The following is a 49517-nucleotide window of genomic DNA, read 5'->3' as shown; positions in this document are numbered from 1 at the left end:
AGTGTGGCCGATCACCCTCTCAGGTCGGCTACGCATCGTTGCCTTGGTGAGCCGTTACCTCACCAACTAGCTAATGCGCCGCGGGCCCATCTGTAAGTGATAGCTTCGAAAAGCCATCTTTCAACTCGCATCCATGAGGATATAAGTATTATCCGGTATTAGCCCCGGTTTCCCGGAGTTATCCCAGTCTTACAGACAGGTTGCCCACGTGTTACTCACCCGTCCGCCGCTCGGTCCACTAGCGTCACCCCGAAGGGATCAACTAGTTTTACGCGCTCGACTTGCATGTATTAGGCACGCCGCCAGCGTTCGTCCTGAGCCAAGATCAAACTCTCCAATAAATGAATGAGTTGATTTACTCATAAACTTGACTAGCAATTGTATTTCTAATCCAGCTTCGGCTCCCAATAGCTAGCGTATAGTTAATCCATCATTTTGCACTTGAAGTTCGAAGTGCTACATGCTATATTATCTATCTGTACGCTATTAAACAGTCGCCTACACTTTTTCTTTAAACATACTGGTTGTTTTGTTCAGTTTTCAAAGATCAATTTCACTTTCGTCATCACTTCATCTTTCAGCGACATTCATTATCATATCACGCCACTTCGTAGAAGTCAACAACTTTTTAATTTCTTTTTTCTCAAATCGCCCTTCAAAAAGCGACCTCACAAATATAGCATGATAGACATCAACGTGTCAACCTATTTTTTATCATTTGTTTTTGGTGTGCTTTTTGCGACGGGTTTTAATATAGCATAGAAAACAAAGCAATGTCAACAACCAAATGAAACGTGAAGCAACTACTACCCCTGATTATTCATTAAACTAGTAGTTGCATCGCTATCCTATGCTTTCACTTGATATGTTCGATGGAATATATGGTTCCCCTTTGTCTCTACTAATATAACTTCAATAATGTTTTTTGTAGCTAAGTATTCGACCATTGAGCTTAAATCCACCGCATACGATTGGACTTTCGGATGAACCTTTAATTCACCAAAGCTCCATGGCTCATCTTTGGTTTTCATTACCTCTAGCAAATGCTGCGCACACGGTTTAGCACGAGAGTTTACCGCAAACTCAACTGCTAACAACATCAATTCAACACGTTTACTAGTTTCCTCTTCACTTTGAATAAGCTCTTCATATAGTTTATAAACCTCTGGGTCTATCCGTTTCACCTGACTCCAAACAATCACTTCTGGATGGAAGCCTTTTTCGATGATGGCGAGCCTTCCTAAATAATGAAGGGAGCGAAGCACTCTACTATATGCGTCCAAATATTGTTCTGTTTCAAAGAGGTCTCTTGATTCACTGTAACTACGAGTAAGTTTTGCGAATTCAATGGCCTTCTTCAACAATCTTTTTTCCTCAGGAAAGGTGCGCAACTCTTCTTTTAAGTTCGTAACATATTCGTTTCGGTCAAAGATAACCTTTCCGTTTACAATCCATTCAACCGCTCGCCGATATGTGCTTGTATCTATCCATTCTTTTAACAACTTTTCATCAACAATATGAAGAGCAGCTGTCTTCCCTTTAAATTCATAATGTTTTACGAACCAGTCTTTATCCGCATCAGACACAATAACGAGTAAAATAATATCGAAATTATCTGTTACTGGGCTAATCGGTTTATTTTTATCGATAAATAGAATTCCCAGTGTATTTGGATGGCTTGCTCGTTCCTGATAGATTGGACGTAGTAAATCTTCCATTTCCATTCCCCCGCAGCATACAATTTCTTGCCAAATCACTTTATACGATAGGAACTGACGACGACCAGACTCACTTCTAATCGTATAGTTCAACTAGCATGAGTATTACCTCACCCGATTCCCTTCATCTTTATCTTATGTTTTCTTTGCTTCGGGATTTATAAAATGATATGTAGATCAATATAAATGATTTAAAAACTATATTTCGATAAAGTCATTGAAAATCCTTTTTTCCTCTGTAATTTTTTATACCCTTTTTTAGACTAAGTTACTCGTCTTTTCTTATCTACCCCCATATACGACAAAATATGCTATACTACGTTTGAGCAAACAAGGAGGGTTCTTCAGTGTCCATCAATTACTCAAGTAAAATAAATAAAATACGTACATTTGCCCTCAGCTTAATTTTCATTGGCTTTGGGCTAATGTACGTTGGAATTATGGTTAAAACAACGGAGTGGCTAATGGTTATATTCTTTATTCTTGGACTTTTGAGCATCGTCTTTAGTACGGTGGTATACTTTTGGATTGGTATGCTCTCGACACGGGCAGTCCAAATTGTATGTCCATCCTGCCACCAGCCAACAAAAATGTTAGGACGAGTCGATGCTTGCATGCACTGTAAACAACCACTCACAATGGATAAGAATTTGGAAGGTAAAGAATTTGACGAGAAATACAATTCTAAGGAATTTCGAAACGAAACAAAGCATAAGTCATAGTCGAGCAAGCGCTGTCTACTAAGAAAAGCGGAAGCGCCTTGCTAGATTAAGGCAGGCATAAGACAAGCCCTGAGTGGCGGTCTTTGCCACAGAAAGGCTAGTCTTATGACCTCAGGCGGGCTAGGAAGCGGAGCTAGACAGCTCTTGTTTTTTCACTTTCTTATCTTGTAATAAAAAAACCCTCCAACCGTGATTACGCGGAAGAGGGTAATATACTTAGTGGTGTTGTAATTCTTTCTTGCAGTTAGGGCAAGTTCCGTAAATCTCCATTCGGTGATGACTTACTTGGAATCCTGTCACTTGCTCGGCCAAAGACTCAACCTCATCAAGACTTGGATAATGAAAGTCGACAATCTTCCCACACTCATCACAAATGATGTGATAGTGCTTCGATGTATTGCAGTCAAAACGACTAGAAGAATCTCCGTACGTTAATTCTCGAACTAATCCGATTTCACGAAATACCTTTAGGTTGTTATAAACCGTCGCAACACTCATATTTGGGAACTTCCCTTCGAGTGCTTTATAGATATCATCTGCGGTAGGGTGGATCTCTGCGTTTAAAAGAAATTCAAGTACCGCATGACGCTGTGGTGTGATTCTTACTCCAGATTCCTTTAATCGACTCACTGCCTCTTGAAGTTTTTCTTCTGTCACCGCCATGCACCTCGCTTTCCATGAAATAATAGGATTATCAAAAATTGCTTTCTATTTCAAACGGACAACTTTTCTATTAACTCTCATTTAGCTAAATTAGAAAAGTGATTTTCCATCATCTGGTACAATTATTACTTTATAATTCTTATAATTAGTGTAACCGCTTTGTAAACATTCTGTCAATAAAAGTATATTAAGTCTACTCCTATTTTATTCTATTTATCGACTTTTAACGGTAATTCTTCCGTTTTTGTCTGCTTGTTAATGTATCTAGCAGCAACAAACAACAAATCTGATAGGCGGTTTAAATAAGATAGCGGTAAATTTGAATTTAGTTCATCCTGCAGCGAGACTGCAGTTCGTTCTGCGCGCCTTACAATGGTTCGAGCAGAATGTAGTGCTGCTGCGGCAGGATGACCGGCTGGCAAGATGAAATGTTTAAGCTCTCGTAATTCTCTATCCCATTGATCGATTTGTTGCTCCAATTCCTGGATGTGTGTTTCAGTTAGCTTCCAGGCGACTTCTTTCTCTGGTGGTGTCGCAAACTCTGAACCGACATAGAAAAGAATCGTTTGGATCCTGTGCATAAACTCAATGAAAGCTTGTTTCGTATCCCAATCCTCTTGAACTAGATGACTCACCGCAAGCCCGATCATTGAATTTGCCTCATCACACGTACCATATGTCTCGACACGGATATGGTTTTTTGGTACCCGCTTCCCATATACTAATGAAGTTGTTCCTTTATCACCTGTTCGTGTATAAATCCGCAAGCTAATACCCCCTATCTATATCTATTTCATTAATAAAATTGCTCGAACCCTTGCTGTATTTCTTTAAATTTTCCCTAAAAATAGTAATTGCACGCGGAATATACATTGGTGAGTGGGATGACTTATGCGGTGTCATCGTTACTTTTTCATGTGTCCAAAACGGATGACCTTTTGGTAACGGCTCCGTTTCAAAAACATCAAGAACAGCGTGAGCAATTTGATTAGTATTAAGTGCAGACAAGAGCACGTCACTTGAAACAACATCGCCCCGCCCCATGTTAAGGAAAATGCTGTGACTCGGCATCGCTTTAAAATGGGCCAGTTGGAACAAGTATTTCGTTTCATTCGTACTTGGTAGTATCGAAACGATAAAGTCCGCGTGTTTTAGGGTCGTTATTAGTTCGTCCACCGGATATACTTCATCAAAATAATCCTTAGGTTCGCCATTCCTTGACACTCCAATTGTCTTGATTTGAAAAGCTTTGGCAATCCGAGCGAGTTCTTGACCTATTTCACCAGTGCCAACAATCGTCATCGTTTTACCAGTAATCTCATTTACTAAAATGTTGCGATTCCACGCTTGTTTTTTTTGATTTTCGTAAAAAATTGGTTGCTTATGATACAAATGTAAAAACATCGAAATAGCGTATTCAGCCATAGGAATTTTGTGGATCCCTTTAGCATTTGTGACAAGGATATTCCGCTCTTTTATCTCAGCAAACGGCATGAGATCCATTCCTGCGGAGATAACCATAATCCATTTTAGTTTGCTCATTTGCCGGATATGAAAAGGCGTGAGGTCTTCCCCATATGTAATCAGAATCTCTATATAAGGGTAGCGGTCACTTGCCTCATCTATCGATCGGTAAAATTCAAACGTTTGATCAGGAAAATCATTAATCAGACTTGCCCTCACCCCATCCGTTAATAACGCACTAGAAACAACTAACATCAAATCTCCTCCAATAAGGGAGCGGATGACGGCTCCACCGCTTCCAAGTCGTGGTCATTATTATCTATTAAACTCTACTATTATTTTAGGCATGATGAGGTTCTTTTGCCAAATCATATGTCGATTTCAGCTTTTATGACATGAGCAAGGCACCATGCGCAAGTTATTTAGAAAAAAATGGCACAAGCTGTCTGCTTGTGCCGAAGGTTATGATATATATTTAAAGAAGAGAGTTTAGGGTTCTTACTTACTATAATGTATTCAGATATCGCGTGCCCGTATGGTACCATGACCTACTTAAGCCGAATTTTCTGAATTTAGGCCTTTTAGTTCATCTAAAACACACTTCCCATCTTTACGAATCAACACATCATCAAAGTAAATTTCCCCACCATCGTATTCAGGACGCTGGATTAGCACCATGTCCCAGTGAACAGAGGATTTATTTCCATTATCCGCTTCCTCGTATGCCTGACTAGGGGTAAAATGAATGCTTTCATGTATTTTTTCATCAAACAAAATGTCACCCATTGGTTCAGACACTTTTGGGTTTAACCCAATCCCCGCTTAACTTAAGTGTTGGCGGATGTATTGTAGTGCTTCTTCCACGTGGCCGTCCACTTTGACGTTACGGAATTCTTTTTGCAGTACACCTTCCTTGTCAATAATGAAGGTAGACCGTTCAATTCCCATATACTCTTTGCCAAACTTCTTTTTCAATTTCCATACACCATATTGTTCGGCAAGTTTATGGTCGTCGTCTACGAGCAATTGGAATGGTAGGTCATGCTTATCAATAAATTTTTTGTGACTTTCCTCGGAATCTGGACTAACTCCTAAAATCACCGCATCGACATCAGCGAAGCTTTCGTGATTGTCACGAAAATCACACGCCTCTGTTGTACATCCTGGTGTAGCATCTTTTGGGTAGAAATAGAGTACAACGTTTTTCCCTTTTAAATCTGAAAGTTTAACTACTTCTCCATGATTATCGTTCCGTTCAAACTCCGGTACAGCTTTTCCAACTTCTACACTCATTATTTTCCCTCCATTCAGTCTCTACTTACAGATTATCCAAACTTTCATCAACTTACAAATAATCCACTTCACGTTCAGTCTCTTCTTCTTTATTATTTTTTTCAAACGATTGAAACCAAACTCTTAAGAAAAAGGCGGCAGGAAGAATATAGCCAATCATTGCTTCCGTTAGTGCCAGTAAGCGACCAAAACCAACCGGCGTAACATCCCCGTAGCCGACAGTCATTAATGTAACACCACTGAAATAAAGGGAGTGGGCTAACGTTTCCATTGCTGATTCCTTTTGCAGCACTCCCCCCTCAATTAATAACACACCGTGAAAGGATAAAATAAAATATAATAAACCGAAGCTGATCAATACGATAAAGTAAACAAGGATAAGTGTATAAAATAATTCGTACGAAAAATAACTTCGTTGATATGTTTTATGATGGATAAAAGAGTATAGACTCCATCCCATTAAACTAACAATCACGATTATTGAAACGATAGCTATGACCATCCCGTATCTCCTCCTCAGAAAGTAACCCTGACATTACAAGGCAGTTTGATCCAACCCATAGGTGACATGATAGGATTACCCGACACATGTTTAAACACTATATTGTAAAGGTATGGCATTTATACAAGCTTATGCACAGCTACATTTAAATGATGACCCGAAAAAGTGGTATAATGTTTTTGAAAACGGTAATGGAGGGAAAACAATGCGTATAACTAATTCTGAAAAATTACATAAAGAAGCACAAGCACATATTGTCGGTGGAGTCAATTCCCCTTCCCGTGCCTATAAAGGGGTTGGTGGTGGGACACCTGTCTATATGGAACGTGGTGAGGGAGCTTACTTTTGGGATGTGGACGGAAACAAGTATATCGACTACCTAGCTGCTTACGGACCGATTATTACTGGCCATGCTCACCCGCATATTACCGAAGCGATCACAAAAGCAGCTCAAAACGGTGTACTATTCGGGACGCCAACTGCGTTAGAAAATAAGTTTGCAAAAATGCTTAAAGAGGCAATCCCTTCACTAGAAAAAGTTCGTTTCGTTAACTCTGGCACAGAAGCTGTGATGACGACGATTCGAGTTGCACGCGCCTATACTGGTCGAGACAAAATCATCAAATTTGCTGGATGTTATCACGGGCATTCTGATATTGTGCTTGTCCAAGCAGGTTCTGGTCCGTCTACGCTCGGAAATCCTGACTCAGCTGGTGTCACGAAATCAACGGCCAAGGAAGTGATCACCGTACCGTTCAATGATATAGATGCGTACAAAGAAGCGTTGAACCATTGGGGTGACCAAGTTGCGGCCGTTTTAGTGGAGCCGATTGTTGGTAACTTTGGCATTGTTGAACCGAAACCAGGTTTTCTTGAGCAAGTCAACCAGTTAACCCATGATGCTGGTGGGTTAGTCATCTATGATGAAGTCATTACTGCATTCCGATTTACGTACGGTAGCGCCCAACAACTTGTTCATGTGGAGCCTGATATGACTGCACTAGGAAAAATTATTGGTGGTGGCCTACCAATTGGTGCCTACGGTGGCAAAAAAGAAATTATGGAACAAGTTGCCCCACTAGGACCCGCTTACCAAGCCGGAACAATGGCTGGTAACCCTGCATCAATGTCCGCTGGAATCGCGTGTTTAGAAGTACTGAATCAACCTGGTACGTATGAAAAATTAGATAGACTTGGCGCCAAATTAGAGGCAGGTATTCTTAAGCACGCCAAGGAGAATGATATTGACATAACGGTTAATCGTTTAAAAGGAGCACTTACTGTTTATTTCACAAGAGAAAAAATCGAGAATTACGCGCAGGCAGAAGCGACCGACGGAGAAAAATTTGGTCGGTTCTTCAAACTTATGCTCGAACAAGGAATTAACTTGGCGCCATCGAAATATGAAGCATGGTTTTTAACGATTGCACATACGGAGGAAGATATTGACAATACATTAGCGGCGGTTAAGAAAACCTTTTCATTGATGAAAAATGAATAATTATACATAAATTCGGTTATTTAATGTATATTTAATCGATATCCACGGATTATTTTGAATAATAATTGATTCCATCAAAAGAATATGTTATTATTATTCTGAAAATTAATAATTTTCGACTCATGCTTTATTCTGTCAATTTGTATGACTTCCCTTCAAAGCATGAAGACCTTGACTCTTGCGAAACCGCAAGAGTCCTTTTTTTTGGAAGCAAGGTGACGTTTCTCTTGCCCCATCACCATTTACCCCCTGCATCACTCTCACCCTCCACCCGCTTTCCTTTGTTTTTATTTTTGATATACTAGAAGGATGATGGACATCTTTTCCATTCTATTTCAATAAGATATATCATAAGAAAAGCGCAGGGCAGGGAAGTCACTTTCCCAGGATGGGCTGTCCGAATTTAGGGGTGAATTCGGACTTAGGTTACTTAGTTTTGCCTTTCTCTGTCCGAATTAGGGGTGAATTCGGACTCAGGTTACTTAGTTTCGCCCTTCTCTGTCCGAATTAGGGGTGAATTCGGACTTAGTTTACCGAGTTTCACCTTTCCATGTCCGAATTAGGCTTGAATTCGGACTCAGGTTACTTAGTTTCGCCCTTCCATGTCCGAATTACGCTTGAATTCAGACTCAGGTTACTTAGTTTCGCCCTTCCATGTCCGAATTAGGCTTGAATTCGGACTCAGGTTACTTAGTTTCGCCTTTCCATGTCCGAATTAGGGGTGAATTCGGACTTAGTTTACCGAGTTTCACCTTTCCATGTCCGAATTACGCTTGAATTCGGACTCAGGTTACTTAGTTTCGCCCTTCCATGTCCGAATTAGGCTTGAATTCGGACTTAGTTTACCGAGTTTCACCTTTCTCTGTCCGAATTAGGCTTGAATTCGGACTTAGTTTACCGAGTTTCACCTTTCCATGTCCGAATTACGCTTGAATTCGGACTCGGTTCACCGAGTTTCACCTTTCCCTGTCCGAATTACGCTTGAATTCAGACTCAGGTTACTTAGTTTCGCCCTTCCATGTCCGAATTAGGCTTGAATTCGGACTTAGTTTACCGAGTTTCACCTTTCTCTGTCCGAATTAGGCTTGAATTCGGACTCAGGTTACTTAGTTTCGCCTTTCCATGTCCGAATTTAGGGGTGAATTCGGACTTAGTTTACCGAGTTTCGCCTTTCCATGTCCGAATTAGGCTTGAATTCAGACTTAGGTTACCGAGTTTCACCTTTCCATGTCCGAATTAGGCTTGAATTCGGAATCGGTTCACCGAGTTTCACCTTTCCCTGTCCGAATTACGCTTGAATTCAGACTCAGGTTACTTAGTTTCGCCCTTCCATGTCCGAATTAGGCTTGAATTCGGACTTAGGTTACTTAGTTTCGCCTTTCTCTGTCCGAATTAGGCTTGAATTCGGACTTAGTTTACCGAGTTTCACCTTTCCATGTCCGAATTACGCTTGAATTCGGACTCAGGTTACTTAGTTTCGCCTTTCTCTGTCCGAATTAGGGGTGAATTCGGACTTAGGTTGAGTGTTACAAAACTGCTTTGTAAAAAAGCGAAGAACGCCTGGCCAGCCTCGGGCAAGCTTAAGCAAAAAGCTATGTGGCGCTCTTTGCCACAGAAGGGATTGACTTATGACCTCAGGCGAGCTAGGCGCTGAAGCCTGACGTGGCTGTCGTTGACTGTTACCCTGTTTGGATTTTTTATACTTTTGTATCTTTTTTAAAAAGGATGATCAACATGAAGCTTGGCGCACGAATGTTAAAAACTGGATTAGCGGTAGCAATTGCGCTTTACGCCGGAACATTATTAGGCTTTCAATCACCAGTATTTGCTGGGATTGCCGCCGTATTTGCGATTCAGCCATCGATATACCGCTCGTTCCAAACCATCTTAGAACAATTCCAAGCCAATATCTTTGGTGTATCTGTTGCGATTGCAGTCTTCTTCTCACTCGGTAATGATCCGTTTGTTATTGGTTTTACTACGATTTTAGTAATTGGTATATGTATGTATTTAAAAATGAGTGAAACAACGATATCAATAGCTATAGTAGCAGTTATTGCAGTATTACAAACACAGGAAACAGATGCCTTTTTACTTAATGCGTTGTTAAGGTTTTCTGCTTTAACATTAGGTATTTTTTCTGCCTTTTTAGTAAACTTAATTTTCCTACCTCCAAAATATGAAACGAAGCTATTTTCGAAAATAAACGATACAACATCAGATATTTTACAATGGCTACGGATTACCAATAGTCATTTAACTGATGAGCCGTCACTCAAAACAGAAATCAGTCGGATACAAGATGAGATCACAAGAGTAGACCAAACCTATTTACTGTTTAAGGAAGAGCGTACCTATTTGAAGAAAAATAGACAATCAAAGGCACGTAAATTAATTCTTTTTCGCCAGCTGATCGTTACGATGAAGAAATCTCTAGATGTGCTAAAATCAATCGATCGTTTGGACAATAAAAATGATTGGATTCCAGATACATTTAAGCCTGTACTCGGACAGGAGTTAGATAAAGTAATCCATTCGCATGAAAGACTATTACTTACTGCGATGGGTCGAATCAAAAAACAAGGGAAAGAAGCTTTTCAAGAGCTATTAGAGCCAAATATTCCCCATTTAGCAGAAGCTTTAATTCAAGTTTACGATAAGGATAATTCCAAACGGTTAGCACTGTTGCCACTCGCTGCACAACTGATGGAATACCACGAACAATTAACACATCTTCAAACACTGTTAAGTAGCTACCAAGAATACCACCAAGACGAACACTTAGAATTTGCTGAAAAAAATTAATTAGGTAGTAAATGATAGGATAAACCAGGGGCTTTTAGTTCAAACTCAAGTGAGCTATAAGCCTAACCCACATCCTTCTCCTTATATTGTTATAAACGAATTATCCCTTCGATAGCAGCATACAAAAATGTATTGTCATTTTACTTTTCACAGGCCGTTCACCCCTTCATACTATATGGATAGCATGATATAATTCCAGTGCTTGGACACTATGTGGCTAATTTAACGCACTTCCGAAAGAAGTCTCCCTCTTCAAGCGTGTGAAGGGCTTAGCCCAACGGTATCAAAATTATCAATTAAGCGACAGGCTTACTTTTCGAGAACGACCAAGTCGACTTGTCCCTCCGCTCCCATTACATAAAAACCGACAGGACAGCTCATACTAACAGGAAAATGAGAGGTGATAGTATGAGCTCTAAAGATGAAAAATACACTGATTTTTCTAATGTAGAAACACAGCGAACGTTCCTTGCAGCAGAGGAATATCCTGAAGGGGCATTCGGTTCACCAAAAGGAAAAAATGTTCCTGTCGAAAATAAGGACACACCATGGAAGGAAGGACAGCAATATTATAGTAATTTCACCTATGAAAACCGAAACTTCCATGAAGACCTGCCTAGACAAGTACCCGGTGCGCATCCAACTCATGATGAAGATGGAAAAGAACGAGAAGAGCCATATAATAACGCCCCAACAGGAAATACCTAAATTAATAAAAGCGTAGGGCGCCTGGAGGTAGACAGCTCTTGGATTTTTTTATACTTTCTTAATCTTGTAAGAAAAGCTCAAGTCGCGCCTTGCCCTCCTTAACGAGTTGGGTAGGCGCTCTTATTTTACTCACGAAACGGTTAACCCACCCCCAATCGGAATAAGCATTGATTCTAATTTTGGATGATTAGCAACTATTAACCTGCTAGCGTTCGTTAAAGAATTTCTGACTTAGTCTTTAAATAATTGGACCCCCACACCTCAAGCATGTGGAGGATCGGCAATAGATGTTCCCCCTGCTCTGTCAAAGAATATTCTACTTTAGGTGGTACAACTGGATATACTTCTCGGTGAACAAGGCCATCGTTTTCTAGTTCACGCAGCTTGTTGGTTAGCATTTTTTGCGTAACAGTCGGAATTAACTTTTTCAACTCCCCAAACCGTTTCATCCCTTTTAATCCTAAATGGCATAAAATAATTAGTTTCCATTTCCCCTCAATTACAGAAAGTGTCAACCGCTTTTCGTAAAAAATATCCTGTACGGTATCATGATTCCGCTTCCTATACGCCTTGCCCCAACGATACAACATTTCTAAAATTGGCAGTAAACTTTTGCCTTGGGCTGTTAGCCAGTATTCGACTCTTGGTGGTGCTTCAGGATACACTTTGCGATTAACAATTCCGTCCCGTTCTAGTTCCCTTAACTGATTTGTTAGCATTTGCTGCGTGATTCCTGGTGTTAAATTTTTTAATTCGCCAAATCGTTTAGTCCCTTCTAAACCCAACAAACATAAAAGCGTTAGTTTCCATTTTCCTTCTATGACAGATAACGTCAATTCTTTTTCAGGATAAAGACCATGAATTTTTTTGGGGCTCACGTGTAATCCTCTTCTCATCAAATAGTCTATTTTAAGATACTATATCAAAAAAAAGTGCCTACTTACATTAATTAGAATTCGTTTATATGATGGTTAGTAGTAATTGATTAAACCCATTTAAGCAAAGGGAGGAAAATATAGATGAAATTACAACTTGCATTAGACCTAGTAAACATCCCAGAAGCAATCGAATTAGTAAAAGAAGTAGAGGATCACATTGATATTGTTGAGATTGGTACACCAATTATTAAAATTGAAGGACTTAAAGCTGTAAAAGAAATAAAAGAAGCCTTTCCTAATTTAGACGTCCTCGCTGATTTGAAAACAATGGATGCAGCAGGCTATGAGGTTCAAAAAGCAGCAGAGGCTAAGGCAGATATTATTACTATTCTTGGAGTCGCGGAAGATGAATCCATTAAAGGTGCCGTAGCAGAAGCAACGAAACAAGGGAAGAAGATTCTTGTTGATTTAATTGCTGTTAAGGATATTGAATCACGCGCTAAAGAGCTAGATGAATTCGGTGTGGATTACATTTGCGTTCATACTGGTTACGATCTTCAGGCTGTTGGGAAAAATTCTTTCGAAGACCTTTTAACAATAAAAGGTGTTGTGAAAAATTCAAAAACAGCAATCGCTGGTGGAATTAAATTAGAAACGTTACCAGAAGTTATCAAAGCTCAACCAGATCTAGTAATTGTTGGCGGTGGCATTACCGGGCAAGACGATAAAAAAGGTGTTGCAGCCGAGATGCAACAACTAATTAACCAAGGATAGTTTTTGATGGATACAAAAGAATGGTTAAGTAAAATAATCATTGAGCTGAATGAAACAGTCAATTTCATCGATGATCAGGAAGCAGAAAACCTTGTCAATACAATAGCTGAATCAACCAAGGTCTTTGTCGCAGGATCAGGTAGATCTGGCTTTATGGGAAAATCCTTCGCCATGCGGATGATGCATATGGGAATCGAAAGTCATGTAATTGGTGAAACGACAACACCAAATTTTGAAAAAGACGATCTTCTTATTATCGGCTCTGGGTCAGGGGAAACGAAATATCTCGTATCGATTGCTGAAAAGGCAAAAAAAATTGGTGGGAAAATCGCTGTCGTTACCCTAAATCCTGATTCAACGATCGGCAACCTTGCTGATTTAACACTCAAGCTACCTGGTGCACTAAAAGACCAGACAGAGTCTACGTATAAAACCGTTCAGCCGATGGGATCATTATTTGAACAAACGTTATTGCTAGTTTATGATGCAATCATCTTAAGATTTATGGAAAAGAAAGGCCTTAACAGCAACAACATGTATGGAAAACACGCCAATCTTGAATAAGGTTGGCGTGTTTTAATAATAGTAACAGTCGTGCGTTTGAAACAAGCAAATCGAGGTCAGATCTTAACTACCTTTCACGCTCATCCTAACATTATTCCGTAGTTAACTTTGCTTTTTAACTACCATTTATACTGATTAACTACTGAACGGGACTTGTCGATGTTTTCCCAGATAACGGGCTTTTTAATGTTCATGACAGCCCTAACCCTAAGTGCATTGTCGGTAGAAACATTCAAGATGCCCTTACACCTATTTTTCACTGCACAGTTAGCAATGGAAAAAGTATTAGGCAGTGTCACCATAGCAGATGTTGCGACAGAAATCGTGGAACAAGACAAGCAGGGATAGAATTTGTCGCTCCTTTTTTCATAATAATTTTTTTCCGGGCTAATTTAACTAGATCATCACTTCGTCCAAAAAGCTATCATCCTTCTATCCTTTACGCTTTTCGTCGTGACAAATGCCTATTTTTCAATTATTAGGGCATTCGCCCACCCACTAGGCCATCTCCGACATAGGATACAAGTGTAGAAATTAAAGGAGGTAGTTATGGTTATGAGTTATGGATATTCAGGATGGGGAAATAGCGGTTTCGTACTATTGGTAGTTCTTTTCATCCTTCTAGTTATTGTTGGAAATAACTATCCAATGGGTGAAGGTTATTAATAAATGAAGAAAAGCCGCCTCTCAAGTGGTGGCTTTTTTTATCCAACAAACTGCATAGACCAGAAAAAAATCAGATCAACCTTTAAAATACTTTTTTGCGACTGGGTTATTAGCCCTTCCACATTAACCCAACTAGCATAAAATAAAATGAGAAAGCTAAAAAGGAGGAATCATGTTGAGTTACGCATATAATGCATGGGGAGACAATGGTTTTGTTCTTTTAGTAGTGCTTTTTGTACTATTGATTATCGTTGGAGGTAGTTACCAAGGATTTGGCTACGGATATTAATAATTAAGAATAAGCATCACCAGCTTTGCTTGGTGATGCTTTAAAATTTGCATAAGCAAGATTTGTCCTTAAAATTGGGCAGTAAGATTTAGGTACCAGAGACAATAGCCCTCTCAAAAAACAACCACATACATACATTATAATTAGATAGCCAAAAAGGAGGGAATCATGTTGAGTTACGCATACAACGCTTGGGGAAACAACGGATTTATCCTACTAGTAGTGCTTTTTGTGCTATTGGTAATTGTTGGTAACAACTACCCAACGGGCGGTTACGGTTACTAACATTTATTTACAGGGCACCATCCAATTAGGGTGGTGCTTTAATTAGCACTACACAAATTATTTTGCAAATACCTTAGCAAACTCAAAATCCGATTCACCGATGTCTCGGCTCGCTAAAACGAGTTAGCTTTAATGTTAAAAAATAATTATAAATTTTCTGTAAATTACACATTTGCCCTTAACATCTTGACGATAAAACATATAATAGATTAAGCCATAACCAATCATACCCCAGACTCATATAATACCTCTACGGAACCTAGCAGCCTTCATAACAAGAAGGCTGCTTTTTATGATTTAACATCTTACAAAAAACTTCATTTCCAAAAAATTAAAAATGTGAAAATTCGGGACGTTAGCCCTCCCAATCAAGTCAAAAAAACATACGATAACGTGTAGATAACAACAAGGAGGGATATCTGATGGGCATTGAATATAGCGCATGGGGCAATAACAGTTTCATCCTTTTAGTCGTTCTTTTCGTACTATTAGTAATCGTTGGTAACAACTATCCAACGGGTGGAGATTACGGCTACGGAACATAAATAATAAGAAAAGCGAAAGCATTTTTTATAGTTTCTTACCTTATCATAAAGCCACCCAAATTGGGTGGCTTTTCATTTGATTCCTACATCAATATTTCTCTTCCATTACTTTTTCAACCTCTGGCATCTCATCATCTAAATGCTGTACTTGATAAAGGTTGTAATAACCACCTTTTAACTCCATTAATTGTTGGTGGGTCCCCTCTTCTTTCACTCGACCATTTTCAATTAAGATAATACGATCGGCATGTGTGATTGTTGCCAGCCGGTGGGCAACAATAAAAGTCGTCCGGTCGGATGCAAGCTTTTCTAATGCTTCTTGGATTAAATGTTCACTTTCTAAATCAAGAGCTGATGTTGCCTCATCCAATATGAGAATTGGTGGATTTTTCAAAAAGACTCGTGCAATCGCAATTCTCTGTTTCTGACCACCAGAAAGCTTTACCCCTCGTTCCCCAACTAATGTATCATAGCCATGCGATAACCCAGTAATGAAGTCGTGGGCATTGGCGGCTTTTGCTGCTTCAATCACCTGTTCATCACTAGCTTCAGGGTTCCCCATTCGAATATTCATCGCAATCGATTCACTGAACAAAATATTGTCCTGAAGCACCATTCCTATTTTATCTCGAAGTGAACGTGCCTTAACATCACGAATATCCTGGCCATCTATCGTTATACTACCACTAGTAACATCGTAAAAGCGCGGAATCAAACTAATAATTGTTGACTTTCCTCCGCCACTCATCCCAACTAATGCAATCGTCTCGCCAGGTTTAACATCAAGTGAAACACGATCTAATACAAGCGAATCCTCTTCATCATAACGGAACGAAACATTATTAAATTTGACTTCCCCGTCCATTCTATCTAGCTGCTTGGCATCCTCTTTATCTTTAATATCATATTCTTCGTCAATAAATTCGAAAACACGATCCATCGATGCAATCGACTGGACTAACGTCGTTGACGAACTGATTAAACGACGCAACGGACTATACACTCGGTCCATGAAACCAACAAATGCTGCTATTGTCCCGACTGTTAAATCGGTAGTAATAGCGAAATAACCAGCAAATCCAATAACAAATAATGGTGCAAGGTCGGTAATGGTGTTCATTACCGCAAACGTTTTCGCATTCCAGGAAGTATGTTCAATTGCTTTATCTAAAAAGTTATTATTTTGGCGATCAAACTGCACTTGTTCATAATCCTCTAGAGCAAAACTTCTTGTTACCGGTAGACCTTGAACACGCTCGTGCAGGTGTCCTTGGACCTGGGCTAACGCCTGTGAACGACCCTTAGTTAGACTACGAAGTCTCCCGTAAAAGACACGAACAGCTATCCCGTACAACGGGAATAGCGCTATCGACACAACAGTTAACCATACATTCATCGACAACATGATTCCAATTGCAATGAGAATCGTGATCATATCCAACCACAAATTCATCAAACCTGTCATGACAAAATTTTTCGTTTGTTCCACGTCATTAATTACACGTGATATAATTTCCCCTGTCTTCGTTTTCGAATAGTACTTAAGGCTAAGACGCTGGATATGGTCAAATAGCTTTTCCCGGATGTCATATATAATTTTATTTCCTACCCACTGTGCATAATATTGGCGAAAATATTCAACTGGTGGACGAATAACTAGAAAAATCAATATCGCCCCACCCATTAGTAAAAGTAATTCGTTTATTTTTTCCGAACTACTTAAACCTTCTGCACCGATTATATCATCAATCACATATTTGACAATTAAAGGCATCAGCAACGGAATTCCAAATTTAACAATCCCAATGACAATGGTTAGGAGGATTTTCCATTTATATGGTTTAACAAATTGCATATATCTTTTTATACTGTCCAAGTTTTTCACCTCTCCTTTTAAGCGCAGGCGTCTAAGCTAGACAGCTCCTGATTATTTATTTTCTTACTATGCAACAAAAAGTAAAAACCTTGCCAACACAATTTAGACAAGGAATACAATGATATTTATGGAATTACTAATACCGATATGTCAAAAACCGTTCATACCACTGGTCAACAAAATCAGGTGAGAATGGTCCTTTCCTCTGTCTAATCCAATGAATTAAAAATTCCATATTATTGCGGAGGATACGATCTAACACTTTAGGGTAGTTCATTTGCTGTCGGTGGATTTCATACTCATCTTCGTCTAACGTTATATAAGTCATGTCAGGAAATACCTTAATATCTAAATCATAATCGATATACTTGACCGAATCTTCCTCGTAAACAAACGGGGAGCTAATATTGCAATAATAGTAGATGCCATCTGTTCTTAACATACCTATGACATTAAACCAATATTTAGAATGAAAGTAACAGATAGCTGGTTCGCGAGTAATCCATGTTCTACCGTCACTCTCGGTTACTAAAGTTTTGTCATTTGCTCCAATGACATTATTACTTGTCGCTTTGAGTACGGTACTACTTTCCCAAACGCGATGGAGCTGACCATTATGTTTATAGCTTTGAATTTGTATGGTAGAACCTGGTTCCGGGCCAGCCATGGTATCTTCCTTTCGTAATAGATATTGCGAATTATGTTCCTCTATTATACAGGTAATAATTGTGAAAGGGAAATGATAGGATTAATAGTAGGTATTAGAAAAGAGCTCTCCACGTGGACGGAGAGCTCTTTTCTTCAGGTTCGGGGGAGAATATTACTTCTTATTTTGTTGAGACTTTTGGTTTTGTCTTCTTACTTCTTGTGCGTTAGTCTCAGAAGCAAATTCTGTACCGAATTGTCCTTGACCAGCTTGACCTTGGTTTTTAGATGCTTGGTTTTGTTGCTTCACCTTTTGAATGCTAGTTCCAGCAACTGTTTCGTTTGGTCTGTTGTTTTTAGCCATCTCATATCACCTCCGCATCCATTAAGGTGTGCAGATTGGACATTTTATATCCTTAAAAAAAAATTTTTTTAAGATAAAAATAAAAAATGTGATGATAGAGCGCGTTTTTATCTCGCTATGTTATGTTAAACAAATCATTTGCTCTTTAATTTTCTGGTGGGATACCGGCAGTGGATATTGATCTAACTCTGGTATGGAAACTAGTACTGCGTCTTGTGCTGTTAATTCTCCACCTAAAATTGCGATGCGATATACCTCAACCTGCCATACGAGGTGGGAGAAAACGTGCTTAATTGGTGATAGCTCCCTAACGACTTTTACATGTAAACCATAATTAGCACGAAACCAACTTGCAGCGTGCTCGATATCCATTTGCTGTTTGGCAACCATTGGAAATTGCCATAAATTCGCTAATAATCCATCCGCAGGCCTTTGCTCAATTAACACAGCACCTTTATCGTCTGTTCCAACAAAGGCAAAGTACGGGATCCTCTTCTGTTTTTTCGCTTTTGTTTTAACTGGTAGCTCATCCTGAATACCAAGCGCAAATGCTTGACAATGTTTTTGAACTGGACAAAGCATACAAGCTGGCGCTTTCGGTGTACAGATTAGTGCCCCAAGCTCCATTAACCCTTGATTAAAGCTAGATGGGTTATCAGCTGGAATAATAGCTCGAATATTATCTTCAAAAACTTTCCTTGTTCGTTGTTTGGCGATGTCTTCGGCAATATTTAACACACGGGACATTACGCGCATTACGTTCCCATCAACGGCTGGCTCAGGTTTATCGTATGCAATGCTTAGAATTGCCCCCCTTGTATATGGGCCAACTCCTTTTAAAGAACTAAGGGCATCTACGTGATCAGGGACTTTGCTGTTATACTCTAAAGCAACCTCCTTTACGGCTGATTGCAAGTTTCGTGCACGGGAATAGTAACCTAATCCCTCCCAAGCTTTTAATACTTCTTGCTCATCTGCAGCTGCAAGATCCTTAATGGTAGGAAATTTTTCAATAAAGTGGTGAAAATAAGGAATTACAGTATCTACTTTTGTTTGTTGTAGCATTATTTCCGACACCCATATTTTATATGGGTCTTTATTTTCTCGCCACGGTAGTTCGCGTTTGTTTTTTTCAAACCAATCGATGAGATCTGCAGAAAATTTCTCCGCGTTTACATTAATTTGCGTCTCTCTTTTCACTAAACTCCATCCTTCATGATACAATAATGACTAAACAGTGTTTAAATGCAAATACTTTCGTTAAAAGTATACTATAATTATAAGAAAAGCGCAGGTCGCCTTGCTAGACCCGAGGGGCTAGGCGCCCGGAGCTAGACAATGAAAAGCGCAGGGCGCCTTGCTAGAGAGCTCTTGGCTTTTTTAAACTTCTTATCTTTTGACAAAGGAGGACAAGACTAGATGGATACAGGAACCCACATTGCCATGGGAGTAGCCTTAGGCGGGTTAGCCACCCTAGATCCTGTGGTTCAACAAGACCCTACCTTATATAGTGCTGTCATGATTGGCACGATTGTAGGCTCTCAGGCTCCTGATTTTGATACAATTTTAAAACTGAGAAATAACGCGGTTTATTTAAGACATCATCGCGGGATGACTCACTCCATGCCAGCCGTCGTCTTTTGGGGAATTCTTATTTCGCTTGGTCTATATGCTTTTTTCCCGACTGTCAACTTCCTTCACTTATGGGCTTGGACATTTTTTGCAGTCATTCTACATGTTTTTGTTGACGTGTTTAATGCTTACGGCACTCAAGCATACCGGCCATTTACAAGGAGATGGGTGGCTTATGGGTTTATTAACACCTTTGACCCTGTTATTTTCGCCTTACACATTGTCGGTTTCATTGCATGGGGCCTAGGTGCAGACCCAGGAATCACCTTTCTCGTCATTTACTTCATCCTTGTTCTTTATTATGTAAAGCGTTATATAGACAAACGAGCATTAGTTAAGCAAATTGAACGAGACATCCCGAATGTCACTTATATCGCAACATCACCAACAATGAGACAATCAAAGTGGAGATTAGCCATTTCTACTGACGACCGCTTCTATGTTGGGCGTGCTGAAAAAGGTCAAATTGAAATAGTTGACGAATACGAAAAAGTAGCTTTACCAAATAATAAAGTGATTAAAAAAGCGAAAAATGATCCTAATATTTCGGCATTTCTATCGTTTTCTCCCGTTTATCGTTGGGAAATTAACCAATACGATGACCATATTGAAGTAAGATTCATCGATTTACGGTATCGTTCTAAAGGACATTATCCATTTGTTGCTGTCGCCCAATTAGACGATAACTTACGAGTATTAAGCTCGTACACAGGTTGGATCTTCTCTGAAAAGAAGCTTAAACAAAAGCTAATTGTTGATGAACCAATGATGTGACAGCTGTAAAAACTTGATAAACGCATGGATTATTTTTCAGCTGTATCCATGCGTTTTTTCAGATGATATTTAGTGCAAATAGTCGTTTCTCGTTTCAAACTTGTCTTTATATTTATCATTATGTATTAAAAACTCATGTAGCTTAGGCCCATAATTGTCGAGCCAGCGTGACACGATTTGTTCCGTAACCTCTTTCCCCTCATACTTCCTTCCAGCTTTAGCACGAGTTGCTTCAAAATCTTCCCATAACAGCTCGACCCATGTCCTCGCTTCGTCAACGGAAATGGAATCGTTTTTTTCACAAAGTTTATTTGTTAAGCGGTTAAAAATATCTTCCATTGTCATCACCTTCATTTTTCATAGAGTAAATCATCTATTGGTAAAATTTTAGCCCACATAACAACACCGAAAATATCACACATTAAACGTAGCATCACATAAGTTGTGATTGCTAGTTGATTCAATGGGAGGTTTTTTCGAATGGTCCGAAATAAAGATCACGGCTTTACAGACCAACGTATTGAGGATATGCCCCGTGCAAGAGCTGAATTCAGTTCATTACGAGCAAATGGTACCATCAATACAAAACCACAGGAACGAATGAAGCACTCGAATGATCGCTTTAAGGATAATCGATAAGCAACATTGATTAACCTACTTTTAGGAGGAATCAGTGATGGCGAGAAAACCGTTCTATGCTAATTTATATAAGGATCCCTTCCAAAATCCAAGAATGAGCCGTAAACACACCGGACACCAAGTGAACGGCGAAACGAAAAAAAGTCAAAACGAAATTATTACAGAAGTCCAAACGAACAAAAGAGGTTAACCAGAATAAAGAGGGGCACGTGGCCAGTGCCTCTCTTTATTGTTCAAGCTTTTTTCCAAAAACAGAAATGGGTAATGCTTCCTGTTTTTCATATTTTTTACCTAGTAAATTTATTCGATGACCCCAAGCAAATACTCCATTTAAATAATCTATTTCAAACGTTTGTCCAGGGTCCTCTCTAAGCTCATAGCGCTCACCCTTTTTAAACTCTGCAGGATTCATCAAATAAGCTTGTGCCATTTGAATTTTTCTTTCGAATACTGCATATTCACTTATGTTGCCCATTTGTTCCGCCTTTTGCACCTTTTCTTTTAGCTTTGCAATTTCATTTCGCAACTCTTCGACTGTATATTCACTATACCGTTTTTCCACGTTTTATCCTCCATAGTCATCATCGTTATCTTTATTTTACCAATAAAAATGTCAGAAAAGAAAGGACATGCTTGAAGACTTTTCTTTTACTTGGTCACAAACCCACTACATGTGTATAATAACTACTTATAGAATGCATGGTAGGAGATGTTTGACATGATAAAACTTTTTGCAAGTGATTTAGACGGAACACTACTGCACAACGGAACAAATTTAAATGATCGAGATATTGATTCTATTCAAGCGATCATCTCAGAAGGTATGGAATTTGCAGTTGCTACCGGACGGATGGACCGTGATATTTTAGTAGTTGCAAAATCAATTGGCAGCGTAGCTCACCGAGTTAGTCAAAACGGGGCAATTGTCAACGATAAAACCAATCAGGAAATCTCAACTTCCTTTTTTCCTATAGAACTAAGTATTAAACTCCATCATGCGATGGAAGCAATCGGGCAAATGTATACCGTCACGACTTCAGATGAAGTTTACGTCACAAAAGAATTTGAAATTATGAAGGAAATGGAGGAATTTCTTTATTTCCCTATTAAGATCCACGGCAAGTTACTTGAAGGTTATAACGACGAAACGATTCATGTTGTGAAATTTTCCATTGTCGCTCCACCAGAGGAGGTTGTCGGGATTAGAGATACTTTAGTAGCTGATTTCGCTGACGTTGCAGAGATTTATATTTCCGACAGTCGTTGTGTAGATATTGTGCCAAAAGGGATTAGTAAAGCATATGGCCTTGCGCAATTAATGCAAGGCTTGAATGTAAGAAAAGAGGAAGTTGCTGTTATAGGGGATTCCTTTAATGATGTACCAATGTTTCAGATGACACCACATAGTTATGCAATGGCCGGTGCTAAAGATGCTGTCAAAGCACATGCTTCATGTGTCGTTACATCTGTTAGCGAAGCAATAGAAGATTTAAAAGCGAAAGGACTTATTTAACCTGCTTTTATCCAGGCTTATTCTGTGGACTGTCTATTAGTAAACTGGGGTTTGGGGCAAGCCTGAACCCCACGATTTTACCATCTAGATTACATTTGTTCCTCCATACACTCATCCAAAAACCGCTCAATTAAATCAATAGGGAATCCTTTGCGATATAGACCACCCTTTACCTTCTGCTTTAATTCGTATCCAACAAACTTTTGTTCATACTTACGGACAAACTTTTCACCTTGGTGGACAAGCGCTTGCCATTCACTATCGTCATCTGTTTCTTTTACGAACTCTGTTAAGACATCCTTGATGACGTCATGAGAGAAGCCTTTTTGGATTAGATGTTGTTTTACTGTTAATTGTTGCTGTTGGAATGACTTGTTATTTGTACTGCTCCACTTTTTTCTAGTCAGTTTTTCCGCCTTGTCATATTGCCAGTCGTATGAAATTTTTTTCAGTGCCTCATCAGCAATTTGTGTAGAAATTCCCTTCTCGAGCAATTCTTTTTTAACAAGCTGCGGTCCTTTACTAGACGTATTTATTCTTGTCTCAACAAAAGCATTCGCAAACGCCTGATCATCCAGTAGCCCCTCCTTAGATAACCTGTCCATCACAAGATGAACTTGTTCTGCATCGATATCCTTTTTCGTTAAATAATCGCTTATTTCTTTTTTAGATCGCATTCTGTAACTCAAATAGTTGATTGCAAGTGCATAACTTTTATGTATTGTATCCTTTTGCTTTAGGAGCTCGACTGTTTCCCCGTCCATCTCCATCCCTTTGTGAAGAGAAAATTCAACTAAAATATCTTCATCGACACTAAAACCGTAGCTGTCTCCACGTTCATCTTCAAGAAAAATATTGTAACGACTCTTATTCTTTTGTTGTGTAGAAATCCGAGATATCTTTACCATTTTTTTCTCTCCCCTCTTCTTTTAGTTTAACACGAAAGTCTATCCAAACGTTGCCAAAAAACACGATATCACCATTAAATACCCCATTCTACACAGCACATTCTAAGCTATTTTCGACGATCTCCATAATCTTACAATTGTTACAAAAAATGTCGAACACTTTCGTAAAATTTTTGTTCCCATTTGCCAAGAAATTGTGTAATATAATCATGGGAAATCAAACAAGAGAACGTTACTTTCAACTAGAAATTATTTAACTCACTGAAGTGGAAATAGTTGTTGATATAGGGAAGGCAAATGGTGCGCCACCAGCAATAGGCTGGTTCTAGTGGGTTCGATTCCCACCCCGAATTTTTGTTGTTCTTTGATAAAAATTCGAGGGTGATTCGGCCACTAGGTCCCGTAGTGTGTCCACCCTCCATAATTGGAGGTTTTTTTATGCTTAAAAAACGTGATCTGCACGATGCACCAGCACTATATGAATTAATGAAACATGAAGAAGTGTTTCCTTATGTTAGACATAAGGCTTATTCCACTGATGAATTTTATTTTTTAACGAAACAAACGATTGAAGCAGAAGAGAAGAGAGAATTAATCTCTCGTACAATAACCGATGAGTACCACCAGCCAATTGGAACGATTAATTTATTTGATATCGAGGATAATAAGGGATTTTTAGCAACCTGGATTGGTCAACCATACTTTGGCAAAGGCTATAACCAACAAGCAAAGGATGCTTTCTTTGAGGAACTTTTCCTGTACCAAGGTATTGATGCTATCTTTATTAAGATTAGAAAAACGAATATTCGCTCATTGAAAGCAATGTTAAAAATCCCTTTCGTCTCTATCGGAAACGTGTTGTTTCAAGCAGTTTATCAAAAAGTTAACGAAGCATCCCTAAATGAACCTATTTATGAATTATTTGTGATAACGAAGGAACAATACATGCTTCACCGCGAGTTCCATACATCTGCAGCAGAAGGCGAAGCAGTGGTATAAACCTCACTTTAGGTGGAAAATGAACAGAAACGATAATAAAAAGTGAGGTTACTTCACGAAAGCAAGGCGAACCTAGTCAAACAGCGATTCACTGTCCAAAACTCAGGGATGTGCTATCAGAAGGAATTTAAAGCAGCCAACCTCTAATCAAATTGGGGAATACGATTATTTATTGATTGATTGTTGATAATTTTATCCACAAAGTTGTGCACAGCGTGGATAAGTTGGTTTAATCCAGTTCTCACTTGGAATAAACATGTGAATAATTTCTGGGGATAAATCTACAGGGGGTTGTGGATAGTGTGGATATTTTAATTAATCCTTGTGTATAAAAGACCCCAAATGTGGACATTACTGTGAATAAGTGATTGTCTTCCAAATAAATGAATAAAACCCGATTCCTCCCCTTTTCGGTATAACGATTTGAATGGATGGACAATCAATAAAAAAAGGCTGCAACGTTTGCAGCCTTTTTTATATTGAATAAAACTGTTACCATGTCATTAAGTCATTTATGATATGTGTTTTTCTTTTGCTAAACGTCTCGTCCAAAACGAAAAGCAATCCTGTTTTGCTTCAAGTGATGTATTGCCAAAGCCGTATCCAACTGCAATCCCTGCGATTTCAAATTCAAGTGCCACTTGCCAAATAAGATTCTTACTCGTGTGCTGAATCATGATGATGGACATGTTTTGGTTTTCTTTAACGAAATCAACATTAAGTTCTCGCAAGATGTATCCCCTTACATGATCAAGAAGCGAATCCGGGACTTTCTTCTCATCATATACTAAACAGCCAATCAAGCACTTTTCCTCCTTTCCACAATCACAGGAATAATGTACTAGTTCCTTTGAAGAACATTTTACTACATGTTCATATTAGGAACAACAATAATTAACATAAAAGAAAATATTCATGTTAGGTTATATTTACTAAAGATAAAAATAGTAAAGAGTGATGACATGAGCTTCTCAAGAATTGCAACAAATATTCGTTATTATCGCGAAAAATGCCAACTCACCCAAAAGCAACTTTCCGAGGAACTTAACGTTTCTAGGCCAGTGATTGCTAAATGGGAAAATGGAACCGTTACTCCAGACCTAAAGTCACTGATAGAACTGAGACGTGTCTTTAAAGTATCAATTGACGAAATTGTTGGTTTTGAAACAACCATCCCACAAGAACCGTCTAAGGGATATCCTTTATCGATGAACCTGATTAGTAAAGATGATTGGGAGGTTATTGATTATTTATTGAAAAATCGACTACTAAAGGAACAATTAGTTCGGATGATTGGTCTTCCTCTTAACAAACAAAAATTCATTCACTCGATGCTTAGGTCCATCGTCAATGAAATTAAACGTATCTAAAAACAAAGGAGAAGGAAGCTATCCCTAAAATGGACCTGATGCGAGCATTACCTTTGCCAAAACAACCTTATTCAATTGCAAAAGCCGACTGCTTCTTCTCATCTTTATTTACAGAGGCCATGAGGAGTAATGTATAACACCTTTTCCTTACAAGATTTACAACTACCGTTTATAATGAATCTAAAGAAGATTAAGAAAAGGTGAAAATGCTTTGAACATATTTAAGATTTCTCTACATATCACCCTGCTTTATTGCTTTTATCTTATTGGGGTTTGGATTCAAACAACCTTTAATTTATTTATTCCTGGTAGCATTATTGGTATGCTTTTATTCTTTCTACTACTAGCAACGAACGTATTAAAGGATTCCTGGATAGAAACAGGAACAAAAACATTACTAAATCATATGCCACTTCTATTTGTGCCTGTTACCGTTGGCATTATTAACTACCTTGGATTTTTTTCTGGTAAAGGACTTCTACTTGTATTCATCGTTATCTTAAGTACAGCTATAGTTATGATAAGTGCTGGTTGGCTAGCGCTGCTGCTATTAAAAGGCAAGGTGGATACCCATGATTAACATCGTGATTGGTGTTGTTTCTTTGTCCGGGACGATAGGTTTATTTTTTTGCGCCAAATTATTATATAAAAAGTATCGAAGTCCGTTTACTCTTCCTATCCTAACAACAACAATTATCATTGTTAGCGTCTTACTAATCGCAAGTGTCCCTTATTCCGTTTATATGATTGGTGGCAAGTGGCTTGACCATTTATTAGGGCCTGTTGTTGTCGCACTTGGTTATCCACTCTATAAACAATGGACGATTCTTAAAAAATATATTGGCCCGCTCCTTATCGGGGTTTCCGGTGGCGCTATTTTCGGGGTCGCAAGTGGTGTATTGTTAGCGAAAGTGTTTCAGTTTGACGAGCTTATTTATTATTCCATTGCATCCAAGTCTGTCACCACCCCCGTTTCGATGGATATTGCTAAAACGATGGGCGGTGCCCCGTCACTTGCTGCTGCATTTGTGATGATGGCTGGGATAGGCGGGGCTGTGCTTGGCCCAACATTTTTGAAGCTCGCAAAAGTGAAACATCCCGTTGCAAGAGGTATTGGGATGGGAACAGCTTCCCATGCAATTGGGACCTCGAGGGCAATGGAAAATAGCGAACTAGAAGGCGCAGTCAGTACAGTTGCCATGACTGTCAGTGCTATCATCGTAGCGGTCATTACTCCGTTGATGATACGTTTGTTGCTTTGATAAAAGTGAATAACAATCTTCGGAAATGCAGTTGGGAGTTGGGATTAAAATCAAAGTATCATCTTTATCGTAACCTTTTTACAACCTCTTATAAGAAATTATTTGACAACACAAGCTAAGCAGGTTACCTTTAGGTACGACCATTTAAGATAATGGACTTACTAAGAAGTAGGTGATCTCTATTGGGGATTGTTGTTGTAGAAATCTGTGATAGTAACTTGATGAATACGATTGACATCGAGGCGATTATCGAATCAGAATATCCAGAAGTTGCAGTATTGATTAATGACTGCCTTAATTTTTGTGGGTTATGCCGACTAAAACCATACGCAATGGTTAATGGGAAACGAATCCATGCAAAATCTCCTGATGATTGCTTAAAGAAAATAAGGGAAGCAATTGAGGAAGAACTTGCATTTTTTAAATAGGCAGTTTTTTTAATATATAGCTAGTCGCCCGGAGCTAGACAGCTCTTGGATCTTTTTATACTTTCTTACCAGTTTAAAAAACGATGAACCTTGACATACCATAGTCACGGCTCATCGTTTTTTAATCTAATGCTTGTTGAATCATTAACTAAAAGAGCAGGTCCACAAGACACCTGCTCTTTGTTCGTTATAGGTATAGGGTAGAGAATCAATCGACACGAAGCGAATTTAACTAATTTTTCTTTTTTGTAATTCCATTTGGTTTAGAATTAATCGAAGCTGCTGTTTTTCCTCTTCTGAAAGATTGGTGAACTTTACACCATAAGAGACCTCTTTACGATGGTATTTTTCTTCTTTCCGGATAAGGAAACCATTAAGACAAAAAGGGTGGTCTTCTATGTCGAATTCAATATCAATCATTATGCTTTGTCTGACAGGAAGATTACAGTCACTTAAAAGTTTTAGTCCTCCAATACTAATATTCTCAACCTTCCCATCAAACTTTCGATACCGCAGTTTCTCTAGTTGGCTATTTTCAAAATCCTTTAGGGTAATACGACACGCTATGTTTTTCACATTCACTCTAAAATTCTCTCGCTTATTATCACTATTTGCGGAAGCATCTAACTTTTCAACGTTTAGGCTAGTTGGTTGATTCTTTAGCCTAACAAGGTTTTTATACTGTTTTAATAAAAGAACTAGCATGAGAACAATGATTAACAATTGCATGAGCAATATGTAGATCATCGCCCCGCCCTCTGTGATATAAATATTTTTTTATTAGGAGGAAATAGTTCATAGGTTTTCTGTTGACTTAAACAGTATAAATCATTAATAATCTTATTAGGAAAAGTTGTAAATTTTGGAAGCAAAATTGTCGATGGGAAGACATTTACAAACATTTTTTCTGCTTTTCTGAAAAATCCTGCTGCAAAGTGGGTCAAGCAAGCTTTGTGGACAGACCGCGAATCTGTTTCATAAAGCTTATTTGTTTTTTGCTTTGTGACAAACTGGTAATTCGACTTATCCTCTTTTCGGTTACGAACATGGATAGGCATTTTTACCTACAACTCCTTTCGAAATAAAAACAGGTAAACCATTGTCTTGGTTTACCTGTTTAAGGTTTTTTCGGTAACCCGGCCGCCATTGCAGTTCTTGCTTTAGGCCCGTGGTTTTGCGTCCTTTTCTTTCAAAAAGTTTGCCATTGTCGGTAAACCATATTTAATTTTTGTTGTTACTTTAATTTTATTACCTATCAATAAATTCTGTCAATATCCTATTATAATTTTCCTGCGTATTTTTACCTAACCAAATGTAAAATAATGGAATATAAGAGCAAGAAAAGCACAGGGCGCCTTGCACACAGCCTTGGATTTTTTTATACTTTCTTAGCTTTCAAAAAACAACGCAAGCGGTTATCCACTTGCGCACATATATACCTTGTCTCTTTTATCTACTAATTCTTGCTTCCCGTTGCCTAAAATCAATTCCGTTATAATATGTATTTTTAACTAAGATATTTGGTCCTAAGCATTGGACTTTTGGGCAATGACATTTGAGCTCGTTTGCAACCTTTGAATCTATCCAACGGTCATAAGCATCTGTTAACATGGTGTCCTTAATATTTCCTAGGGAAGGAACATCACCGAAATCGGTAACAATAACTTCTCCAGTGAAAATATTAACATTTAAGCGCGAGCGACCATCTGGATCATTCCTAACCGTAACATTTTTACTTTTGTACAAACGTTCAAGTAAAGCGAGGTCATCTTCTTTATTGTTACACGGATAAAACGGTAATGTACCAAATAGCATCCAAACATTTTCGTCTCGATGATCAAGGAGCCGGTGAATCGCCTCTTTTATTTCATCTAGCTCTAGTGTTTCTAAGTTACTAGCAAAATCAACCGGGTACATCGGGTGTATTTCATGTCGAGTACAGCCCATAGCTAGCACGTGGTCATGGATTTCTTCTAAGTATGGAAACGTACGCTTATTTAACATCGTTTCAGCCGAAACCATTACCCCCGCTCTCGACAAGCGCTTTGCGTTCTCAACCATCCGGTAAAAATATTTTTCTCGATTTTCAACGGACGGTTTCCGCTCCATTCTAGCAAAGCCAGTTTCTACAAACTCCTCAACACGTCCCCAATTATGAGAAATATGCAAAACGTCCAAGTAGGGAACAATTTCTTCATACCGCTGATACGGAAGGGTCAAGTTTGAATTCATTTGGGTTTTAACCCCTCGTGCATGGGCATATTTTAATAAAGGAAGCACGTAATTACGAACGGATTTTTTTGACATCATAGGTTCGCCGCCGGTAATACTAATTGTTCGTAAATGTTCCACTTCATCTAACCGTTGTATAAGAATATCAAGCGGCAATGCATCTGGGTCAACCGCTTGTAAATCGTAACCAACCGCACAATGTGCACAACGCATGTTGCATAACGTTGTCGTAGTGAATTCGACACTTGATAACACCATCTTACCATGTACTTCAATGTCCCGATACGCTTCCCACGGATCACTTGCAGGATGCACGTTATCTTTTAATAGGTTCATAGCCATAGTGAAAACTCCTTTCTATTTATATTGATATTTATTTATCGTATCACAAATTATTAGGATGGTATATTGAGGTTGGTTTTTCCGTATTTCTTCCTTAACCCTTTGAACAATTATTCTGCCTCTAATAAATCTTCATCATTTTCTAACTGTTTTTCTGCCTTTGCAAGCTTTTCATACATATCTAGTTTGGCAAGTTTTTTTCATATGTATCGATACTCATCACAACCAAAGGCCATAACCATTTTTCGTTATATAAATCGATTCTCCACTTTTATGGAAGAGATCGGAAATCTCATTAATGTTCCTTAAGTCGTTTATTGGTCGAATTTCAGGAATTGAAATCAACTCCTAATTTATGTCATGCAGCACAAAACTTTCTATTATAAAGAAAAAACGCAACCAATTGTGGCTACGTCTTTTAAATCGATGGAGATGGAGCATAGCGGGCTCGAACCGCTGACCTCTACACTGCCAGCGAAGCGCTCTACCGCTTTTGTTACTTGCACTGCCCTAATTCGAACAAGCTACAAAAGCCACTGATAATCCTGCCTACAATCTACAATATAATCAACATATACATGGCTGTTCTTTATTTGATAAACCATAAGATAACGTTTTCCGAATAATAACTTCCGGTATCTATTACTTGGTATAGAGGGGTCAGAAAGCAATGGGTTCCGTTCTGGGATGGATTCTAAGGATTTAGCTGAAACTGTAAAATCTTCAATAAGTTTTTCTGCACCTTCATTACTTACATTAGTCAAAAACCTAGTATGAGATACGAGCATTTCAGTAGCTTTATCCGAAATAATTACTGTATATCTTTTATCTGCTTTTTCCATTCATAACCTCTTTTATAGCATTCTTCATCATGGATGCTACATCATCAATGGAATTACCTTGTTTTCCGTTTAACCTATCTTCTTCAGTTGCCACCAAGTTTTCCCTTAATCTGAGCATACTTTCACGTCTTACAAATGCTTCAATATCCATCACAACTAAATCACCCTCCCCATTTCTAGTAAGATAGACTGGTTCTCCTGTTTCTTTACACATTTGTGATATTTGATTATAATTTTTCCTGATTACTGCAGAAGGTTTAATATTCAATATTCACGCACTCCCCGTAGTATTATTTGATACTCATGATATCCTTATTGTACTACAATCTATGTTACAATATAAAGAACTTCACCTTTTTATGATTTAAATAAAAAAAACGCAACCTCACTTTACTTTGGGGCTAAATGCTTTATTTAAAAAACAATCATCGTCAAATAGTAAGTGAATACGCTAACTTTTAATAGCTAAATATCAGCACATAAGTTAAAATACAAATGTCTAAAGGAAATAATAGATTTTCACTTCCCTTACCATTTCTATTACCTCAGAAGCTTCAGAATTCTATCACCTCCCACTTTACTTTTCGAGTCACTTAAATCCACTTTAAAAAGGACGTGCTTACCATTCCACAATTTGAACAAGCTTTTAACGACTGGCTTCAAAAAAATATTTCTGCAGAGACTAATCATAGGAGACGAGAAATATTGGAGAAAGGATTGGGACATGGAACGATTGAATTCCTTCGTCTCATATGGTTTCCCACCGTAGGAAATTTTGATCATTTGTACCCGGAATGGGAGGTTCGTGATTTTAATAATGGTTATCGCTATCTCGATCTTGCCTATATGCCTGGAGGTGCCAAAGGAGGTATAGAAATACAAGGGTACGGACCTCATGCTAGAGATCTTGATGTCAGAAGGTTTAAGGACTTATGCTGGAGGCATTCTTTATTGGCTCTTGATGGTTGGACTTTATTACCTATCGCTTATTTATCCATTAAAGACGAACCCAAACAATGTCAGCAGCTTATTCTTGCTTTTATCGGCAAATTCATTTCCGGTCCAGCGCCTTCCTGCTTAACATGGGTCGAAACAGAGATTATTCGTTTTGCTCGACGTTTACTACGTCCAATTACACCTCGTGAAGTGGCTGATCACCTCAATGTAAGCGACCGCCAAGCTAGACGCCTTTTACATAAAATGGTTGATTCCCAGTTCCTAAAAGAAGAGAGTGGCAATGAACGAGTACGCAAGTATAGTCTAAGGTAAGTCACCGGACATTTAATCACTTATTTTTAAGATATTGCTTCATTTTCAAGGATTAGTGGACATTTATTCCGCTATTCATCTAAAATATGATTGTTTTTAGCGAATTCCTCATAAATAACGGAAAAAATGTCCGTATAACCTCTTAAATCAGGCATTTATGAAGAAATAACGGAACGAATGTCCGCTGAACAATCCATTAAAAGCAAAAACGACACCCACCCTCGCTTAAACGAGAAAAAGTGTCGTTAGATGGAGCATAGCGGGCTCGAACCGCTGACCTCTTCGCTGCCAGCGAAGCGCTCTCCCAGCTGAGCTAATGCCCCTTATTCAATTTCAACAGAGTTAATTATATACTACAAACGTTTACTCAAGCAAGAGCCTTTTTTAAGAATATAAGCAAGAAAAGCACAGGTACCAAGGCTTAAGTAGTCTCTAGTTAAGCCAATAATCGGGTGGTGACAATGCACCGCCCGATTATTGGATAGGGTCTTTCTCTTGGATTTCTTCGACTTGGCGGAATAGGTTTTGGTCTTGATTCGTTGATGGATTATAGATGACGACTGGCGTTCCGACTTTGTTTCCAATCATTTCAATCGCCTTTTTCAAATCAGCAATATCCTTTTTGGTTGCGTAGGAATGTTTCTCTTCAATTTCAATACCAAGGTTCCCACTGACCTCTAAAGTTACCGACTTAAGCATAGTTATATCATTTATTTTTTTCATCCTAAGTTTCATTTTCAACTCGTCTTCCGGCACTCTTGCTCGTTTTAAATTTTTTGATATGATCTCTCCATTTTTGACAAGCAAAATTGGTTCGCCCATCACAAATCGCTTGAACGATGGGAAGGCCATTTGCAATAGCGAAATGATAATGACTCCGCCAACAATTAGGCCACCATGATAAACGCTTAGCCAAGTGTATTCTGATTTGAGCGGGTGAACTAACACTGTCCCTAGCCCAATCATTATTACAACTTCACTTGGCGTTGCTTGTGATATCGTTCGTTTACCAGCGAATCTTAACAATAGAATCGCAACTAATAAGTAGATAATTGCTTGAATCCAATCAGCCATATTAAACCTCCTCTTCATTAGCTTGTGTCACTGGCCAATTTTTTATGAGGAGGTATTCATTAGCTACCTTCGTAAAAGAGGCAATGAGCAGCACCTGAACGAGCCACCTGATTTAATAATTTCGGAAAAATCAACTTCAATAACCGTATAGCCCTTCTCACGCAGCTGTTGATTGACTTGTTTGTTTTGCGGCATGCTTATGATTTTATTATTACCGATTGCCAAAACATTTGTACCTAGTGTCAGTTCCTCTTCTTTTGGAATCTCAATCAAATGATAATGACTTGCCAAAAGCTGATATTCCTTTTGCTCAAAGGCCTCCGGATAGATAAGTGCTGTTTCTCTACCAACAATATTAAAAGCACAGTCTAAGTGAAGGATTCGTTTTTCAATCGGAACAGCAGTAACCTGATGGGACGGTAGCAGCTCTTGTAGTGCTTCGACTGCTTGATAAGTGGTTCGGTCACTAATCCCTACCCAGACCTTGTCACCATCAATAATGACATCGCCGCCTTCCATCGATTTTTGTTCAAACTGCAGGTAGGATATACTACGATCATCCAACGCCCGCTTTAATACATCTACCTCGTGAATTCTAACCGCTTGCCCCATCTGTGACACGATAAGCTCGGGACCAATGACATACCCAATATCTCTCGTAAATACTTGCTCATGAAATTTGGGCTCTGGGGTTAACTCGATTACGTCTATTTGATGATCTTTCAATACTTGAACAAATTCTCGGTGTTGATCCATTGCTATATCCACATCAATGTTTTCTTCTTTATAAAGCTTCTGTGTTTCGTTAATAATTTTCTTTATTTCCATATATTTGGGTGAACATACGACGACACGTTGTAAAGGATCATACTCATTACGACAACTAATCTCCGCGTACTCACTTTCCAATTCTGCTTGCATAATTATTCCTCCCTCAAGTTTTCAACTAATATTATAAATTAGTCGGTCCCTGCCTGTTGTTTCAATCATGTATGCTTCACCATCTGTTGTAACGACAATGTTCCCCAGTTTAGCTGTAGAGTAAATCGTCGTGCCTACTTCAAGTAATCGGTCGACAACGTCACGCACAGGATGGCCATAGGGATTGTCCTTGGCGTATGATAAAATGGCCCGTTCTGGTCTGACTTCTTGTAAAAATTGATAGGAACTAGACGTTGCAGAACCATGGTGGGCTACTTTTAGAAATTCTGCTTCTACATTGTATAAATCAGCGATAGCTTTTTCCTGTTTTTGTTCGACATCGCCCATGAAAAGAAAATCCATGTCTTTATAACGTAATGCTAGTGAAATGGATGCTTCATTATTTGATGAAAAGTTGCTTGTATGGTTCAACATCTTTAAGCGAATATTTTCAGCTAGTTTTATCGTCTCATTTGATTTTGCAATAGTAACTGGAATATTATGTTGTTCAATTACCTTTAAATAATCTAAATAAGTATTGGTATAATATAATTTACCACTATCAACCAATTTGTTCACTTCAAATGTTGCTAGTACAGGAATCAATCCTCCTATATGATCAATGTCTGGGTGGGTGGCCACAATTAGGTCTAACTGTTTTATGTTTTCTTTTTTTAAATAGTCAACTACTTTTCTTCCTGCTTTTGGTGGCCCACCGTCGATTAACACCGTTTTACGATTGGGTAGTTCGATTAATATACTATCGCCTTGACCGACGTCAATAAAGTGGACTTTCATATGAGGTGCATTACTATCAAGTTTGCCCATTTTATCGGCTTGAACAAGTTGATTTGGTAAAATAACGACAAATAGTGAACATATAAGTAGGATAACTCTTTTCACGACCACATCCCCTTTTTTCACAAAGAGTAATTAAGCCTTTCTTATTTTTTTCAACATAACGGGGAATTATGTACAAACGAAAGGGATAGGCCTTTTTCACAAAGCCTACCCCAATTCCTTTATGCTTTTTCTATTGTAATTTCGTTATCGACAAATTGAACAGTTAACTCGTTACCCTGTTCTTCTTCCAAAATAAAATCAGTAATTTTATCCTCGACTTGGTCTTGGATAACACGACGTAATGGACGTGCACCAAAGCGTGGATCATAACCCTTATCAGCTAAATATTGTTTTACTTCCTCTGAAACAGAAATGCTATATCCTTCTTCTTCTAAGTTTTCACTTAATTCTTCTAACATCAAATCAACAATTTTAATTAGATCCGCTTGCGTCAATTGGTTAAACGGAATAATTGCATCCAACCGGTTTAGGAATTCTGGTTTAAAATAGTCACTTAATGTTTCTAGCGTAGAAACTGCTTCATTATTTGCCTTGTTAAATCCGACAGTAATCTGTTTTGTTCCGGTACCAGCATTTGACGTCATGATGATGACTGTTTCTTTAAAACTAACGGTACGTCCATGAGAGTCTGTTAAATGCCCATCCTCCATAATTTGCAAGAACATGTTTTGAACGTCCGGATGTGCCTTTTCAATTTCATCGAGCAAAATTAAGCTATACGGATTTCGACGAACTTTCTCCGTTAACTGACCTGCTTCCTCATGGCCAACGTAGCCTGGAGGCGATCCAATGATTTTTGAAACTGAGTGTTTTTCCATATACTCACTCATATCAAGTCTAATTAACGATTCTCTTGTACCGAATAGTTCTTCAGCTAAAGCTTTTGTTAATTCTGTTTTACCGACACCTGTTGGTCCAACGAACAGGAAAGAGCCAATCGGACGGTGCTTTGACTTAAGTCCAGCACGGCTACGACGAACTGCTTTTGCAACTTTCTCAACTGCTATATCCTGGCCGATTACTTTAGCGCTTAGGTTTGCACGTAAATTCTTCATTTTAGCTTGTTCATCCGCCTGAATTTTCCGAACCGGGATACCGGTCTTCTCTTCAATAATTAACTCGATGTCCTCGACTGTAACAGAAGCTCGCGGTTGCTCCTTCGTTTCGTTTAACTTTTTCTCAAGCATTAACTCTTGATGCCTTAGATTTGCAGCTCGTTCGTAATCTTCTTTCTCCGCGGCCTCTTGCTTTTCTTTATTAATCTCATCTAGTCGCTTTTGGATAGATTCTGTGTCTGAATCTGAGTTAGCTAAATTTAATCTTGAACCAGCTTCATCTATTAAATCAATTGCTTTATCAGGTAAAAATCTGTCCTGCAAGTAGCGATGAGATAATGTTACTGCTGCTCGAATCGCCTCATCGTTATATTGGACATGGTGGTATGCTTCATATTTATCTTGAATTCCTTGTAAAATGAATACTGCTTCTTCTGTTGTTGGTTCTTTGACCATTATTGGTTGAAAGCGGCGCTCAAGCGCAGCATCTTTCTCAATTTGACGATATTCTTTTACTGTTGTAGCACCTACGAGTTGCAGTTCGCCTCGTGCTAGTGCAGGTTTGAGGATATTTCCGGCATCCATCTGTGAGCCTTCTGCTGTTCCTGCCCCAACTAAAAGATGGATTTCATCGACAAACAAAATAACGTTGTTTCGCTCCTGTAATTCAGAAACTAGTTGTTTCATTCGTTCCTCAAATTGACCTCTCATACCCGTATTGGCGACTAGGGATGCGACATCAAGAATATATATTTCTTTGTTAAGTAATTTTGATGGCACGTTACCCTCAACTATTTTCAATGCAAGACCTTCTGCAATGGCAGTTTTACCTACACCAGGCTCCCCAATTAAAACAGGGTTATTTTTATTCCTTCTATTTAAAATCTCAATTACACGTTTCACTTCTTGCTCACGTCCAATTACAGGATCAATTAATCCAGCTCGTGCAGCATGGGTCAAATTGCGACCAAGCCCGTCCAACAAGCCACCTCTTCCAGCTTGTTTATGTCCGCTTGCTTGTTGAAACCCTTGCTTTTTGTCTGCCCCACTGAAGAAGCCATTAAAATCAATTGGTCCTTGTCCTGAGGAGAAACCACTTGGATTTTTTATCTGATTTTGTATTTCTTTATAACAAATATCACATACATGTAATTGTTGGGTTTGATCATTAAATCGAAGGGAAATATTAATATTAGCTTTACGATCTCCACAATGTTGACATTGCATAGTAGACTTCCTCCTTCAATTGGTTATCATTAATCGAATGGCCAACTTTGACTTTGACTATATTTGACCTTTCCTTGTTTCTATTATACTTTGACCTTTTTTGACTTTCAAGTATTAAATTAGAATTTTTATAAAAAAAGCGAAAGACGCGCCTGTTTCACCCCCGACAAGCGTTAGATAAGCCTCGTAGAAAAGCGCAAGCGTCTTGGTTAGACTAAGGAAGGCTAAGAAGTGGAGCACAATTGACTACCGTTTGACCGCTGGTAGGGCTCGGTCGGGCGTTAATATCGTTCTTTAACTACCGGTTTACCTAGGATTGACTTATGCCCCCCTACCTCTACGAAAACAGCCTAACGAAAAAACTACCACCCCTGATTTAATCAAGGAATGGTAGTCTTTCCATACTTATTGCTTCCACTGGGATTAATAATAAACCTAACACAATTAATATCAACCAAGTTATTTGTTTAACCACGAACCCGTCCCCCTGTTCGCATTTCTTTTACGTACATATTATCACATTCACACACAAAACAGGGAGATGTCGTTAAATTTTCTTACTAACTATTTGCATACTGTTCTTTTTTTCTTAATTCGATTCGGCGAATTTTACCAGACGATGTTTTCGGTAACTCATCAATGAACTCAATTTTCCTTGGGTATTTATACGGTGCTGTCATCTGCTTCACGTGGTCTTGTAACTCTTGAACTAAACTATCGTCCGCTTTTACATTGTCTTGAAGAACGATAAATGCTTTGACAACATTACCGCGAACTTCATCAGGACTAGCAACAACGGCGCATTCTTTAACGGCACGGTGCTTGACTAATGCATCCTCAACCTCAAACGGTCCAATTGTATAACCAGAGCTAACAATAATATCATCACTTCGTCCTTCAAACCAAAAATAACCCTCTTCATCCATCGAAGCTTGGTCTCCTGTTACGTAAAAGTTACCGCGTTGCGACTTCAACGTACGTTCCAAATCTTTGTAATATTCTTTAAACAAGGCAGGTGTATCAAGTGGTATTGCAATATCACCTACTTGTCCAACAGGTACAGGATTACAGTCCTCATCAATTAATTGAACATCATTACCTGGTGTTGGTTTTCCCATTGAACCGGGTTTCACCTTCATCCCTTTTAAAAACCCAAGTAATAATGTGTTTTCTGTCTGACCATATCCATCTCTGACCGTAACATTAAAATAGTGCTGAAACGTATCAATTACTTCACGGTTAAGTGGTTCACCCGCCGAGACCGCACTATGCAGATTTGGCAATTTGTAGTCAGATAGGTTATCTACTTTAGCCATTAACCGATATTCCGTTGGTGTACAGCAAAGAACATTAATGGAATAGTCTTGTAACAACTGTAGATATTTTTTTGGATTAAATTTCCCGTTATACACAAACCCTGTTGCGCCGGAGCCTAAAACAGATAATAGCGGACTCCATACCCATTTTTGCCAACCAGGTGCTGCAGTTGCCCACACTATATCACCTTCATTGACACTCAACCAATTTTTCGGTGCAGTCCGTAAATGGGCATAGCCCCATGCATGGGTATGAACAACACCTTTAGGATGACCTGTTGTTCCGGAAGTATATGGTAAAAATGCAATATCATCCCTTTTTGTTTCAACAATGGCTAATTCATCAGATGCCTCTTCTTTTAATTTATCTAAATAGGACCAACCCGCAACTTCCTCACCAATGCTAAACTTTTTTAACTCTTCTAGTTCTTCTATTTCATTAAATTGATTCGCAAACGGATGATAACAAACAATCCCACTTACCTCACCATGAGAAATCCGGTACTGCAAATCCTTCGTGCGCAGCATTTCAGAGCTTGGAATTAAAATGATTCCTGTTTTAAGTGCTGCAAGGTACACTTCATAGGACTCGATTAACCGAGGAATCATGACTAGTAGCTTATCACCTTTTTTCAAACCACTTGCTAAAAACGCATTCCCCACCTGATTTGCGTTGCTAATTAGTTTTTGATAGGTGATTTCTTTGACGTTTCCTGCTTCATCATGCCAAATTAATGCTTTTCGATCAGGATTATCTGCATATTGCTCCATTTCCATTGCGATATTATAATCTTCTGGCGCAATTAAGTCCTCTTTTAACACACTATCGCCCCTCAGTTTTAGTAGTAGATTCTAATACTTGTTATTATATCAACTTTTAGAAGCCTAGTTAAGCATTAGCCCCTGCGAGGAATTAGATTACGACATTATTTTTTTCAACTTTAGGAAATGCTAGCAAAATGTGTCACTATTTCCCGGGAAATAGCGAATGATAAATTATTCAATACTTCGCCAAAGTGTCATCGTCGCATAGCTTCGATACGGGTGCCAATCCTTGCTCCAGTCTGTTATTTCCTCTAGTGAAGGTTTCTTTTCTAGCTGAAAATAGCGTTTCAATGCGTTTTGAATTCCTATATCTGTTTTCGGCAAAAAGTTATTACGCCCATTCCCAAACAATAACCAGCCTTCTGCCGTCCATTTGCCGATTCCTCGTATTCGGGTCAATTTATGTAATACTTCTTCATCTGAATCTTGACTAAGTTCACCTAGGTCCAGTTGGCCACTTGCAATAAGCCTAGATGTGTCAATCACATATTCTGCTTTCCGCTGACTAAATTGCAGTTCCCGTAATTCTGAATAAGAAATATTCGCAACAACGTCAGGGCTAGGATAGAACCAAACACCGTGATGTTGTTCTCCATATGTTTGTACAAACCTGGCACTTAATGTATGGGCAAACTTCATGTTCAGTTGTTGATGAATGATTGTTTTGACGAGTGACCAAAACAAATCAAAGTCCTTTACTATCGGTGTCCCTGGATAATGCTCTACTAAGGAATCTAAATTAGTTCCGCTCAAGTGCTTTCCAATTATGTCAAGGTCTTTAGCCCACTGAAACAAATCAGAAACCCTTTCCAATGTTAGTTGTTTGTCTTCTTCGTCAGCACCGATAATTTCAAAAACTGGTTGCCGTGTACTTCCAACTGCTTGTACCTCTGCCACCGTTTTCTTTCCGTCCATAGTTAACGGAACATGTATTTTTTTGTTGGCTAAATCAAGCTTGTTTAACGGATCCATCGCCAATCGTTTTAAAACATAATCAAAATCATAACTAAAGCTCGTTTGGACTACTTCTTTCCACATTTTTCATCACTCCTTTCTTATCTATTAAGAAAATATAGACGTGTTTGGATTTTTCCTTTCCTATTCTTTGTAAAAAACGCTTGGATGTGTATCCAAGCGTTTTTTGTCACCAATTATAAAATTAAAAACCTATTATTGGTTCAGGCAAAATATCCTTCATCACTAGGTCATCCAAGCTTCGGAAAGAATACCCTTGTTTACGAAGATCATCAATCATATACGCCAGCGCCTCAGCATTATCTTTTGATACTGTATGGAGTAATATGACAGCACCAGGATGTATTTGATCCATTACTTGCTGATATGCCTTTTTCCAACCTTTTTGTGAATCTGTATTCCAATCAACAAACGCTAAAGACCAGAAAACGTGGGTATAGCCAAGTTCATTTGCCCATTGGATAGACTGTTTATTAAATGTTCCTCGCGGTGGCCTTACATATTGCATTTCTTTTTGATCTGTTATTTTCGCCACTGCTTCCTCAAGTGACTCTAATTCTTCCTTCATCTTTGCTTTAGACAGCTTCGTAAAATCTGGGTGATGGTACGAATGGTTACCAACAATATGCCCTTCGTTAACCATTCGTTTAACTAATTGTTCTTGGTCTTCTACATAATGACCGGTAACAAAAAATGTAGCTGGTACCTTTTTTTCCTTGAGAACGTCTAATACTTTTCCTGTATACCCTTCTTCATACCCATTGTCAAACGTTAAATAAACTACCTTATCCCCTGAATTATCTAGGTAATACCCACCTAGGTCATCTAGTATATTTTTATAAACACCAACGTCTGGTGGTTGATGGTTTGTGTTTTTCTTAAAGCCCCAGCCATAGCTCTTCGCTTGAATGGACATTGGTAACAGCATCAAACATATAATAAAGAGAAATATTTTTTTCAACGTTTATCACCCACTTCTTTTTTTCTTATTTTGCGGGTGAAAAACAGTTTCTATACAAGGAAAACCTTGTTAGAACAGATATGTATTTGGACAAAAAAAGTAACCGGTTAAACAGCACCGGTTCAAATGACATGCTACCTATATATATTAAGTGACCGAGAGACAAAAGTGGGGACTTTGCTCTTTATATGGTATGAGGTATAGGCTTGTTTCATACCAATTAATGAAGATCCTGTTCCATTCTTTCAATGATGCGAATTAGCTGATCAATGTCGTCAATCGACATTTTTGCCGGATCAAGGGAATCCAAGCGTAACAAAAACCCTTGTAACTGTTCCTTCAGTTGTTCCACTTTAGCTTTTTGTTCCATTTTTTCCACTCCTAATTAACTCTTTTGCGATCTTTAGGTTAAGCCAGTTGTAAGTGTAATAAAAAGTAATTGCCGATGTCTAGTTACATCCATTATTACAGGCAGCCTTACTTTGCATACATTAATGATAGGTGGAATTGTATTCTTTTAAAGGAATGGGAGCTTTCTGATATGAATCAACTCTTTAATATAATTGATGACACTTATTTTTTGAAATTATTATTTGCAGCTGCCCTTGCTTTGATCACATACTTTTTGTTAAAGCGTGTGATACTTCTTTTTTTCAACCACACACACCTTTTAAAAGACAAAAACGAAAATACGCTCGAATCAATTCTAATATCACTTTTTAAATATAGCACAACCATTGGCTTTATCGCCTATTCTTTGACGGTGTTTGGTGTTGAATTTGGAAATCTGTTAGCAGGTGCAGGTGTAATCGGAATCCTGATTGGCTTTAGTGCTCGGAGCATCATTCAAGATTTAATTACAGGTCTTTTCATTCTTTATGAAAAACAATTGAAACAAGGTGACTATATTCGAATCAACAGCAAACATGAGGGTGTCGTTGAAAATATCAGCCTCCGTTTTCTTCGGATTCGAAAATGGTCTGGAAGTCTGCTCTCAATTAGTCATGCTAAAGTGAATACGATAGAAAATTACAACAAAGAAAAAATGCGAGTCATTACCCAACTCACTGTCAGTTTTTATGAAGACCCAGAAAAAATAATCTATTTACTCGAGCAAATTTGTGCCCGTCTAAATGAAGAACTCGATTATTTTTTATTAAAAGACGAAAGGGGCATTTCACTTGAACCATTTACCATGTATGGTCTTACGTCAATAAATGATGACTATCGTGGATATCAATATACGATTACAGCACTTGTAAAACCTGAACAGTATTTTACTGCAAAGAAACAAGCAGAATATTGGATAGCAAAAACACTTTATGAATCTGGTGTACGACTTGCCGAACAATATATCGACACAAGAGCTAATCAACTCTTCAAATAATAAATAAGGAAAGGATGGCTTCTGAACAGTCATTTCGGAAACCATCCTCCTACTTTATTTATTTCAATTGAAAGGAAAAGGATACATGGTCTTGAATGGGGATCCAAGCACCAATACCTTGACGAGTTACGTTTTTGACAACAAGTTTTTTCTCAGAACCTTTTAGTTCTAAGTATACCTCACCAAAGGTTACTTGACCTTTTTCACTTACCGCTGGAGCAAAAGCGTTTAACGTGCCAATCTTTTTGGCTGGAATACCATAGGAGTTATCCTTTTTCGTTCCTTGTCCAACGACAGTATGAAACGATAGTGGTAAATCGGTTTGTTCCTTTGCGTTTAAAATCAACATTTTCTTCACTTGATCAGGCTTTGTAATCTTAGCCGTTAATCCACCTTTAACATGCTTTTCTTGTTTTTGGTTGTAGCTCATTGATTTTTGACTTTTGCCACCTAAGTTATTAAGCTCATTCGTATTAATTTTTTGGTATTCCCAGTTAATATTTGTTTCCTTCGATTTGTAATTTAATGGCCAATGCCCTAAATACACCATTCCTCTATACCCAAACGCGATTGGTGATGGACGTAAAGATGTTTCATTCAACATTTTTATCAGGTCTGGATTTTCAATTTCCACCTCTGATTCAGCTATTAATTCTTCTACTAAATCACTTGGCTCAAGCACAACTTCATCCTTCGTAGAGTTTGGATACGTGTTTTCTTTTGAAATGTTTAAAACATGACTTGGGATTTTGTCTTTTTCGTCATTCTTCTCTTGCTTTTTTTCTTCACCATTTATTGAGAAAGGAGCAATGATAGTGAACAATGCAACAATCGCAAATAAAAATATCTTTTTCATGCGTCCCATCCTTTCTAAATTTTTTTTTATTATTTTCGGGACGCAGGAAAGTTATTCAATTACGAAAAAGTAAATTACTCCCTATATTGGGAACAAAAGCGCAAGCGCCTTGCCCACCCCTGAAAAGCGTAAGACAAGTTCTTTGCTCATGTAACCTTTTTTACTTTCTTATCTCTTATCTGTTTCAATAGTGCATTAATTTCTCCGCCAATAATGAGAATGATACCTGTAATATAAAACCAGATCATTAATACAATAACCCCACCTAAACTGCCATACGTAGCAGAATAGTTACTAATCGTATTCACATAATAGGAAAATATTAACGATACAGCTTGCCAGCCGATAGTTGCAAAAGCTGCCCCAACAGTTACATCTTTGATATGGACACGTTTATTCGGGGCTAAAATATATAATGATAAAAGAACAATAAAAAAAACAATTGATGAAATTACCCATCTAAGTGTATTCCATGCTTGAACGAAACCAGCAGATAAACCAACAAAAGAAAACAAAAATACACCTATGGCTTTACCAAAAATCGGTAATAAAAAAGCGATAACAATGACAAATAGCATCGCAATTGTGAGAATAATTGCAATAAATCTCGATACGATAAACGACCGATTTTCCTCCACCTCGTAGGCATGGTTAAGCGAACGCATAATTGCATTTATCCCGTTTGATGCGGACCATAATGTACCAATAATCCCAATCGATAATAATCCACCATTTTTGTCTCGCGATACTTCCGTGATATTTTCCCTTAATAACTTAACTGTTTCTTCTGGTGCATAGTCTGAAATAAATTGAATCACATGTAATTCTGGAATTGGCAAAAATCCAACTAACGTTACTAAGAATAAAAGGAAGGGAAAGAGTGATAACAAAAAAAAGTAGGCCAATTGTGCTGCTAATCCAAAAACATCGTCACGCATCACTCGTTTTACAAGTTTTTTTAACAAGGTAAAGAGTTGTACCAACAAATTCCCCTCCTATTTGATTACCTAAGCTTAGTTCTCATTCTTCTTTTCTAGGGCATCAAGTGTTTCTTCGATTTGGGTTAACATCTTAATCGTCGAATTGACCCCAACCGATAAATAATTGGCAAAATCGTCATATCCTTGTCTAAAACGCCTAACAGCTGTAGACGGATGCTCTATGTAATATTTTGTTCCTGAATAAGATGCCTTTACGTTATCGATTAATTCGGTTCTTGTTTGGCGGTCAATCATTGCAACAATGCCTCCAACAACTGCACCTATCAGCATCGATTTCACTACTTTTTTATTTTTCATCTTTACTCACTCCTACGATAATTGGTGTTCTGATTTAATTCGTTCGAGTAATTGTTGACAGCCTTGCAACACAAGTTCATACGTGTACTCAAAATTTTTGGTGAAGTAGGGGTCTGGTACATTTTTATCGACTATTCCTGGAACAAAATCCAGCAAACGAGCAACTGTCACCTGTTCACTTTCACCAATTTCTTTTAAATCCTCTACATTTTTTTCATCCATTGCAATAATATAATCAAAATCCAAAAAATCGGTGTTAGAAACCTGTCGTGCTTTCATGCCCTGATAAGAAATAGATAATCGGTCCAAAATATCTCTTGTTCCTTGATGTGGGGGATTGCCAATATGCCAATGTCCAATTCCAGCAGAATCTACTTGAAATTTATCTTCAAGCCCTTCTTTTTGAATTAAATCACGGAATACTGCCTCTGCCATTGGTGACCTACAAATATTTCCTAAACATACAAACAATATCTTAATCACTACTTAACCACCTTATATTATTTTATTAAATTATTATACAAAACTTATTTTAATAGACATTAAGTCGCTGCTATGTATATTATAATACCTTTTATAAAAGAAATTTCGAACAAAATCACCTCTTTTTGTTCTCGCATTGGCCAAATCGACACCCCTTCATCTTGGCCTTAGCTCATCTTACCAACCACGTTAGTTCTTTTATAAAATTTAAGTAAAAGGTATATATCCCTTATTCCCGAAATGATATACTAGTCTGTAGCAAAACGTTGTACCCATTATAGTAGTAAAGGAGCTTGATATCATTGGTTTTAAACGAAATTAAAAATCTCCAATTTTACAGTCAACTTTCTGTGAAACAAATTGAAGACCGCCTGTTAATTACAGCAGAATTCCCTAAAGCGTTTCTTGCTAAACATAAACTTGTTCAGCCATTTCTCTATGTTACCTTATATGTCCGGGGCGGGGCACTCATAAAAATAATTGATGAAGGTACAGTTGAGATCCATTCCCCGACAAAAAAAGATATTGCACCTACAACCTACAACCAAATTATATTGTACGCAATGAAATACGCGCCGCAGTTTAAACATTTATCCATTCCAGAATCGATAAAGTTGGATAAGTGGGGCTATTAAATTCCAAATAATTTATTAGATATTTTCGTACTGTATTTTTTAAAAACAGAAGACCCACTTAATTTTCTTTTTTTGAGCATCAGTTCATATTGTATTTCTTTTTCAGTTATCCGTTTATTTATGTCTGCTTTCTCACTATCATTTTTAGCAGCTTTTAACAGTTTTCTTAACGTAACTAATTCTTTGTTTACCTTTACTTCTTCTGGTAAATAGCCTGTATTTTTCATCATGTGATAACTTGCTCTTAACTCTTCGGGGACATGGTCTAAGTTCTCCAATTTCAGCGGCTTACCTTTCCCCGGTAAATTATCCAACTGTCCGTCTTTGATTGCCTGTTTAATCTTTTCCTCAGCCATTATCGAAAAAAAATCCATACCTACCCTCCTAACTATTTAAAAGCTGTGTATCAGGATTAACCGAATTTATGTTACCCATTATTTCCTGTAAGTGTTGCCAATTTTTTCGTTAGTGATTCACGTAAAGAAGACGCTAGCTCATCTACGTTTAGAATTACCTCGATTCCCTTTGCATTGTTACGGTCATGAAACAGAATGCGGTGGATAAAGGCAATGCTCACTTGCTGTTTTTTTTGGTCAATTAATTGTAGCTGATCGCTATTTGTCACATTCCCCTCTTCTAGCACGCGAAAGTAATAACCAGTATAGCCTGTCTCTGTTACTACGGCTGGTATATTTTTAATGGAATGAACGTCAGCTATCTTGTAACAGGGCTGCCTTGGTTGGGACACTTGAATCGTTGCATGGCCTAATTTATAGATATCTCCTATACATACATCCTTTTCAGTTAGTCCACTAATAGTAATATTTTCACCAAACGATGGTACCTTAAATGGTTGTTTGAACCTCGTCTCCCAATAGTGATAATGGTCAAACGGATACATTAATAACGCTTTATCTTCCCCGCCATGATTTTTCGTGTCTGCTTGCCCGTCTTTAGTAAAACCAGTTTTCGAAAGCCAATCTGATTGCATTTGTTCCTTGATAAAGCCTGTATGTAGTTCCTTTCCATTTAACACATGTGTAGTTGGTTTACCAGCACTTAACGCATAAATAGCATACTTCATTTGAATCTCACTCCAATTGTTATTATCACACAAATTCCCTTATTTAATAAGATAAAAAGGCAGAGGTGTCTAGTAGCAAGGGATTTTCTTCTATCATAGCAAATTGTTTGATAAGCATCACGGTTTATTCTAAAAAGAATAGGTGTTACAATCGCATTGGAGTAAGAAATATTAGGGAGAGGATGATAGGAATGCACGTAGGTAGTAAAGGATGGTACGTAGAAGAATTGAAAAGCTTAGGTGTACGAACATACGAGGGACGTAAAATAGAAAAATATAAAAAACACGTCCTTGCAAACCTATTAGAAGAGAAAAAGAACTAACCAAATCCAATACTTCATACTCTTTTTTATGTTATTAGAAACAGAAGCTTGATAGGCTTCTGTTTTTTTACAAGATCCTTTCCATTTATTACTAACGAGAAAACCCCCATAAAAATAAGCAATACCGAGAAAAATATAAGTAGAAATTTACAGCGATGGAGGAACTAACATGTTTGCAAGTGCTGAAATCGGAATTGATCTAGGAACCGCAAATATCCTTGTATATACGAAAGCTAAAGGAATTGTTCTCAATGAACCTTCCGTAGTTGCAATAGATACGAAAACAAAGCAAGTGGTTGCAGTAGGTACGGAAGCTAAAGAAATGGTCGGAAAGACACCCAGGCATATTGTTCCAATTCGCCCACTGAAAGATGGGGTCATTGCTGATTATGACGTTACTGCCCAAATGTTAAAGGTAATTTTAAAAAAAGTAAGCAAAAAGCTTGGCACATCACTTCGAAAGCCTACAGTTGTCGTATGTACGCCATCCGGAAGCACAACCGTTGAAAGAAGAGCGATTCATAACGCAGTGAAAAGTTTTGGTGCAAAAGAGGTTCACTTAATCGAAGAGCCAATTGCAGCAGCTATTGGCGCAGGCTTGCCAGTCGAAGAACCAATCGCCAGTGTGATTGTAGATATTGGTGGTGGAACAAGTGAAGTTGCAATTATTTCCTTTGGTGGCGTGGTCTCCTGTCGTTCTGTCCGTACAGGTGGAGATAAGATGGATGAAGCAATTGTCCAGTATATCCGTAAGAAATTCAACGTGTTAATAGGAGAGCGAACGGCTGAAAACATTAAAATGGAAATAGGTTATGCTCTTATCGAGCACGAGGAAGAATCAATGGAAGTTAGAGGCCGTGACCTTGTTACTGGACTTCCTAAGGTAATCACAGTTACATCTACACAAGTACAAGCAGCAATTCGAGAATCTTTAGAAGCTATCCTCGAAACAGTACATGCTACTTTAGAGGATTGCCCACCTGAATTAAGTGGGGACATTGTCGATAACGGTGTAACAATTACAGGTGGCGGTGCCTTAATCAAAGGGATGCAGGAATGGTTAAGTAGTGAGATATACGTGCCGGTCCACCTAGCACCGAGTCCACTCGAATCAGTTGCTATCGGGACAGGACAATCACTAAAAATGATTCACAAACTAGAAAAAGCAGTAAAATAAGAAAAGCGCTAGTCGCCCCTTCGAAACAAGAAAACCACTTACTTCTAAGTTGATTTCCGCACCGGGCAGGGAAGTCACTTTCCCGGTAGGGGCTGTTCGTATTAAGGGTGAATTCGGACTCGGTTCACTGGATTTTGCCTTTCTCTGTCCAAATTAAGGGTGAATTCGGACTCAGTTCACTGGATTTTGCCTTTCCATGTCCGAATTAGGGGTGAATTCGGACTCAGTTCACTGGATTTCGCCTTTCCATGTCCGAATTAAGGGTGAATTCGGACTCAATTCACTGGATTTCGCCTTTCTCTGTCCAAATTAAGGGTGAATTCGGACTCAGTTCACTGGATTTCGCCTTTCTCTGTCCGAATTAGGGGTGAATTCGGACTCAATTCACTGGATTTTGCCTTTCCATGTCCGAATTAGGGATGAATTCGGACTCAATTCACTGGATGTTGCCTTTCCATGTCCGAATTAAGGGTGAATTCGGACTCAATTCACTGGATTTCGCCTTTCTCTGTCCGAATTAGGGGTGAATTCGGACTCAATTCACTGGATTTTGCCTTTCCATGTCCGAATTAGGGGTGAATTCG

58 protein-coding genes, 1 tRNA gene, 1 rRNA gene, 2 pseudogenes and 1 riboswitch are annotated in these 49517 nt (G+C 38.4%); of the genes and pseudogenes, 25 read left to right on the top strand and 37 right to left on the bottom strand.

From position 1 onward, the window contains the following. Together NC799_RS15160 and NC799_RS15155 are read right to left on the bottom strand one after the other, a co-directional pair. Positions 1-341, bottom strand: a 16S ribosomal RNA gene (locus tag NC799_RS15160); the annotation flags it as partial. A 507-nt stretch (positions 342-848) separates the two neighbouring features. Beyond that, positions 849-1718 (bottom strand): nucleotidyltransferase-like protein, encoded by an 870-nt coding sequence (locus NC799_RS15155; protein ID WP_272447281.1) that lies wholly within the window; start codon positions 1716-1718, stop codon positions 849-851. A gap of 347 nt (positions 1719-2065) precedes the next feature. On the opposite strand from NC799_RS15155, the gene NC799_RS15150 reads away from it, so the two are divergent. Further along, on the top strand, positions 2066-2440 hold the full coding sequence (locus tag NC799_RS15150; RefSeq protein ID WP_272447280.1) for a YgzB family protein: 375 nt from the start codon (positions 2066-2068) through the stop codon (positions 2438-2440). A gap of 216 nt (positions 2441-2656) precedes the next feature. On the opposite strand, the gene perR is transcribed toward NC799_RS15150, so the two are convergent. From perR to NC799_RS15120, 6 genes and pseudogenes are all read right to left on the bottom strand, one after another. Next, a complete protein-coding gene (perR, locus tag NC799_RS15145; protein WP_417006694.1) occupies positions 2657-3103 on the bottom strand; it encodes a peroxide-responsive transcriptional repressor PerR in 447 nt (148 codons plus the stop codon). Between the two features lie 209 nt (positions 3104-3312). Beyond that, positions 3313-3870 carry a cob(I)yrinic acid a,c-diamide adenosyltransferase gene (locus tag NC799_RS15140; RefSeq protein ID WP_272447278.1) on the bottom strand — a complete coding sequence of 186 codons (558 nt, stop codon included), beginning with the start codon at positions 3868-3870 and terminating at the stop codon, positions 3313-3315. Between the two features lies 1 nt (position 3871). Then, positions 3872-4822, bottom strand: a complete 951-nt coding sequence (locus NC799_RS15135; protein ID WP_272447277.1) for a D-2-hydroxyacid dehydrogenase — start codon at positions 4820-4822, stop codon at positions 3872-3874. A 297-nt stretch (positions 4823-5119) separates the two neighbouring features. Beyond that, positions 5120-5383, bottom strand: a pseudogene (locus NC799_RS15130) (aminopeptidase); the annotation flags it as partial. A gap of 6 nt (positions 5384-5389) precedes the next feature. After that, on the bottom strand, positions 5390-5860 hold the full coding sequence (gene bcp / locus NC799_RS15125) for a thioredoxin-dependent thiol peroxidase (protein WP_272447276.1): 471 nt from the start codon (positions 5858-5860) through the stop codon (positions 5390-5392). Positions 5861-5912: 52 nt separating this feature from the next. After that, positions 5913-6362 (bottom strand): ion channel, encoded by a 450-nt coding sequence (locus NC799_RS15120; RefSeq protein ID WP_272447275.1) that lies wholly within the window; start codon positions 6360-6362, stop codon positions 5913-5915. Between the two features lie 205 nt (positions 6363-6567). Here NC799_RS15120 and NC799_RS15115 point away from each other — a divergent pair, with 205 nt between their 5' ends. From NC799_RS15115 to NC799_RS15105, 3 genes are all read left to right on the top strand, one after another. Beyond that, the gene (locus NC799_RS15115; RefSeq protein ID WP_272447274.1) at positions 6568-7863 is read left to right on the top strand and encodes a glutamate-1-semialdehyde 2,1-aminomutase; all 1296 of its coding nucleotides are present in this window, start codon (positions 6568-6570) and stop codon (positions 7861-7863) included. A gap of 1734 nt (positions 7864-9597) precedes the next feature. Next, positions 9598-10668, top strand: a complete 1071-nt coding sequence (locus NC799_RS15110; RefSeq protein WP_272447273.1) for an FUSC family protein — start codon at positions 9598-9600, stop codon at positions 10666-10668. 408 nt (positions 10669-11076) lie between these two features. Continuing rightward, complete coding sequence (locus tag NC799_RS15105; protein ID WP_272447272.1) at positions 11077-11376, top strand: hypothetical protein; 300 nt, start codon at positions 11077-11079, stop codon at positions 11374-11376. Positions 11377-11591: 215 nt separating this feature from the next. Here the strand turns inward: NC799_RS15105 and NC799_RS15100 are convergent, their stop codons facing one another. Together NC799_RS15100 and NC799_RS15095 are read right to left on the bottom strand one after the other, a co-directional pair. Beyond that, positions 11592-11891 (bottom strand): winged helix-turn-helix transcriptional regulator, encoded by a 300-nt coding sequence (locus NC799_RS15100; RefSeq protein ID WP_272447285.1) that lies wholly within the window; start codon positions 11889-11891, stop codon positions 11592-11594. A gap of 36 nt (positions 11892-11927) precedes the next feature. Beyond that, positions 11928-12272: pseudogene (locus NC799_RS15095) on the bottom strand (winged helix-turn-helix transcriptional regulator); the annotation flags it as partial. A gap of 123 nt (positions 12273-12395) precedes the next feature. Between NC799_RS15095 and hxlA the strand changes: the two are divergent. From hxlA to NC799_RS15060, 7 genes are all read left to right on the top strand, one after another. Further along, positions 12396-13028: a 3-hexulose-6-phosphate synthase gene (gene hxlA, locus NC799_RS15090; protein WP_272447271.1), complete on the top strand. Its 633-nt coding sequence runs from the start codon at positions 12396-12398 to the stop codon at positions 13026-13028. 6 nt (positions 13029-13034) lie between these two features. Next, positions 13035-13592 carry a 6-phospho-3-hexuloisomerase gene (gene hxlB / locus NC799_RS15085; protein ID WP_272447270.1) on the top strand — a complete coding sequence of 186 codons (558 nt, stop codon included), beginning with the start codon at positions 13035-13037 and terminating at the stop codon, positions 13590-13592. A gap of 159 nt (positions 13593-13751) precedes the next feature. Then, positions 13752-13940: a hypothetical protein gene (locus tag NC799_RS15080; RefSeq protein ID WP_272447269.1), complete on the top strand. Its 189-nt coding sequence runs from the start codon at positions 13752-13754 to the stop codon at positions 13938-13940. A 207-nt stretch (positions 13941-14147) separates the two neighbouring features. Continuing rightward, on the top strand, positions 14148-14258 hold the full coding sequence (locus tag NC799_RS15075) for a YjcZ family sporulation protein (RefSeq protein ID WP_272447284.1): 111 nt from the start codon (positions 14148-14150) through the stop codon (positions 14256-14258). Between the two features lie 175 nt (positions 14259-14433). Further along, positions 14434-14547 carry a YjcZ family sporulation protein gene (locus NC799_RS15070; RefSeq protein ID WP_272447268.1) on the top strand — a complete coding sequence of 38 codons (114 nt, stop codon included), beginning with the start codon at positions 14434-14436 and terminating at the stop codon, positions 14545-14547. A 171-nt stretch (positions 14548-14718) separates the two neighbouring features. Next, entirely contained in the window at positions 14719-14832 is a 114-nt protein-coding gene (locus tag NC799_RS15065) for a YjcZ family sporulation protein (RefSeq protein WP_272447267.1), read from the top strand. A 422-nt stretch (positions 14833-15254) separates the two neighbouring features. Further along, positions 15255-15377 carry a YjcZ family sporulation protein gene (locus tag NC799_RS15060; RefSeq protein WP_272447266.1) on the top strand — a complete coding sequence of 41 codons (123 nt, stop codon included), beginning with the start codon at positions 15255-15257 and terminating at the stop codon, positions 15375-15377. An 88-nt stretch (positions 15378-15465) separates the two neighbouring features. Here the strand turns inward: NC799_RS15060 and NC799_RS15055 are convergent, their stop codons facing one another. The 4 genes from NC799_RS15055 to mutY form a co-directional block, all read right to left on the bottom strand. Next, positions 15466-17253 (bottom strand): ABC transporter ATP-binding protein, encoded by a 1788-nt coding sequence (locus NC799_RS15055; protein WP_272447265.1) that lies wholly within the window; start codon positions 17251-17253, stop codon positions 15466-15468. Positions 17254-17389: 136 nt separating this feature from the next. After that, the gene (ntdP, locus tag NC799_RS15050) at positions 17390-17920 is read right to left on the bottom strand and encodes a nucleoside tri-diphosphate phosphatase (protein ID WP_272447264.1); all 531 of its coding nucleotides are present in this window, start codon (positions 17918-17920) and stop codon (positions 17390-17392) included. 153 nt (positions 17921-18073) lie between these two features. Next, entirely contained in the window at positions 18074-18262 is a 189-nt protein-coding gene (locus tag NC799_RS15045) for a gamma-type small acid-soluble spore protein (RefSeq protein ID WP_272447263.1), read from the bottom strand. A 120-nt stretch (positions 18263-18382) separates the two neighbouring features. Further along, complete coding sequence (mutY, locus tag NC799_RS15040) at positions 18383-19462, bottom strand: A/G-specific adenine glycosylase (protein ID WP_272447262.1); 1080 nt, start codon at positions 19460-19462, stop codon at positions 18383-18385. Positions 19463-19681: 219 nt separating this feature from the next. Here mutY and NC799_RS15035 point away from each other — a divergent pair, with 219 nt between their 5' ends. Next, positions 19682-20668: a metal-dependent hydrolase gene (locus NC799_RS15035; protein ID WP_272447261.1), complete on the top strand. Its 987-nt coding sequence runs from the start codon at positions 19682-19684 to the stop codon at positions 20666-20668. A 69-nt stretch (positions 20669-20737) separates the two neighbouring features. On the opposite strand, the gene NC799_RS15030 is transcribed toward NC799_RS15035, so the two are convergent. Continuing rightward, complete coding sequence (locus tag NC799_RS15030) at positions 20738-21007, bottom strand: YfhJ family protein (protein WP_272447260.1); 270 nt, start codon at positions 21005-21007, stop codon at positions 20738-20740. A gap of 141 nt (positions 21008-21148) precedes the next feature. On the opposite strand from NC799_RS15030, the gene sspK reads away from it, so the two are divergent. Beyond that, a complete protein-coding gene (gene sspK / locus NC799_RS15025; RefSeq protein WP_272447259.1) occupies positions 21149-21307 on the top strand; it encodes a small acid-soluble spore protein K in 159 nt (52 codons plus the stop codon). Positions 21308-21344: 37 nt separating this feature from the next. Continuing rightward, positions 21345-21497, top strand: coding sequence for a YpzG family protein (locus NC799_RS15020; RefSeq protein ID WP_272447258.1), 153 nt, complete (start codon positions 21345-21347; stop codon positions 21495-21497). 36 nt (positions 21498-21533) lie between these two features. Here the strand turns inward: NC799_RS15020 and NC799_RS15015 are convergent, their stop codons facing one another. Continuing rightward, positions 21534-21869, bottom strand: a complete 336-nt coding sequence (locus NC799_RS15015; RefSeq protein WP_272447257.1) for a YfhH family protein — start codon at positions 21867-21869, stop codon at positions 21534-21536. A 156-nt stretch (positions 21870-22025) separates the two neighbouring features. On the opposite strand from NC799_RS15015, the gene NC799_RS15010 reads away from it, so the two are divergent. Continuing rightward, positions 22026-22820: an HAD family hydrolase gene (locus tag NC799_RS15010; RefSeq protein WP_272447256.1), complete on the top strand. Its 795-nt coding sequence runs from the start codon at positions 22026-22028 to the stop codon at positions 22818-22820. A gap of 89 nt (positions 22821-22909) precedes the next feature. Here the strand turns inward: NC799_RS15010 and recX are convergent, their stop codons facing one another. After that, entirely contained in the window at positions 22910-23728 is an 819-nt protein-coding gene (recX, locus tag NC799_RS15005; RefSeq protein ID WP_272447255.1) for a recombination regulator RecX, read from the bottom strand. Positions 23729-24166: 438 nt separating this feature from the next. Here recX and NC799_RS15000 point away from each other — a divergent pair, with 438 nt between their 5' ends. Beyond that, positions 24167-24727, top strand: a complete 561-nt coding sequence (locus NC799_RS15000; protein ID WP_272447254.1) for a GNAT family N-acetyltransferase — start codon at positions 24167-24169, stop codon at positions 24725-24727. 512 nt (positions 24728-25239) lie between these two features. Here the strand turns inward: NC799_RS15000 and NC799_RS14995 are convergent. Further along, on the bottom strand, positions 25240-25530 hold the full coding sequence (locus NC799_RS14995; RefSeq protein WP_272447253.1) for an HAD family hydrolase: 291 nt from the start codon (positions 25528-25530) through the stop codon (positions 25240-25242). Between the two features lie 159 nt (positions 25531-25689). On the opposite strand from NC799_RS14995, the gene NC799_RS14990 reads away from it, so the two are divergent. The 4 genes from NC799_RS14990 (at position 25690) to NC799_RS14975 (ending at position 27787) form a co-directional block, all read left to right on the top strand. After that, a complete protein-coding gene (locus tag NC799_RS14990; RefSeq protein WP_272447252.1) occupies positions 25690-26097 on the top strand; it encodes a helix-turn-helix transcriptional regulator in 408 nt (135 codons plus the stop codon). Positions 26098-26308: 211 nt separating this feature from the next. After that, entirely contained in the window at positions 26309-26677 is a 369-nt protein-coding gene (locus tag NC799_RS14985; RefSeq protein ID WP_272447251.1) for a CidA/LrgA family protein, read from the top strand. Further along, on the top strand, positions 26670-27359 hold the full coding sequence (locus tag NC799_RS14980; protein WP_272447250.1) for an LrgB family protein: 690 nt from the start codon (positions 26670-26672) through the stop codon (positions 27357-27359). Before NC799_RS14985 ends, NC799_RS14980 begins: the two co-directional genes overlap by 8 nt. 182 nt (positions 27360-27541) lie before the next feature. Continuing rightward, entirely contained in the window at positions 27542-27787 is a 246-nt protein-coding gene (locus tag NC799_RS14975) for a YuzB family protein (protein ID WP_272447249.1), read from the top strand. Between the two features lie 228 nt (positions 27788-28015). Here the strand turns inward: NC799_RS14975 and NC799_RS14970 are convergent, their stop codons facing one another. The 4 genes from NC799_RS14970 to NC799_RS14955 all read right to left on the bottom strand — a co-directional run bounded on the left by NC799_RS14970 (position 28016) and on the right by NC799_RS14955 (position 31471). Then, positions 28016-28534, bottom strand: a complete 519-nt coding sequence (locus tag NC799_RS14970) for a PilZ domain-containing protein (RefSeq protein WP_272447248.1) — start codon at positions 28532-28534, stop codon at positions 28016-28018. Positions 28535-28914: 380 nt separating this feature from the next. After that, positions 28915-29000, bottom strand: a riboswitch (cyclic di-GMP riboswitch). 236 nt (positions 29001-29236) lie between these two features. Beyond that, a complete protein-coding gene (gene yfkAB, locus NC799_RS14965; protein ID WP_272447247.1) occupies positions 29237-30361 on the bottom strand; it encodes a radical SAM/CxCxxxxC motif protein YfkAB in 1125 nt (374 codons plus the stop codon). A gap of 524 nt (positions 30362-30885) precedes the next feature. Further along, a complete protein-coding gene (locus NC799_RS14960) occupies positions 30886-31203 on the bottom strand; it encodes a type II toxin-antitoxin system RelE/ParE family toxin (protein ID WP_272447246.1) in 318 nt (105 codons plus the stop codon). Continuing rightward, complete coding sequence (locus NC799_RS14955) at positions 31187-31471, bottom strand: type II toxin-antitoxin system Phd/YefM family antitoxin (protein ID WP_272447245.1); 285 nt, start codon at positions 31469-31471, stop codon at positions 31187-31189. The genes NC799_RS14960 and NC799_RS14955 overlap by 17 nt, the downstream gene beginning before the upstream one ends. A 356-nt stretch (positions 31472-31827) precedes the next feature. Here NC799_RS14955 and NC799_RS14950 point away from each other — a divergent pair, with 356 nt between their 5' ends. Beyond that, the gene (locus NC799_RS14950) at positions 31828-32472 is read left to right on the top strand and encodes a transcriptional regulator (protein WP_272447283.1); all 645 of its coding nucleotides are present in this window, start codon (positions 31828-31830) and stop codon (positions 32470-32472) included. Between the two features lie 250 nt (positions 32473-32722). Here the strand turns inward: NC799_RS14950 and NC799_RS14945 are convergent. The 9 genes from NC799_RS14945 to NC799_RS14905 form a co-directional block, all read right to left on the bottom strand. After that, positions 32723-32795: transfer RNA gene (locus tag NC799_RS14945), tRNA-Ala, on the bottom strand. A 151-nt stretch (positions 32796-32946) separates the two neighbouring features. Next, a complete protein-coding gene (locus NC799_RS14940) occupies positions 32947-33546 on the bottom strand; it encodes a DUF421 domain-containing protein (RefSeq protein WP_272447244.1) in 600 nt (199 codons plus the stop codon). A 63-nt stretch (positions 33547-33609) separates the two neighbouring features. After that, positions 33610-34467, bottom strand: a complete 858-nt coding sequence (locus NC799_RS14935; protein ID WP_272447243.1) for a dimethylarginine dimethylaminohydrolase family protein — start codon at positions 34465-34467, stop codon at positions 33610-33612. 21 nt (positions 34468-34488) lie between these two features. Next, positions 34489-35370, bottom strand: a complete 882-nt coding sequence (locus tag NC799_RS14930; protein WP_272447242.1) for a ComEC/Rec2 family competence protein — start codon at positions 35368-35370, stop codon at positions 34489-34491. Positions 35371-35489: 119 nt separating this feature from the next. Continuing rightward, positions 35490-37613, bottom strand: a complete 2124-nt coding sequence (locus NC799_RS14925; protein WP_272447241.1) for an ATP-dependent Clp protease ATP-binding subunit — start codon at positions 37611-37613, stop codon at positions 35490-35492. Between the two features lie 560 nt (positions 37614-38173). After that, a complete protein-coding gene (gene mbcS / locus NC799_RS14920; protein WP_272447240.1) occupies positions 38174-39751 on the bottom strand; it encodes an acyl-CoA synthetase MbcS in 1578 nt (525 codons plus the stop codon). A gap of 174 nt (positions 39752-39925) precedes the next feature. Beyond that, positions 39926-40792, bottom strand: coding sequence for a DNA-3-methyladenine glycosylase family protein (locus NC799_RS14915; protein ID WP_272447239.1), 867 nt, complete (start codon positions 40790-40792; stop codon positions 39926-39928). Between the two features lie 121 nt (positions 40793-40913). After that, positions 40914-41657, bottom strand: a complete 744-nt coding sequence (gene pdaA, locus NC799_RS14910) for a delta-lactam-biosynthetic de-N-acetylase (RefSeq protein WP_272447282.1) — start codon at positions 41655-41657, stop codon at positions 40914-40916. Positions 41658-41910: 253 nt separating this feature from the next. Beyond that, on the bottom strand, positions 41911-42060 hold the full coding sequence (locus NC799_RS14905) for an SE1561 family protein (protein WP_272447238.1): 150 nt from the start codon (positions 42058-42060) through the stop codon (positions 41911-41913). Positions 42061-42231: 171 nt separating this feature from the next. Between NC799_RS14905 and NC799_RS14900 the strand changes: the two genes are divergently transcribed. Continuing rightward, positions 42232-43077, top strand: a complete 846-nt coding sequence (locus tag NC799_RS14900) for a mechanosensitive ion channel family protein (protein WP_272447237.1) — start codon at positions 42232-42234, stop codon at positions 43075-43077. A 58-nt stretch (positions 43078-43135) separates the two neighbouring features. On the opposite strand, the gene NC799_RS14895 is transcribed toward NC799_RS14900, so the two are convergent. The 4 genes from NC799_RS14895 to NC799_RS14880 all read right to left on the bottom strand — a co-directional run bounded on the left by NC799_RS14895 (position 43136) and on the right by NC799_RS14880 (position 45714). Continuing rightward, positions 43136-43933 (bottom strand): YfkD famly protein, encoded by a 798-nt coding sequence (locus tag NC799_RS14895; RefSeq protein WP_272447236.1) that lies wholly within the window; start codon positions 43931-43933, stop codon positions 43136-43138. A gap of 146 nt (positions 43934-44079) precedes the next feature. Next, positions 44080-44916: a YihY/virulence factor BrkB family protein gene (locus tag NC799_RS14890; RefSeq protein ID WP_272447235.1), complete on the bottom strand. Its 837-nt coding sequence runs from the start codon at positions 44914-44916 to the stop codon at positions 44080-44082. Between the two features lie 30 nt (positions 44917-44946). Then, complete coding sequence (locus NC799_RS14885; RefSeq protein ID WP_272447234.1) at positions 44947-45231, bottom strand: hypothetical protein; 285 nt, start codon at positions 45229-45231, stop codon at positions 44947-44949. A gap of 12 nt (positions 45232-45243) precedes the next feature. Then, positions 45244-45714: a low molecular weight protein-tyrosine-phosphatase gene (locus NC799_RS14880; protein WP_272447233.1), complete on the bottom strand. Its 471-nt coding sequence runs from the start codon at positions 45712-45714 to the stop codon at positions 45244-45246. A gap of 302 nt (positions 45715-46016) precedes the next feature. Between NC799_RS14880 and NC799_RS14875 the strand changes: the two genes are divergently transcribed. Beyond that, positions 46017-46349, top strand: coding sequence for a hypothetical protein (locus tag NC799_RS14875; RefSeq protein ID WP_272447232.1), 333 nt, complete (start codon positions 46017-46019; stop codon positions 46347-46349). On the opposite strand, the gene NC799_RS14870 is transcribed toward NC799_RS14875, so the two are convergent. Both NC799_RS14870 and NC799_RS14865 read right to left on the bottom strand, forming a co-directional pair. After that, positions 46346-46723, bottom strand: a complete 378-nt coding sequence (locus tag NC799_RS14870) for a DnaJ family domain-containing protein (protein ID WP_272447231.1) — start codon at positions 46721-46723, stop codon at positions 46346-46348. The two genes, NC799_RS14875 and NC799_RS14870, sit on opposite strands and share 4 nt — an antisense overlap. A 53-nt stretch (positions 46724-46776) precedes the next feature. Beyond that, positions 46777-47433, bottom strand: a complete 657-nt coding sequence (locus NC799_RS14865) for an MOSC domain-containing protein (protein ID WP_272447230.1) — start codon at positions 47431-47433, stop codon at positions 46777-46779. 191 nt (positions 47434-47624) lie between these two features. On the opposite strand from NC799_RS14865, the gene NC799_RS14860 reads away from it, so the two are divergent. Further along, on the top strand, positions 47625-47756 hold the full coding sequence (locus NC799_RS14860) for a YflJ family protein (protein WP_272447229.1): 132 nt from the start codon (positions 47625-47627) through the stop codon (positions 47754-47756). A 169-nt stretch (positions 47757-47925) separates the two neighbouring features. Next, entirely contained in the window at positions 47926-48933 is a 1008-nt protein-coding gene (gene mreBH, locus NC799_RS14855) for a rod-share determining protein MreBH (RefSeq protein WP_272447228.1), read from the top strand. Positions 48934-49517 lie beyond the last annotated feature (584 nt).

Source organism: Aquibacillus salsiterrae (assembly GCF_028416595.1).
GTDB classification, from domain to species: Bacteria; Bacillota; Bacilli; order Bacillales; family Amphibacillaceae; genus Aquibacillus_A; species Aquibacillus_A salsiterrae.
Note: the sequence above shows the minus strand (reverse complement) of the source record. Positions and strands in the feature narration are given on the sequence as shown.

Bases quoted from the DNA above. Each gene is read 5' to 3' on its own strand.
- NC799_RS14915 (WP_272447239.1), bottom strand. From the start codon at position 40,792: ATGTGGAAAGAAGTAGTCCAAACGAGCTTTAGTTATGATTTTGATTAT.
- NC799_RS15020 (WP_272447258.1), top strand. From the start codon at position 21,345: ATGGCGAGAAAACCGTTCTATGCTAATTTATATAAGGATCCCTTCCAA.
- hxlA (WP_272447271.1), top strand. From the start codon at position 12,396: ATGAAATTACAACTTGCATTAGACCTAGTAAACATCCCAGAAGCAATC.
- sspK (WP_272447259.1), top strand. From the start codon at position 21,149: ATGGTCCGAAATAAAGATCACGGCTTTACAGACCAACGTATTGAGGAT.
- NC799_RS14970 (WP_272447248.1), bottom strand. From the start codon at position 28,534: ATGATCTACATATTGCTCATGCAATTGTTAATCATTGTTCTCATGCTA.
- NC799_RS14870 (WP_272447231.1), bottom strand. From the start codon at position 46,723: ATGGATTTTTTTTCGATAATGGCTGAGGAAAAGATTAAACAGGCAATC.
- NC799_RS14885 (WP_272447234.1), bottom strand. From the start codon at position 45,231: ATGAAAAATAAAAAAGTAGTGAAATCGATGCTGATAGGTGCAGTTGTT.
- NC799_RS14860 (WP_272447229.1), top strand. From the start codon at position 47,625: ATGCACGTAGGTAGTAAAGGATGGTACGTAGAAGAATTGAAAAGCTTA.
- recX (WP_272447255.1), bottom strand. From the start codon at position 23,728: ATGGTAAAGATATCTCGGATTTCTACACAACAAAAGAATAAGAGTCGT.
- NC799_RS14905 (WP_272447238.1), bottom strand. From the start codon at position 42,060: ATGGAACAAAAAGCTAAAGTGGAACAACTGAAGGAACAGTTACAAGGG.
- yfkAB (WP_272447247.1), bottom strand. From the start codon at position 30,361: ATGGCTATGAACCTATTAAAAGATAACGTGCATCCTGCAAGTGATCCG.
- NC799_RS14960 (WP_272447246.1), bottom strand. From the start codon at position 31,203: ATGGAAAAAGCAGATAAAAGATATACAGTAATTATTTCGGATAAAGCT.
- NC799_RS15135 (WP_272447277.1), bottom strand. From the start codon at position 4,822: ATGTTAGTTGTTTCTAGTGCGTTATTAACGGATGGGGTGAGGGCAAGT.
- NC799_RS15045 (WP_272447263.1), bottom strand. From the start codon at position 18,262: ATGGCTAAAAACAACAGACCAAACGAAACAGTTGCTGGAACTAGCATT.
- NC799_RS15030 (WP_272447260.1), bottom strand. From the start codon at position 21,007: ATGGAAGATATTTTTAACCGCTTAACAAATAAACTTTGTGAAAAAAAC.
- NC799_RS15010 (WP_272447256.1), top strand. From the start codon at position 22,026: ATGATAAAACTTTTTGCAAGTGATTTAGACGGAACACTACTGCACAAC.
- perR (WP_417006694.1), bottom strand. From the start codon at position 3,103: ATGGCGGTGACAGAAGAAAAACTTCAAGAGGCAGTGAGTCGATTAAAG.
- NC799_RS15075 (WP_272447284.1), top strand. From the start codon at position 14,148: ATGAGTTATGGATATTCAGGATGGGGAAATAGCGGTTTCGTACTATTG.
- NC799_RS14865 (WP_272447230.1), bottom strand. From the start codon at position 47,433: ATGAAGTATGCTATTTATGCGTTAAGTGCTGGTAAACCAACTACACAT.
- NC799_RS15080 (WP_272447269.1), top strand. From the start codon at position 13,752: ATGTTTTCCCAGATAACGGGCTTTTTAATGTTCATGACAGCCCTAACC.
- NC799_RS14900 (WP_272447237.1), top strand. From the start codon at position 42,232: ATGAATCAACTCTTTAATATAATTGATGACACTTATTTTTTGAAATTA.
- NC799_RS15060 (WP_272447266.1), top strand. From the start codon at position 15,255: ATGGGCATTGAATATAGCGCATGGGGCAATAACAGTTTCATCCTTTTA.
- NC799_RS14990 (WP_272447252.1), top strand. From the start codon at position 25,690: ATGAGCTTCTCAAGAATTGCAACAAATATTCGTTATTATCGCGAAAAA.
- NC799_RS14925 (WP_272447241.1), bottom strand. From the start codon at position 37,613: ATGCAATGTCAACATTGTGGAGATCGTAAAGCTAATATTAATATTTCC.
- NC799_RS15110 (WP_272447273.1), top strand. From the start codon at position 9,598: ATGAAGCTTGGCGCACGAATGTTAAAAACTGGATTAGCGGTAGCAATT.
- NC799_RS14935 (WP_272447243.1), bottom strand. From the start codon at position 34,467: ATGCAAGCAGAATTGGAAAGTGAGTACGCGGAGATTAGTTGTCGTAAT.
- NC799_RS15000 (WP_272447254.1), top strand. From the start codon at position 24,167: ATGCTTAAAAAACGTGATCTGCACGATGCACCAGCACTATATGAATTA.
- bcp (WP_272447276.1), bottom strand. From the start codon at position 5,860: ATGAGTGTAGAAGTTGGAAAAGCTGTACCGGAGTTTGAACGGAACGAT.
- NC799_RS15155 (WP_272447281.1), bottom strand. From the start codon at position 1,718: ATGGAAGATTTACTACGTCCAATCTATCAGGAACGAGCAAGCCATCCA.
- NC799_RS14980 (WP_272447250.1), top strand. From the start codon at position 26,670: ATGATTAACATCGTGATTGGTGTTGTTTCTTTGTCCGGGACGATAGGT.
- NC799_RS15105 (WP_272447272.1), top strand. From the start codon at position 11,077: ATGAGCTCTAAAGATGAAAAATACACTGATTTTTCTAATGTAGAAACA.
- NC799_RS14940 (WP_272447244.1), bottom strand. From the start codon at position 33,546: ATGGCTGATTGGATTCAAGCAATTATCTACTTATTAGTTGCGATTCTA.
- NC799_RS15035 (WP_272447261.1), top strand. From the start codon at position 19,682: ATGGATACAGGAACCCACATTGCCATGGGAGTAGCCTTAGGCGGGTTA.
- NC799_RS14895 (WP_272447236.1), bottom strand. From the start codon at position 43,933: ATGAAAAAGATATTTTTATTTGCGATTGTTGCATTGTTCACTATCATT.
- mreBH (WP_272447228.1), top strand. From the start codon at position 47,926: ATGTTTGCAAGTGCTGAAATCGGAATTGATCTAGGAACCGCAAATATC.
- pdaA (WP_272447282.1), bottom strand. From the start codon at position 41,657: ATGCTGTTACCAATGTCCATTCAAGCGAAGAGCTATGGCTGGGGCTTT.
- NC799_RS15115 (WP_272447274.1), top strand. From the start codon at position 6,568: ATGCGTATAACTAATTCTGAAAAATTACATAAAGAAGCACAAGCACAT.
- hxlB (WP_272447270.1), top strand. From the start codon at position 13,035: ATGGATACAAAAGAATGGTTAAGTAAAATAATCATTGAGCTGAATGAA.
- NC799_RS15120 (WP_272447275.1), bottom strand. From the start codon at position 6,362: ATGGTCATAGCTATCGTTTCAATAATCGTGATTGTTAGTTTAATGGGA.
- ntdP (WP_272447264.1), bottom strand. From the start codon at position 17,920: ATGGCTGGCCCGGAACCAGGTTCTACCATACAAATTCAAAGCTATAAA.